This window comes from Leclercia sp. 29361, assembly GCF_011290365.1.
Lineage (GTDB): Bacteria > Pseudomonadota > Gammaproteobacteria > Enterobacterales > Enterobacteriaceae > Enterobacter > Enterobacter tamurae.
Genome location: NZ_CP049786.1, coordinates 2,924,183 through 2,978,712, shown reverse-complemented (window position 1 = coordinate 2,978,712; position 54,530 = coordinate 2,924,183). Strand labels below are relative to the sequence as shown.

The following is a 54,530-nucleotide window of genomic DNA, read 5'->3' as shown; positions in this document are numbered from 1 at the left end:
TCAACCCCAGGCAAGTAACGTGCCGGTTTTGTTCATACTTGTGCATGAATATTCGACCAGAAAGAATATATCTGGCGGTTATTTGTTCATTAAATAGACAATTTAGAAGTGATACTGATGGATTTTTGGTTCAAATTCACCTAAATTATGTGACGTGTATCACATTTATTTTAAATTTCAGGCGAGGCTGCATTGTATGTCCTACATCGGACGGGTAGAGTTGCACCGAATTAGGAAAAATCTTAGTTAATTGTAAGAAGTGATAACTGTCAGGAAGCAATTATTGTTTTTCTTTACGAGATTCATCAATACAGAACTTAATTCAACTAGCGTTTTAGCCTTTTCTTCTTTTTTTTACCGGGGTTTTCCCGGCGACATCACGGGGTGCGGTCTACCGCACAAGAATATAGTGTTATTCGGGAAGGGAAAATGAACACATCCGAATTGCTAAAACACATTTATGACATCAACCTGTCATATTTATTGCTTGCACAACGTTTGATTAGCCAGGACAAAGCCTCGGCGATGTTTCGCCTGGGTATTCATGAAGAGATGGCGACAACACTTGGCGGCTTAACGCTGCCACAGATGGTCAAACTGGCCGAAACTAACCAGTTAGTGTGCCAGTTCCGTTTCGATAGTCACCAGACCGTGACCCAGCTGACTCAGGAGTCCCGCGTGGACGATCTGCAGCAGGTTCACACCGGTATTTTGCTTTCTACTCGTTTGCTTAACGAAATCAGCCAGCCTGATGACGCAGCCCGTAAGAAAAGAGCGTAATTATGAGTGAGAAGAGCATTGTTCAGGAAGCGCGTGACATTCAACTGGCGATGGAGCTGATTACGCTTGGTGCTCGTTTGCAGATGCTTGAAAGCGAGACACAGCTGAGCCGTGGTCGTCTTATCAAACTGTATAAAGAATTACGCGGTAGCCCGCCGCCAAAAGGCATGCTGCCGTTTTCTACCGACTGGTTTATGACGTGGGAGCAGAATATTCATGCTTCCATGTTCTGTAATGCCTGGCAGTATCTGCTCAAAACCGGCTTATGCACCGGCGTTGATGCAGTCATTAAAGCGTACAAACTGTATCTCGAGCAGTGCCCGCAGCCTGAAGAGGGTCCGCTGCTGGCACTGACTCGTGCATGGACGCTGGTGCGTTTTGTTGAGAGCGGATTGCTTGAATTATCTCGCTGCAACTGCTGCAGCGGTAACTTTATCACCCACGCTCACCAGCCTGCCGGCAGCTTTGCCTGCAGTTTGTGCCAACCACCGTCTCGCGCGGTAAAAAGACGTAAACTTTCCCGGGATGTTGCCGATAGTAATCCACAACTGCTGGATGAACAGATCAAACAGGCTGTTTAACCCGAACGTACGGGCAAGACTCCAGCAGCGGTAAGCAATTACCGCTGCTTTTTTTTGCCCCGCGAACAGGTAAACCCCCGAACTGTGTCCTCTGGCTAAAGTCACTAGCGGAAGGATGATGTCGTGCTTATCGTATTAGGTTACCTGGTAGTTCTCGGTACAGTTTTCGGCGGTTACATGATGACCGGCGGGCACCTTGGGGCACTCTATCAACCGGCCGAGCTGGTTATAATCGGCGGTGCAGGGGTGGGTGCATTTATCGTTGGCAACAACGGCAAGGCGATCAAGGGAACGTTAAAAGCGTTGCCGTTACTGTTCCGTCGTTCGAAATACACCAAAAGTATGTATATGGACCTGCTGGCGCTGCTCTATCGCCTGATGGCCAAGTCGCGTCAACAGGGGATGTTCTCTCTGGAACGTGATATTGAGAACCCGAAAGAGAGCGAGATCTTCGCCAGCTATCCGCGGATCCTGGCGGACTCGATGATGCTCGAATTTATCGTCGACTATCTGCGTCTGATCATCAGCGGCAACATGAACACCTTCGAAATCGAAGCGCTGATGGATGAAGAGATCGAAACCCACGAAAACGAAGCGGAAGTGCCGGCCAACAGCCTGGCGATGGTCGGCGACTCCTTGCCGGCGTTCGGTATCGTGGCGGCGGTGATGGGGGTGGTTCACGCTCTGGCCTCTGCGGATCGTCCGGCGGCAGAGCTGGGGGCGCTGATTGCCCACGCCATGGTGGGGACCTTCCTCGGGATCCTGCTGGCGTACGGTTTTATCTCTCCGCTGGCCACCGTATTACGCCAGAAGAGTGCTGAAACCACCAAAATGATGCAGTGCGTCAAAATCACGCTGCTCTCCAACCTGAACGGTTATGCTCCGCCGATTGCGGTAGAGTTTGGCCGTAAAACCCTGTACTCCAGCGAGCGTCCGTCGTTTATCGAACTCGAAGAGCACGTGCGCGCGGTGAAGAACCCAAACCAGCAGACGAGCACTGAGGACGCATGAAAAATCAGTCCCATCCCATCGTCATAGTCAAAAAGCGCAAGCACAAAGGCCACGGGGGCCATCATGGTGGCTCCTGGAAAATCGCCTATGCGGACTTTATGACCGCGATGATGGCGTTCTTCCTGGTGATGTGGCTGATCTCTATCTCCAGCCCGAAAGAGCTGATTCAGATAGCAGAGTACTTCCGCACCCCGCTGGCGACCGCGGTGTCGAGTGGTCCGCGTATCTCCAACAGCGACAGCCCGATCCCGGGCGGTGGGGATGACTACACGCAGAAGCAGGGTGAAGTGAAGCGCGAGCCCAACATTGATGAGCTGAAAAGACGTATGGAACAGGCGCGCCTGAAGAAACTGCGTGGCGATCTGGATCAGCTGATCGAAGCGGATCCGAAGCTGCGTGCCCTGCGTCCACACCTGAAGATCGATCTTGTTCAGGAGGGGCTGCGCATTCAGATTATCGACAGCCAGAACCGTCCGATGTTTAAAACCGGCAGCGCCGACGTGGAACCCTATATGCGCGATATTCTGCGCGGGATTGCTCCGGTGTTGAACGGGATCCCTAACCGAATCAGTCTCTCCGGTCACACCGATGACTTCCCTTACGCCGGTGGCGAAAAAGGGTACAGCAACTGGGAGCTCTCTGCGGATCGTGCCAACGCATCCCGTCGTGAGCTGGTGATCGGCGGACTGGACGATGGCAAGGTGCTGCGGGTTGTCGGCATGGCCGCCACCATGCGTGTGACCGACCGCGGACCGGAAGATGCCATCAACCGTCGAATTAGTCTCTTAGTGCTCAACCAGCAGGCGGAGCAGGCCATCCTGCATGAAAACGCCGAAAGTAAAAATGAGTCACTGGATGATTTAAAACAGCCAGGCCCTGTGCCGTCGGCTGCCGTTCCAACATCGCCACCAGCCAATCCGAGGTGATAGCGTGAGCATGGATATTAGCGATTTTTACCAGACGTTTTTTGATGAAGCCGACGAACTGTTGGCGGATATGGAGCAACATTTGCTGGACCTGGTGCCCGAGGCACCGGATTCAGAGCAGCTCAACGCCATATTTCGTGCAGCCCACTCCATAAAAGGAGGCGCCGGTACGTTTGGCTTTACCATTCTGCAGGAGACGACCCATCTGATGGAGAACCTGCTGGATGAGGCCCGACGCGGTGAGATGCAGCTCAATACCGACATTATTAACCTGTTTTTGGAAACGAAAGATATTATGCAGGAACAGCTCGATGCCTATAAAAGCTCGCAAGAGCCGGATGCTGCCAGCTTCGAATATATCTGCCACGCCCTGCGTCAGTTAGCGCTGGAAGCCAAAGGTGAGACGGCAGCCGTGGCCGTCAGCCCGGCAAAACTGAGCGTCGTTGATGCCGCCCCGACGGCCGCGCCAGCCCTTGACGACCGCGTGCGCGTGGTGCTCTCCGGTCTGAAAGAGAGCGAAGTGAATCTGCTGGAAGAGGAGCTGAGCAATCTGGCGACGCTGAGCAACGTGGTAAAAGGCAAGGACACGCTGGCTGCGACCCTCGATGGCGGCATCGGCAAAGATGACGTGGTCGCGGTGCTCTGCTTTGTGATTGAGCCTGAGCAGATCGACTTTGAAGCGGTTGCGGATGCACCGGTTGCCGAGGCTGCCGACGTCGCTGAGGTGGTCGAAGCCGCGCCTGCGGTACCGGCAGTGGCACCGGCGGCACCCGCGCTGAAGGCCGTTCCGGGCGAAGCCGCTGCACCAAACCGTGGCGAACGCGAAAAACCGGCCGCCCGCTCCAGCGAATCCACCAGTATCCGCGTAGCGGTAGAGAAGGTGGATCAGCTGATCAACCTGGTCGGCGAACTGGTGATCACCCAGTCGATGCTGGCCCAGCGTTCTAACGAGCTGGACCCGGTAAACCACGGGGATCTGATCACCAGCATGGGCCAGCTGCAGCGCAACGCCCGTGACCTGCAGGAATCGGTGATGTCCATCCGTATGATGCCGATGGAGTACGTCTTCAGCCGCTTCCCGCGCCTGGTGCGCGATTTGGCCACCAAGCTGAATAAGCAGATCGAACTGACGCTGATGGGCAGCTCCACCGAGCTGGATAAGAGCCTGATTGAGCGCATTATCGACCCGTTAACGCACCTGGTGCGTAACAGCCTCGACCATGGGATCGAGCTGCCGGAAAACCGCGTTGCCGCAGGCAAATCCCCGGTCGGGAACCTGATCCTCTCTGCGGAACACCAGGGCGGGAACATCTGTATCGAAGTGACCGATGACGGCGCAGGCCTGAACCGTGAGCGCATCCTGGCCAAAGCGATGTCGCAGGGGATGGCGGTCAACGAAAACATGACCGACGAAGAAGTGGGCATGCTGATCTTCGCTCCGGGCTTCTCTACCGCCGAGCAGGTGACGGACGTCTCCGGCCGTGGCGTGGGCATGGACGTGGTGAAACGTAACATCCAGGAGATGGGCGGCCACGTTGAGATCAAGTCGAAGCAGGGGTCCGGTACAACCATCCGTATCCTGCTCCCGCTGACGCTGGCGATCCTCGATGGCATGTCGGTCAAAGTGGCGGGCGAAGTGTTTATTCTGCCGCTGAACGCGGTGATGGAATCACTCCAGCCGCGTGAAGAAGATTTACATCCGCTGGCCGGCGGTGAGCGCGTACTCGAAGTGCGTGGCGAGTACCTGCCGCTGGTGGAGCTGTGGAAAGTGTTCGACGTGGACGGCGCCAAAACCGAAGCCACGCAGGGGATCGTAGTGATCCTGCAGAGCGCGGGTCGCCGCTATGCGCTGCTGGTCGATCAGCTGATTGGTCAGCATCAGGTGGTGGTGAAGAACCTTGAGAGCAACTACCGCAAGGTACCAGGTATTTCAGCCGCCACCATCCTCGGGGATGGTAGCGTGGCGCTGATCGTTGATGTTTCGGCGCTTCAGGGATTAAATCGTGAACAACGTATGGCGCACACAGCCGCCTGATTCAGTTAAGAAGGTAAAAAAATGACCGGTATGAGTAATGTAACCAAGCTGGCCGGCGAGCCATCAGGGCAGGAATTCCTGGTTTTCACTTTAGGTGACGAAGAGTACGGTATCGACATTCTGAAAGTGCAGGAAATCCGTGGCTATGATCAGGTGACCCGCATCGCCAACACGCCTGATTTCATCAAAGGCGTGACCAACCTGCGTGGCGTTATCGTGCCTATCGTCGACCTGCGCGTGAAGTTCAGCCAGGGCGACGTGGAGTATGATGACAATACCGTGGTGATCGTCCTCAATCTGGGCCAGCGCGTGGTCGGGATCGTTGTTGACGGGGTCTCTGACGTGCTCTCCCTGACCGCCGAGCAGATCCGCCCGGCCCCGGAATTTGCTGTGACGCTGTCCACCGAATACCTGACCGGTCTGGGTGCGCTGGGCGATCGTATGCTGATTCTGGTGAACATCGAGAAGCTGCTGAACAGCGACGAGATGGCGTTGCTGGATGTGGCAGCGAGTCACGTAGCTTAATTTCGTAAATGTAACATTCGTGGGCTTTTCCGTTCACTTTAAGAACGGGGAATATGTTACTTGCACAGCCCGTGAACGGGATAAGGGGGCCACCGCGGCCCCCTTATCAATCCCCGCGGCCCCGCGACGAAATCGGTGCTTCGCACTACGCTCACCTCACGACCTGCTGTCTGCGGTCGGCTCAACTCGACATCCTGTCTCGATTCGCCTCTGGCCGCCATCCATGGCGTCCAGCCCTTGCCATCCGGTCTCCGGTTCGCCGATTTCAGCGGGGACTCAACACCCGTGCCACATTCAGGCGACGGAGAAGCTGGAGGGGGTAATAGTCCGGCTGAAAATCGCTGAGGCGTTGACCGCAGGCCGGGGCGAGGCGCATGGATGCGCCGAGAGGGCGTGACCTACAGGGATGTAGGATCACGCCCGACCCGATAGCCGAAGGGAATAAGCCGAAGGGACCGCGAAGCGGCGATTTTCTTTGCCGGGAGCCGGGATTGTTAAGGGGGCGGCGATAGTCCCCTTAACACGTTCACCGCAGCGGGGAGTACATATGGCGAAAGAGTTATAGTGAACGGAACGTTTCCACAATTTTTACATAAGACTTAAGCTTCCTGGCTAGCCAGCTCCACCTCATCCTCCAGCAGCCCCTCATTCTGCGCCAGCATCGCCGTCGCCACGCCGTTCCCTAACACGTTAATCGCTGACCGCCCCATATCCAGGAAGTGATCGATCCCCATCAGCAGCAAAATCCCCGCCACCGGAATATGGAAACTCGGGATAGTCGCCGCCAGCACCACCAGCGCCGAGCGCGGTACCCCGGCAATCCCTTTTGAGGCCAGCATCAGGGTTAACATCAGCACCGTGATTTCCGAAAACGTCAGCTGAATATTGTACGCCTGGGCGATAAACATCGAGGCAAACGAGCAGTAGACCATCGACCCCACAAGGTTAAACGAATACCCAATCGGCAGCACAAACGAGACGATATTGCGCGAGCAGCCAAAGCGGGTCAGCTGCTCCAGCGTTTTCGGGTAAGCCGCTTCCGAACTGCTGGTGGTAAAGGCCACCAGGACAGGATCTTTCAGCATGCTCACCAGACGGAAGATCTCGTTTTTCAGCACCATATAACCCACCGCCACCAGCACCAGACAGGTGAGGACGATCGCCAGGTAATACCCGCCAATAAACGAGGCGTAGTTGAGCAAAATCCCCAGCCCCTGGGTGGCGATCACCGAGGAGATGGCGGCGAAGATCGCCAGCGGCGCAACGTACATCACGTAGCCGGTCACTTTCAGCATGATGTGGGAGACCACGTCCAGCGCGGCCACCAGCGGGGCGTTAAACTTCTCCCCCAGCGATGCGCCGCCAATGCCGAAGAACATCGAGAACACCACAATCTGCAGGATCTCGTTATTGGCCATCGCCCCGACGATGCTGGTGGGGATGGTGTGGGAAAGGAAACCTTTCAGCGACATCCCCCCCGTCGCCAGCCCGGTCTCGACCGTACCGGCCGGAACGGCCAGATTCAGGCCGCTGCCCGGGTGGAGCAGGGTGACGATAAACAGCCCGACCAGGATGGAGAGCACCGACGAGCTGATAAACCACACCATCGCTTTACCGCCCACGCGGCCAATGGTGGCGGTCTCACCCAGACGCATGATCCCCACCGTCAGGGTGCTGAACACCAGCGGCGCAATGACCATTTTAATCAGGCGTAAAAAGATATCGGTTAATAACGTGATGTTATCTGACCAGGCTGCGATTGCGTCAGGGGACGCGTACTCATGAATGACTGCCCCGGACAGGATGCCCGCCAGCATAAAGACCACGATGAAGATCGTGAGTCGGTTTGCACTTGCCACCAAAATACCTCATTAACGAAAAGGTGAAATTAAACAGCTGATGTATCTAATTTTAATTATTCAGCACATGAATGATTCATAACCTACGTTGAAGTAAAAAAGCGCGCTTTTCAATATTTTTTTAATATTTATCAGTTTTGTTAATGGCTGCGTGACGATATATTGTGATGTAGATCACATTACAATCAATATATCCTCCCGGTTTGTTTAAAACGCGGCGGGTTACATTGCGTATCTACATGTTTTAATAAGTAAAAAAGTGTCAATACGGTAATTGTATGAGTATTGTTGCAAAAAGTTGTTGAGATTGTATCCATAAAATAAATTTCACAATAACCACCCTGGCAGTGGCCTGATGGGTGCTAACAGACTGAGCGTTATCAAAAAATTGATAACTGCACGTGACATTTTCTGGAGGGTGGAAAATGAATAAAAAGCTCCTGATGCTGTTTTCCGGCGGCGTTCTGGCGATGGCAGCCGGCAATAGCCAAGCCGTTACCAGCAGCGGCACCATCGGCGCAACCCTGACGTTAACCAACGGTTGCCTGATTAACGGCTCGCCAACACAGGACGGCATTAACTTCGGTACCCTTGATTTCGGTACCCATCCGGCGACCTTCTCCACGCTGACCACCCAGTTGACCGGGGCCAGCGGCGGCAACACCTTCACCATTCAATGCACCACCGCCAGCTATACGGTAGCGATCACCGGGAATACCAACTCGACGGCTCCCGGCACCGTAGTCGGCACGCCGGGTACTCCCGCGCGCTATCTGGTGAATACATCCAATACCAGTCAGGGCGTGGCCTACAGCCTCTTCAGCGACGGCGGATTTAACAACATCATCGCCAACAACGCCCCGTTGCCAGTGACCTCCACCGCCGGGGGCGTTGACAGCTACACCCTGTACGGCCGCATCACCGGCGGGGGCAACAGCGTCACCGTGGTGCCAGGCACCTACACCGACACCATCAACGTCAGCGTCACCTATTAGCGCCAGCACGTTTTAATGCGCGTGAATAACCAAAAGCTCCATCACCGGGGAGAGGGACAACTGCGCGCTCTTTTTAGCCTGAGCATGCTGCTGCTTGCGGCGGGAACCAGCGAGGCGGTGACGACGCAATCCTTTCAGGTGAGCGCCACCATCACCCCCGGCTGTTCCGTCGCCGCAGGCAGCGGTGGCCTGCTGGGCACCCTGAACTTTGGCACCCACAGCGGGGTGGCGCGGGGATCGGTGAATACCAGCTTTGTGCCGAACGGTTCGCTGTCCATCGCCTGTACGCCTGGCGTGGCGCTGAGCATGAGTATCGACGGGGGCCAGTATTACACCTCGGTGCGCAATATGCAGCGCTCCGGGGCAACCGATCGGGTGGCGTACCGTCTGTACAGCAGCAGTTCCCTGGCGGCCAACAGTGAGATCGGGGTCAACCAGGCGGTGTCAGTGACATACACCAACAGCAACAACATTGCGCTACCGCTCTTTGGTGTGGCGCTTCTGACCGGGTTCAGCCCGGCTGGAAATTATTCCGATCAACTCACCGTGACCCTGTCGTGGTGATAAAGGGAGAAGGACGATGAAGGCACTTTCGGGAACTCGTACGCTCTGTCTGCTGATGGCGCTGGGTGCAACGCTTAACACTGCCCACGGGGCGGCCACCATTCTGCTGTGGCCTATCGACCCGTGGCTGTCGGCGGATACCAAAGCCACGGAGCTGTGGGTACAGAATCAGGGCAACAGCGCCACCACCATGCAGGTGCGAATTGTTCGCTGGCGTCAGGAGAATGGTCTTGAACGCTATACCGCTCAGCAGGAGGTGGTCGCCAGTCCGCCGATCGTCACCATTGCCAAGGGCAGCAAGCAGTTAATCCGCCTGATCAAACAGAGCGAGGTGCCAGCCGGCGTCGAGCAAGCCTACCGTATTATCGTGGACGAAATCCCTCAGCCGCAGGATAAGGCGACCCCGCAGATGGGACTCAAACTGCAGATGCGTTACTCCATACCGCTGTTTGTCTACGGGCAGGGGATCGCCACCATCAAGGATGGGGTGCACCACGCCCTGGCCGAGACGCGGGATCTCAACTGGCGGGTGATCCGTGAGAATGGCCAACCCGCTCTGCAGGTCCGCAACCAGGGCAATGTGCATGTCCGCCTGAGCCAGGTCACGCTGCAGCAGGGGGGACAAAATCGTACCCTCGCGGATGGCCTGCTGGGTTACGTGCTACCGGGCAGCGCCCGTAGCTGGCCGCTTCCGTCAGGGATCAGCCAGCCGAACCAGATGCGTGCGGAAATTAATGCCCGGGATACGCAATGGCAGTCGGCCCCCGTCAACTGAAGCCGTCGATGCTTATCCTGCTCTGCGTCAGCTCCGCAAGCTGGGCCGATCCTGGTGATGATATGCTGCCTCCACCGCCGGTGCCGCAGTCGGTCAATGACGAGGCGGTGTTCCAGCTGGTGCTGGTCGTTAACCATTATGACACCGGGCTGGTGGTGCCCGTCACCCGGCGGCAGGAGGAGTATCTGGTCGCCAGCGCCGATCTGCGCCGCGCGGGTTTGCCCGCCGAACAGGTCCCGCCGGGAGAGGTGAACGTCAGCCGCCTGCCGGAGGTGCGCACCGAGTACGACAGCACCGGGCAACGGCTGTTGCTCAGCGTGCCGCGAGAGTGGATCGGCGCCCGCGTCACCCCCTTCAGCGGGCAGATGGCGCGCAGCACGCCCCATTTTGGCAAAGGGGCGCTGCTCAACTACGACTTCTATACCAACCACACCGAACACAGCGGCGGTCAGGCCTCCCTGTGGCATGAGTTGCGCTATTTTGACGACCGGGGATCGTTATCCTCCACCGGTTACGTGCGGAAAAACCTGTCCGGCGGCAGCGGGCAGCAGGAGGGGTACGTGCGCTACGACACCACCCTGATGATCACCGACGAAGAGAATGCCACCACCTGGACCGCCGGGGATGTGATCAGTGATGCTCTGAGCTGGAGCAGCAGCGTGCGCATGGGCGGCATCAGCTATGGCCGCGATTTCTCCCTGCGCCCGGACCTCGTCACCTGGCCGTTACCGGAATTCTCCGGTGAAGCGGCGGTACCTACCTCGGTGGATCTGTTCGTCAACGGCTACCGCGCGGGCTCGACCCGTTTGCAGCCGGGACCCTTCACCCTCACCAATCTGCCTTACATCAACGGCGCCGGGGATGCGGTGCTGGTCACCACCGATGCGCTGGGTCGTCAGGTGAGCACCACCATGCCGTTCTACGTCACCAGCGATCTGCTCCGCCAGGGACTCAGCGACGGAGCCATGACCCTCGGCAGCCTGCGCCGCAACTACGGTATCGAGAATTTTGACTACGGCCCGGCGGCGGGCAGCGGCTCGTATCGCTACGGCCTTACCGACTGGCTGACCCTGGAAGGGCACGTCGAAGGGGCGGAGGAGCTGGCGCTGGGCGGGGCCGGAACCATCGTCAAACTCGGGCGGCTGGGGGTAGTGAACAGCGCCTGGACCCAGAGCAAAATGCGCGGCGACACCGGCGGGCAGGTCAACTGGGGCTACCAGTACAGCACTAACGCCTTCAGCATTGCCACCCAGCACAGTCGTCGCGATCGCGGCTTCGGCAACCTCGCCCTCTACGATCAGCCCACCGTTTATGATGAATATAACCAGCCTATCGCCACCCTGAGCCGCAATACCGATCAGTACTCCCTGACTTTTAACCTCGGTGACTACGGCAATATTGGTGCGGCATGGATCGGAGTGCAGAGTTTCGACGATCAGAAAACCGAGCTGCTGAACCTCTCCTGGAGCCGTAACCTGTGGGGCAGCAGCAGTATTTACCTCGCTGCCAGCCGGGATCAGCAGCAGGGCGACTGGACGGTGGCCCTGTCACTGCAGATCCCCCTCGGCGAGCGCGACAGCGCCGCCATCACCCTGGAAAACACCCCGGATGCAGGGAGCACCCAGCGCCTCAACTACAACCACTCGATGCCCACCGACGGCGGCTTCAGCTGGAATATGGCGTGGGCGCGCCAGTCGCAGGCCAGCAACTATCAGCAGGCCACGCTGGGCTGGCGTAATAACAACATCGAGCTGCAGGGCGGCGGCTACGGCGACCGCGACATGATGACCTGGTGGGGCGAGGCGATGGGCGCAGTGGTGCTGATGGACGGCGAGCTGTTTGCCGCCAACAAAATCAACGACGCCTTCGTGGTGGTCAGCACCGACGGGCAGCCGGACGTGCCGGTGAGCTATGAGAACCAGCCGGTGGGTAAAACCAACCGCAACGGCTATCTGCTGATCAGCGGCGTATCGGCCTATTATCCGGCCAGCTACAGCATTAACACTCTCAATTTACCCGCCGACACCCGTCTGAAAGAGACCGAGCGCCGGGTCGCCCTGCGGCGCAACAGCGGCTATCTGGTCGACTTCCCGATGGAGCAGGAGCGGGTGGCCAGTGTGATCCTTCATGACGGGGCAGGGGAAGCGATCCCCCTCGGCAGCCAGGTGCGACGCCAGGGGCGGGAGCCGGTGGTAGTGGGCTATGACGGACTCGCCTGGCTGGAGGATCTGGCGGACGTCAACCCGCTGGAGGTCATCACCCCGGACGGCAAAGGCTGTCGTATTACCCTGACCCTGACGGCGAACCCGGAGCATAAGCTGCAAACCTACGGACCGCTGACCTGTCGGGTGGCACCATGAAACGCCTCCTGCTGCTGGTGATGCTGATACTGTTTTCGGCGACCAGCTGGGGAGCGTGCCGGGTCAGCACCGTCAATGCCAGCTTTGGCAGCGTCACCTCGTTTGCCCTCAGCGGCAGCAATGAAGTGGCCACCACCGGGACGCTGGTGGTGAACTGCGATACGGTGCTCAACTTGCTGACCAACGATACGGTGACGCTCAACTTCACCGGCGCCTCCATCGCCGCCAGCAGTCGCGGGACGATGAAGCGTACCGATAATGCCACCATCACCGACGTGATCCCCACTCGCCTGTGCGGCCAGACTACCTGCAACGCCAGCAGCGAAGTGCAGATCGGCAAAGCCTATACCTGGAGCGGTTCATCGCTGCTGGGCCTGCTTGGGTCAAGGCAGTACAACATCCCGCTCTATTTTCGCACCGTCGCCGGGCAGAACGTCAGCGCCGGGCCCTATCAGGTCACCCTCAATTTCAACGTCAGCTACAGCGTCTGTGCGCTGGGGGCGCTGGGGCTCTGTACCTCCGCACAAACCGGTACCACACCGGTCAGCCTGACCCTCAACATGACGGTCACCAACGACTGCAGCGCGATGACCACCCCAAACGTCAACTTCAACAGCGCGCCGCTGGTGCAGAATTTCCCCACCGTCTCGCAGGCCATCTCGGTCACCTGCACCAAGGGCAGCGTCTATACCATCGGCATTAATAACGGCGCTAACGCCAGCAATAACGTGCGCCGGATGGCCAGCGGCAATAACCGCATGAGCTATGAGATCTATAAAGAAGCTACTGCCAATCGCTGGGGCAGCAGCGGCAGCGAACGCTGGTCCAGCGGTGCCTCCTCCCAGGTGAGCGCCGACGGGCTGCTGCGCAGCTACAACTACACCGCTCGCGTCCTGACCACTCAGGCCACCCCACCCGCCGGTAACTACAGCGACACCCTGGTCGTCGACGTCGCGTTCTGACCCTCGCTTTTCCCTTTCGCAAATGTAAAGTTCCTTCCAGTTGTGCCGATAACACCGAGAACAAATTCATAAGAAGGTGTTGTATGTTGAACCGTATGCGCGTTGTCACAATGCTGATGCTGGTGCTGGTTGTCTTCGCACTGCTGCAGCTTATTTCCGGCAGTCTGTTTTTCTCATCCATTAAGGCTAACCAGGACAGTTTTGCGGTTTCTAACCAATTCCGTGTTCAACAAAGCGAAATCACCTCCAGCTGGGATTACCTGCTGCAAACGCGCATCAACCTGAGCCGTGCCTCCGCGCGCATGGCGACGGATCCCTCTAAGCCGCAACCTGAGCTGATCAACAGCGCGCGCACCACGCTGGCGGAAGCGGACAAACACTTCAAGGCCTACAGTGCCATCACGCCACAGCCGTCGATGGCGCAAGTGAGCCAGACCATCAATGACAAATATCAGGACTATGCTGCGGCCCTGACGGAGCTGATCCAGTTCCTTGAGAGCGGCAATATGGACGCCTATTTTGCCCAGGCCACCCAGTCAAAGCAGAACGCGCTCGGTACCGCCCTGCGGGATTATGTCTCCGCGTCTGATGCCCGCAACCAGGAGGCGTTCAACGCCAGCGTGGCGGATTACACCTTTGCCAAATGGCAGATGGGGATCCTCGCCCTGGCGCTGGCGATCGTGCTGGTCGGGGTCTGGTACGGTATTCGCCATACCCTGCTTAATCCGTTGAACCGCGTTATCGAGCACATTCGTCAGATTGCCAGCGGCGATCTGACCCATACCCTGGCGATTGCCGGACGCAGCGAAATCACCCAGCTGGCGGTTACCGTTGACCATATGCAGCGCTCCCTGAGCGAGACGGTGGCTAACGTGCGCCAGGGCTCGGATGCCATCTACACCGGCACCAGCGAAATCGCGATGGGCAACAACGATCTCTCCTCCCGCACCGAACAGCAGGCGTCGGCCCTGGAAGAGACCGCGGCGAGCATGGAGCAGTTAACTGCCACCGTGAAGCAGAACGCCGACAACGCCCGTCAGGCGTCACAGCTGGCGAACAGCGCCTCAGAAACCGCTCAGAAAGGCGGCAAGGTGGTGGATGGGGTGGTGAAAACCATGCACGACATCGCCGGGAGTTCGAAGAAGATCGCTGACATCATCAGCGTGATCGACGGCATCGCCTTCCAGACCAACATCCTGGCGCTGAACGCCGCGGTTGAAGCCGCCCGTGCCGGTGAGCAGGGGCGTGGTTTTGCCGTGGTGGCCGGTGAAGTGCGTAACCTCGCCAGCCGCAGCGCCAATGCAGCGAAAGAGATCAAAGCCCTGATTGAAGATTCTGTCGCGCGCGTGGATACCGGCTCGGTGCTGGTGGAAAGCGCGGGAGAAACCATGAATGACATCGTTAACGCGGTAACGCGCGTGACCGACATCATGGGGGAAATCGCCTCGGCCTCGGATGAGCAGAGTCGTGGTATCGACCAGGTCGCCCTGGCGGTATCGGAAATGGATCGCGTCACACAACAAAACGCCGCGCTGGTTCAGGAGTCCGCCACCGCTGCGGCGCAACTGGAAGAGCAGGCGAGCCGTCTGAAGATGGCCGTTTCGGCGTTTCGACTTACTTCTGCACCTGGAAAAACGGGGTCATCGCGTGCCAGCCATCAGCCGGCAGCGCCGGTCAATGCACCGGCGCAGGTACGCGCGCTGACCACCGGAAAAGATGAGAACTGGGAAACATTTTGATCGAACGTTAAATCGCGGCTGCTGGCCGCTAAATGGGAGCGTGGATGTTTAATCGTATTCGTATCTCGACCACCCTGTTTTTGATTTTGATTGTCTGCGGGGTGTTGCAGGTTGGCAGTAATGGCTTGTCGTTTTGGGCTTTTCGCGATGGTTATCAGAATTTGCAGGAGATGCAGGACAGCAACCAGCAGCGGGCGTTGCTTACGCAGAGCCGCGCCGTTCTGCTGCAGGCCAGCACGGCGCTGAATAAAGCGGGCACCCTGACCGCGCTGAGTTATCCGCCTGATGATATCAAGGCGCTGATGACTACCGCGCGCAGCAGCCTGAAACAGGCTGACGGCATGTTCAAAACGTTCAACGAACAGGCGGCGATCAGCGCCAAAGACGGCGAGCTGAAAAAAGCGATGCAGACCGCCTTTAGCCAGTGGTACAGCGATCTGGATCATCAGGCTACCTGGCTGGAAAACAACCAGCTGTCAGATTTCCTCACCGCGCCGGTGCAGGCGTCGCAGGCGGCCTTTGATGCCAGCACCGAGGCCTGGCAACAGGAGATTAACCAGTTTGTGCAGGCGGCGGGTAACGACAGTCGCACCAGCTACCACATGTCGGGCGTTATTTTCGCCACCATGATTGTGCTGACCGCGATCCTGACCAGCGCCGCGCTGTTCTGGTCACGCAGAATGATCGTCCAGCCGCTGGCGATTATCAGCAGCCATTTCGACAGCATCGCGAAGGGCGATCTGGCGCGGCCGGTGGCGGTGTACGGCAAGAATGAAATTTCGGCAATTTTCGCCAGCCTGAAAGCGATGCAGGGCTCGCTGCGCGAAACGGTGTCCGAGGTGCGTCAGGGTAGCTATGCCATGCACACCGGGATCTCCGAGATTGCCGAAGGCAATAACGATCTCTCATCGCGCACCGAGCAGCAGGCGGCGTCCCTGGCGCAAACCGCGGCCAGCATGGAGCAGTTGACCGCCACCGTCGGGCAGAACGCCGACAACGCCCGTCAGGCTTCCGGTCTGGCGAAAAGCGCGGCGCAGACGGCGAAGAAGGGCGGCGAGCAGGCGTCCCACGTGGCGAATACCATGAATCAGATCGCCACCAGTTCGCAGAAGATTGGCGACATTATTAGCGTTATCGACGGCATCGCCTTCCAGACCAATATTCTGGCGCTGAACGCCGCGGTGGAAGCCGCCCGTGCGGGCGAGCAGGGGCGTGGCTTTGCGGTGGTGGCGGGTGAAGTCCGTAACCTTGCCAGCCGCAGCGCCAACGCGGCGAAAGAGATCAAGGTGCTGATTGAAGAGTCGGTCTCCCGGGTGCAGCAGGGCTCAGAGCTGGTGGATACCGCCGCGAAAACTATGACCGAGATCGTCAGTTCGGTCACCCAGGTGAACGACATCATGGGTGAAATCGCCTCGGCATCCGATGAGCAGCGACGCGGTATTGAGCAGGTGGCGCTGGCAGTGAGCCAGATGGATCAGGTGACACAGCAGAACGCCGCGCTGGTAGAAGAAGCCGCGGCCGCCACCGACCAGTTAGCGGGCCAGGCGGATCATCTCACCTCGCTGGTCGCAGTATTTAATGTGAATGAACGTAGTGAAACAGTTACAGAAGTCGGGCGGTCGCAGGCCGTACCAGTCGGAACCTGAACGTGATTAAGTAAGAAGGCGCTATGACATCACCACTGCCCTCAGGGCAATCGTCATTATTGTTACAGATGACACAGCGCCTCGCGCTGTCCGATGCGCATTTCCGTCGGATATGTCAGTTAATCTACCAGCGCGCGGGGATCGTGCTTGCCGATCACAAGCGGGACATGGTCTACAACCGTCTTGTGCGTCGCTTGCGGACGCTCGAACTGGATGATTTTGGTCGCTACCTCGGCATGCTGGAAGCGAACCCGAACAGCGCGGAGTGGCAGGCGTTTATCAACTCGCTGACCACTAACCTGACCGCCTTTTTCCGGGAAGCACACCACTTCCCGGTGCTGGCGGACCATGCGCGTCGCCGCAGCGGCGGCGAGTATCGCGTCTGGAGTGCGGCGGCCTCGACCGGCGAGGAGCCTTATTCGCTCGCCATCACCCTGGCCGATACCCTGGGAACCGCGCCGGGCCGCTGGAAGGTCTTTGCCAGCGACATCGATACCGAAGTGCTGCAAAAAGCGCAGAGCGGTATCTATCGTCAGGACGAGCTGAAAACCCTGTCGCCGCAGCAGCTTCAGCGCTACTTCATGCGCGGCACCGGTCCGCACGACGGGCTGGTGCGGGTGCGTAGCGAACTGGCGAATGCGGTGGAGTTCTCCATGCTCAATTTGCTGGAGAAGCAGTACAACGTGGCAGGACCGTTTGACGCCATTTTCTGCCGTAATGTGATGATCTATTTCGACAAAACGACGCAGCAGGAGATCCTGCGCCGCTTTGTACCGTTGCTCAAGCCGGACGGATTACTGTTTGCCGGGCACTCGGAGAATTTCAGCAATCTCGTGCGCGAATTCAGCCTGCGTGGGCAGACGGTATATGCGCTGAGTAAGGATAAAGCATGAGTAAAATCAGGGTCTTGTCAGTTGATGATTCGGCGTTAATGCGCCAGATCATGACCGAAATTATCAACAGCCACAGCGACATGGAGATGGTGGCGACGGCCCCCGATCCGCTGGTAGCCCGGGATTTGATCAAAAAATATAACCCCGACGTGCTGACCCTCGATGTCGAAATGCCGCGCATGGATGGTATCGACTTCCTCGAGAAGTTAATGCGTCTGCGTCCGATGCCGGTGGTGATGGTCTCTTCCCTGACCGGCAAAGGCTCCGAGATCACCCTGCGGGCGCTGGAGCTGGGGGCGGTGGATTTTGTCACCAAACCGCAGCTCGGTATTCGTGAGGGGATGCTGGCGTACAGCGAGATGATCGCGGAAAAAATTCGCACCGCCGCCAGGGCGCGGGTGGCCATGCACAAGCCGATGGCCGCACCCGCCACCCTGAAAGCGGGCCCGCTGTTGAGCTCGGAAAAACTGCTGGTGATCGGCGCGTCGACCGGGGGAACAGAGGCAATTCGCCATGTACTCCAGCCATTGCCGCTCTCAAGCCCCGGTATTCTGATTACCCAGCACATGCCGCCAGGCTTTACCCGTTCCTTCGCCGAGCGTCTGAACAAGCTGTGTCAGATCAGCGTGAAAGAGGCGGAAGATGGCGAGCGCGTTCTGCCGGGGCATGCCTATATCGCCCCGGGAGACAAGCATATGGAGCTGGCGCGCAGCGGTGCGAACTATCAAATCAAGATTCATGACGGGCCGCCGGTTAACCGGCACCGTCCGTCGGTGGATGTGCTGTTTCATTCGGTGGCGAAACATGCGGGGCGCAACGCCGTTGGGGTGATCCTGACGGGGATGGGCAACGACGGCGCCGCCGGAATGCTTGCGATGCACCAGGCTGGCGCCTGGACCATCGCGCAGAATGAAGCAAGTTGTGTAGTGTTCGGCATGCCGCGCGAGGCCATCAATATGGGTGGCGTTAGCGAAGTGGTCGATCTCAGTCAGGTTAGTCAGCAGATGCTGGCAAAAATCAGTGCCGGACAGGCAATACGTATTTAACGAGGAGTGTAGTTTTATGGCGGACAAAGAGCTCAAGTTTTTGGTTGTGGATGACTTTTCCACCATGCGTCGCATCGTGCGCAACCTGCTGAAAGAGCTGGGTTTTAATAATGTTGAAGAAGCGGAAGACGGCGTCGATGCGTTGAACAAACTGAATGCCGGCGGCTTTGGTTTTGTCATTTCCGACTGGAACATGCCAAACATGGATGGTCTGGAACTGCTGAAAACCATTCGTGCGAATGCCGCGATGGCCTCTATGCCTGTGCTGATGGTGACGGCCGAAGCAAAGAAAGAGAACATTATTGCTGCGGCACAGGCTGGCGCAAGCGGGTATGTGGTGAAGCCATTCACCGCTGCAACTTTGGAAGAAAAACTCGGTAAGATCTTCGAGAAACTCGGCATGTGAGGTACGGGAGATGATGCAGCCTTTGATTAAACCCACGGATGAGCATTCACCCGGCGATATAATTGCCCGGATCGGCAGTCTGACGCGCATGCTGCGCGACAGCCTGCGTGAGCTGGGACTGGATCAGGCGATTGCGGAAGCGGCGGAAGCGATTCCCGATGCCCGCGACCGTCTTGATTATGTTGTGCAGATGACAGCCCAGGCGGCAGAGCGTGCGCTGAACAGTGTTGAAGCGTCGCAGCCACATCAGGATGAGATGGAAAAGGGCGCGAAAGCGCTGACCAAACGCTGGGACGAGTGGTTCGAGAACCCTATCGAACTGTCCGATGCCCGCGAACTGGTTACCGATACCCGCCAGTATCTGGGCGACGTACCGGGCCATACCAGCTTCACCAACGCGCAGCTGCTGGACATCATGATGGCGCAGGATTTCCAGGACCTTACCGGTCAGGTTATCAAGCGCATGATGGACGTGATCCAGGAGATCGAGCGTCAGCTGTTGATGGTGCTGCTGGAGAACATGCCGGAACCTTCCGCGCGTCCGCAGCGCGAAAACGAAAGCCTGCTGAATGGCCCGCAACTCGACACCACCAAAGCCGGTGTCGTGGCAAGCCAGGATCAGGTCGACGACCTGCTGGACAGCTTAGGCTTCTGATAGCCTGGCGGCGCTTCGCTTGCACAGGCCTTCGGTGTTCCAGGCCGGGTAAGCGCAGCGCCACCCGGCAGAAATGCCACCTGTAAAGGTGGCGTTTTTCTTTATGCATCTGTTTCATCGCTTTTACGATAATCCTTCCAGAACCAGCAATCTGTCACGACTTCCGTTATTTCACATTCAGCCATTCTGATAGTCTCAGCAGGGTCTGCTGCTGGCCGTAGACAGCATGCGACGGGAGGGTAGCGACATGTATGCGTGATAAAAATCACCGTTGACACATGTCAACACTCGTAATAGGATCCTGGCAACGGAGGCGAATGAAGAAACATCCGAACAAGCATATTCAGGAGGCAATTGAATATGCCCTGAGGAATGGTTGGGTTTGGGTTCCTCCCGGTCATTCAGCGCACTGTTTCTGCAGGTTACGCTGTGGTAATCCAGAAGGTGAACATCGGGATCACCAAATGAGCGTATGGTCGACGCCGAAAAACGCTGAAAACCATGCCATGCAAATCATTCGCAACGTAAAACACTGCCTTTGATTTTGCCCGGTAAAGGGTGGCTGCTGCTGCTCTTTACCGAATACGAGACAATCTCTGACGAAAAACAAAGAGGTATTATGGCGCTTTATAACTTCACTCTGACCCTCTCAGGCGTAACTCACGAGACTGAAGGGCTGGAGGATGCGCTGTACGAAAGCGGATGCGAAGATGCGCTGATCTGCGCTTATGGCAACTCCGTCTATGTCGAGTTTGACCGTGAAGCTGGCTCCCTGGATGAAGCCATCTCCTCAGCGGTAAACAATATCGAATCAGCCGCCATCGGCGCTATCGTAGAGTCTGTCGACTCCGCCCTGGTCGGTTTGAGCGACATAGCCGAAATGACCCACATGTCGCGCCAGGCGATCGCCATGTTGAAAGACGGCACCCGCGGTAGCGGCGATTTTCCTTGCCCCATCCAGCGCATCAAAGGCCAGTCTCCGTTGTGGGACTGGGGCGACGTGGCTCACTGGCTGGCAACCAATGGCCGCTTAAACCAGGACAGCGAGCTGGTGGTTAACGCGCGTCTCCTTAGTAAGTGGAACCTGGTTCTCAGAAACAGCGCCTCAAAAGACTTTGAAGAAATTGCGGCTCTCGCCGCATCACTGGTGGCACGCCGCCGCAAACAGGCGGCATGTGCCTGAATAACCGCCTCCGATAACCCTGACTGCGCCGAAAGGCCTAAATCAGCCCTTTTATCGCCGCTTATTAGCCCATTGTTCATCCGCGGCTTTGGCATCATAGCGTCCAGACCTCTACCTGCGAGATGCTTGCCGTGGCAGAAGACAGCGACGACAAAACAGAAGCCCCCACACCCCACCGACTTGATAAAGCGCGTGAGGAAGGGCAGATACCCCGATCCAGAGAACTCACCTCCCTGCTGATTTTGTTGGTGGGCGTGTGCATTATCTGGATCGGTGGGGAGTCCCTTGCCCGCAGACTGGCGGGCATGCTCTCGGCCGGATTGCGCTTCGATCACAGCATGGTTAACGACCCGAACCTGATCCTCAGCCAGATTATCCTGCTGATCAAAAGCGCGATGGTCGCACTGCTGCCGCTGATCGTCGGGGTGGTGCTGGTGGCGCTGATATCGCCGGTGATGCTGGGCGGGCTGGTGTTTAGCGGTAAATCGCTGCAGTTTAAATTCTCCAAACTCAACCCGCTGCCCGGGATCGCCCGGATGTTTTCGGCGCAGACCGCCGCCGAACTGTTGAAAGCGCTGATGAAAGCCACGCTGATGGGCAGCATGGCCGGATTTTTTATCTGGCACAACTGGCCGGAGATGATGCGCCTGATTAGCGAATCGCCCCTTACCGCGATGAGCAACGCGCTCAACCTGGTGGGGCTCTGCTCGCTGCTGGTGGTGCTGGCGATTATCCCGATGGTGGGGTTTGACGTCTTCTTCCAGATCTACAGCCACATTAAAAAGCTGCGCATGTCCCGCCAGGACATTCGTGATGAATACAAACAGATGGAAGGCGACCCGCACGTCAAAGGGCGTATTCGCCAGATGCAGCGTGCCGCCGCCCGTCGCCGGATGATGGAAGATGTGCCGAAGGCGGATGTCATCGTCACCAACCCGACCCACTACTCCGTTGCGCTGCAGTATGACGAAAACAAAATGAGCGCGCCGAAGGTGGTGGCGAAAGGGGCAGGGCTGATTGCCCTGCGGATCCGTGAAATTGGTAATGAAAACCGTATTCCGATGCTGGAGGCCCCGCCGCTGGCGCGTGCGCTTTACCGCCATGCGGAAATTGGACAACAGATCCCAGGTCAGCTGTATGCCGCTGTGGCGGAAGTGCTGGCATGGGTGTGGCAGTTGAAACGCTGGCGTCTGGCTGGTGGACAACGGCCTGTCAAACCTGAGAATCTCCCGGTGCCTGCAGCGCTGGATTTTATGAACGAGAAGGACACTGATGGCTAATCTGGTGGCAATGTTGCGCTTGCCGAGCAACCTGAAATCGACCCAATGGCAGATTATGGCCGGGCCGATCCTCATCCTGCTAATTCTGTCGATGATGGTATTGCCGCTTCCGGCATTCATCCTCGACCTGCTTTTTACCTTCAACATTGCGCTCTCGATCATGGTGCTGCTGGTAGCGATGTTCACCCAGCGTACCCTCGAGTTTGCCGCGTTCCCGACCATTCTGCTGTTCACCACGCTGTTGCGCCTGGCGCTGAACGTGGCCTCCACCCGTATCATTCTGATGGATGGCCATACCGGCGGTGCGGCGGCAGGTAAGGTGGTTGAGGCCTTCGGCCACTTCCTGGTGGGCGGCAACTTCGCCATCGGTATCGTGGTGTTCATCATCCTCGTGATCATCAACTTTATGGTTATCACCAAGGGTGCGGGACGTATCGCCGAAGTGGGTGCACGTTTCGTGCTGGACGGGATGCCGGGCAAACAGATGGCGATTGACGCCGATCTGAACGCCGGAATTATCGCGGAAGATGAAGCCAAAAAACGCCGTTCAGAAGTGACCCAGGAGGCGGACTTCTACGGCTCAATGGACGGTGCGAGTAAGTTCGTTCGCGGGGATGCCATCGCCGGTATTCTGATCATGGTCATCAACGTGATCGGCGGCCTGCTGGTGGGGGTACTGCAGCACGGGATGGACATGGGTCATGCGGCAGAGACCTATACGCTGCTGACCATCGGTGATGGCCTGGTCGCCCAGATCCCGGCGCTGGTGATCTCCACCGCGGCCGGTGTGATCGTGACCCGCGTCGCCACCGATCAGGACGTCGGTGAGCAGATGGTGAGCCAGCTGTTTACCAACCCGAACGTGCTGATGCTGTCAGCGGCGGTACTGGGGCTGCTGGGCCTGGTGCCGGGTATGCCAAACTTCGTCTTCCTGCTGTTTACCGGTGCGCTGCTGGGGCTGGCCTGGTGGCTGCGCGGGCGCGACACCAAACCGAAGGCCGAGCCTGCGCCGATTAAAATGCCGGAAAACACCCAGGCGGTGGAAGCTACCTGGAATGACGTTCAGCTGGAAGATTCCCTGGGGATGGAGGTGGGCTATCGCCTGATCCCGATGGTCGACTCCCAACAGGACGGCGAACTGCTGGGGCGTATCCGCAGTATCCGTAAGAAATTCGCTCAGGACATGGGCTTCCTGCCGCCGGTGGTGCATATCCGTGACAATATGGACCTGCCCCCGGCACGCTACCGCATCCTGATGAAAGGGGTGGAGATTGGCAGCGGAGATGCCTATCCAGGGCGCTGGCTGGCGATTAACCCGGGCACCGCGGCAGGCACGCTGCCGGGGGAACAAACTATCGACCCGGCCTTTGGCCTGGCGGCCATCTGGATCGAAAGCGCCCTGAAAGAGCAGGCGCAGATCCAGGGCTATACCGTGGTGGAAGCCAGTACCGTGGTGGCGACCCACCTGAACCATATTATTGGCCAGTTCTCGGCGGAGCTGTTTGGTCGCCAGGAGGCGCAGCAGCTGCTGGATCGCGTGACCCAGGAGATGCCGAAGCTGACCGAAGATCTGGTCCCGGGCGTGCTGACCCTGACCACGCTGCACAAAGTGCTGCAGAACCTGCTCGACGAGAAGGTGCCGATCCGCGATATGCGTACCATCCTGGAAACGCTGGCGGAGCATGCCCCACTGCAAAGCGATCCGCACGAGCTGACGGCGGTGGTGCGCGTGGCGCTGGGTCGTGCCATCACCCAGCAGTGGTTCCCGGGGACCGGCGAAGTGCAGGTGATTGGTCTCGATACGCCGCTTGAACGTCTGCTGCTGCAGGCCCTGCAGGGCGGCGGCGGGCTGGAACCGGGGCTGGCGGATCGTCTGCTGGCGCAAACCCAGGAGGCGTTACAGCGTCAGGAGATGCTCGGTGCGCCGCCGGTGCTGCTGGTGAACCACGCCCTGCGTCCGCTGCTGTCGCGCTTCCTGCGCCGCAGCCTGACGCAGCTGGTGGTCCTGTCGAATATGGAGCTGTCGGACAATCGTCACATCCGCATGACCGCCAGCATTGGAGGCCAGTGATGCGTAAATTACTCTGGTTACTGGCGCTGCCGATGATGGCGCAGGCCGCAGGCGAGGGGGCCTGGCAGGACAGCAGTATCGGCCTGACCCTCAACAACCGCGGCGTGGCGGCCTCGTCACGCCCGCTGTCGGCAAAGCAGCCGGTCTCGGGGTTGATGACCCTGGTGGCCTGGCGCTATGAGCTGAACGGCCCGATCCCCGCCGGTCTGCGGGTGCGGTTGTGCTCTCAGGCACGCTGCACCGAACTCGACGGCGCCAGCGGCACCACGCATGCCTTTAACAACGTTCCGGCGGCCGAGCCGCTGCGCTTTATCTGGGAAGTACCCGGCGGCGGTCGCCTGATCCCCGCCCTGAAGGTGCAACGCAACGAAGTGATCGTTAATTACCGCTAACCGCCCGCTTTTTCGCCAGTTATCAGTCCATTCTGATGACTGGCTCGCATAATTGACCCCGTCTTTTGAAGCAAGAGAAACGCTGTTTTATAAAAGAGTGACGCGCGTAGTAAATCTCTTTGCATTTTTGCCAGTTGCCGTCCGGCGGTGGCAGAAACAGAAAGGTATCCGCGTAGGGATACTCTTACTGTAACCCTGTAGTCACTCCCGTTCCCTCCGGGCTAACCGGGAGTCATCTGAAACTTACAGGGTCGACGGTAATGAAAACACGTAAAATTGGACTCGCAAACTATCTGGCCTACGGATCGGGCGATTTTCTCGGGGCGGGAACCACAGCGCTGACGGCTGCCTGGTTGCTCTATTTCTATACCACCTTCTGTGGCCTTACGCCGATTGAAGCGACATTTATTTTTGCCGCGGCGAGGGTGCTGGATGCCGTCGTCAGTCCGCTGATGGGCTTCCTGACCGATAACTTTGGTACCACCTGGCTGGGCAAACGCTTTGGCCGTCGTAAGTTCTTTATCCTGCTCGGTATCCCCTGCGTCTTCAGCTACTCGCTGATGTGGGTCGGGGATATGGGCTTCTGGTACTACCTGCTGACCTACCTGATCTTCGATATCGTCTACACCATGATCCTGGTACCGTATGAAACGCTGGTGCCGGAAATGACCGACGATTTCAAACAGAAAACCAAATTCTCCGGCGCGCGCATCTCCATGGCGCAGATGTCAGCCATTCTGGCCTCGTTCCTGCCGGGTATTCTGCTGACCCACTTCGGGAAAGACAACGCCGTCTCCTTCTTCTATGCCAGCCTGGTATTCTCGGTGCTGTGCGCCCTGATGCTGACCTTCGTCTGGTTCTTCACCTGGGAGCGCCCGCGTGAAGAGTGGACCGAAGCCGCGCTGCGTGCCGAAGAAGAGAAGAAAAAACTGACCCTCGGCCAGAGCCTGAACCGTCTGTTCGTTGAGTTAAGCTCCACCCTGCGGATCAAAATTTTCCGTCAGCATCTGGGGATGTACCTCGGGGGCTATATCGCCCAGGACGTCTTCAACGCCGTCTTCACCTACTACGTGGTCTTTGTGCTGATGCAGGAGGCGTCGATGGCGTCGAACCTGCTGGGCACCATGGCTATCTTCCAGTTCCTTGCCGTCATCGCCATGATCCCGCTGTGCATCCGCTTTGGACCGGCGCCGTCCTACCGCATGGTAGTCGTGCTGTTCGGTCTGGCCTCTCTCTCCTACGCAGGGCTGTACTACGCCGGCATGAGCGATATCTACGCGCTGCTGCTGCTGGTTTCTGCTCTGGCGGGCCTGGGCCGCGGGGGGATCAACTATGTGCCGTGGAACACCTACACCTACATCGCTGACGTCGATGAAGTGATCACCGGTCAACGTCGCGAGGGCATCTTCGCCGGCATCATGACCCTGACCCGTAAAGCGTCGCAGGCGGGGGCCATCATGCTGGTGGGTATCGTCATGCAGATGTCCGGCTTTGTGAGCGGTCAGAAAGTGCAGCCCGAAGAGGTTAGCCACACCATTCTGATGATCCTGAGCGTCGGCACCATACTGGTCCTGTGCTGCGGCTTCCTGGTCTCCCTGCGCTTTAAGCTGAACTTACAAACGCACAGCACGCTGCGGGAAGAGACGGCCAAAATGCGTGAGTCCGGTCGAGCGATGCCGGAGGCCGCCACACCGCAGGCCCGCGCCACGGTCGAAATGCTGGCCGGTATGCCATACGACTGCCTGTGGGGTAACAACAACATCGGCTATCTGAATCGCAATAAACCTGCTGCACCGTCCCTGAAAGAACGTGCTCCACTGAATTCGACATACAACAGAGGTTAAGATTATGAAGGTTTGGCCTGTCAAACATAGCCCGTTACTGCGTCAGCCCGAGCGTTTTATCGCCAGAGATGAACTGAAAGCGCTGATCCAGAAAGTGACGCATAACCTGGTGAACATTCACGATAAAACCGGCGAGTTTTTACTGCGGCTGGACGACGGGCGGGTGATCGACACCAAAGGCTGGGCGGGCTGGGAGTGGACCCACGGAGTCGGTCTCTACGGTATCTGGCAGTATTACTGCCAGACCGGGGATGAAGGGATGCGCGATATTATCGACAGCTGGTTTGCCGAGCGCTTTGCCGAAGGGGCCACCACCAAAAACGTCAACACCATGTCGCCGTTTTTGACCCTCGCGTATCGTTATGAAGAGACGCGTAACCCGGCCTGGCTGCCATGGCTGGAGAGCTGGGCCGAGTGGGCGATGCTTGAGATGCCGCGCACCGATCATGGCGGCATGCAGCACATTACCCTTGCGGAAGAGAACCATCAGCAGATGTGGGACGACACCCTCATGATGACCGTCCTGCCGCTGGCGAAGATCGGCAAACTGCTTAATAAGCCTGAGTACGTGGAAGAGGCGGTATATCAGTTCCTGCTGCACGTGCAAAATCTGATGGATCGGGAGACCGGGCTGTGGTTCCACGGCTGGAACTACGACGGTCAGCACAACTTTGCCAACGCCCGCTGGGCGCGCGGCAACAGCTGGCTGACGATCGTTATCCCCGACTTCCTCGAGCTGGTGGATCTGCCGGAAAAAAACGCCGTGCGCCGTTATCTGGTGCAGGTACTGAATGCGCAGATTGCCGCCCTGGCGAAATGCCAGGACGAAAGCGGCCTGTGGCACACGTTACTCGATGACCCGAACTCCTATCTGGAGGCCTCCGCTACCGCAGGATTCAGCTACGGGATCCTGAAAGCAGTGCGTAAGCGCTATGTGGGAGCGGAGTATGCAGAGGTGGCCGAGAAAGCCATTCGCGGGATTGTGAAGAATATCTCTCCGGAAGGCGAACTGCTGCAAACCTCTTTCGGAACCGGGATGGGCAGCGATCTGGAGTTCTATCGCCAGATCCCGTTAACCTCGATGCCGTATGGTCAGGCGATGGCGATCCTCTGTCTGACAGAATATTTACGCAAATATTTCTGATTAGCGTATTAGAAACCGCCCCTTCAAACGTGGGGGCGGTTTTTTTATTTATATTATTTCTGAATAATTAATTTAAATATACACATGCAGTAAATGAGTAAATAAACTACATCATTCGTTATAATTTGTGAGTCAGTCCGCAATATATTTTTCCGGTCAGGCGTATTTTTATTTTGCGGCAGAAATTGTTCTTTCGCAAAAATACAAGGATGCATATTTATGAACATGGTACCCGGTGGCTGGGGAATAGATGTAAAAGTAAATAAAAACCTGTCAGGCATGTCGGCCGAACAAATGTCACTATTCGAGACCGCATTTCGCAACTTTGAGGGGGCGAAGTATACCCCGCTGCTCTACATCGGCAGTCAGGTTGTTGCAGGCATTCAGCATGCGTACATCGCGGAGTGTCGATTGGTAGTCCCTCATGCGGTAGCGCCGACGCTGGTCAAAGTGGTCATTTACCTCACGCCGGATAATCACATTTCCATTTCCCAGACCTCTGCCATTTAAACGCCGGTACGTTATTTTATCTCTGTGGCTTTATCAATAAGGATAGAATCATGTGGCAGAAGTCCACTGATGTTTTTATTGCTCTGGGTGCATCTGTTGCAGGTTATGAAAATAATGCGCCGGGTGTCCATATTCCCATCCCTTTATTTATTGTTCGTGCTAATTATAAGGGCGGCATACATCCCGGGAAATTAGCTTACGGGTTTGGAGCCTATATTCCCTTTGGGGGTAAGGAGTATATTTGCCGCGAATTTGAGGTGTACGTCGGACCGGTGAAATGGGTCCGGGCTCACGGCAAGGCGATCCCGGTAGGGGCAATTCAGGCGGGCGAAGAAGCCGATGGCAAAAAACTTTATGTGGCACGAGCAAAGTTCCCGAACGGGTTGTTCGTGGGTAAAGCCGGTACGCACCTGTTGAAAGGATGCTGTATTAGCTACCAGAATAAAGAGTGGGATGTTGAAGATTACGAAGTGTTAGTGGGTGATTACGACACCCTGTAATAAAACGTCCGCCTCGTCAGAGGCGGACGTTCTCGTCATTACATGCGTTCGACGGTTTCGATACCCAGGGTATCCAGACCCAGCTTCAGGGTCTTCGCCGTCAGCTGCGCCAGCTTCAGGCGGCTGTTGCGTACTGCTTCGCTCTCGGCGGAGAGGATAGGGCAGTGCTCGTAGAAGCCGGAGAACAGGCCAGCCAGATCGTACAGATAAGCACACATCACGTGCGGCGTACCGTCGCGGGCCACCACGGACAGCGTCTCTTCGAACTGCAGCAGACGGGCTGCCAGCTGTGCTTCGCGATCTTCGCTGATGATGACCTGCGCCTGGGCCAGCACGCTTTCGTCGATGTCAGCTTTACGGAATACTGACAGCACGCGGGTGTAGGCATACTGCATATATGGCGCGGTATTGCCTTCGAAGGCCAGCATGTTATCCCAGTCAAATACGTAGTCGGTGGTACGGTTCTTGGAGAGATCCGCGTATTTCACCGCACCGATACCCACGGCGTTGGCCAGTTTTTCCAGCTCGTCAGCAGGCATGTCCGGGTTTTTCTCGGCCACCAGACGGCGGGCACGCTCCAGCGCCTCGTCCAGCAGATCCGCCAGCTTCACGGTACCGCCGGCACGGGTTTTGAACGGCTTGCCGTCTTTGCCCAGCATCATGCCGAACATGTGGTGTTCCAGCGGCACGGAATCCGGTACATAGCCCGCTTTGCGCACGATGGTCCATGCCTGCATCAGGTGCTGGTGCTGACGGGAGTCGATATAATAGAGCACGCGATCCGCATGCAGGGTTTCGTAGCGATACTTCGCGCAGGCGATATCGGTGGTGGTGTAGAGGTAGCCGCCATCCTTTTTCTGGATGATGACGCCCATCGGTTCACCTTCCTTGTTTTTATACTCATCAAGGAATACGACCGTTGCGCCTTCGCTTTCCACCGCCAGCCCTTTAGCCTTCAGATCGGCGACGATACCGGCCAGCATCGGATTGTACAGACTCTCACCCATCACGTCTTTACGGGTCAGGGTCACGTTCAGACGATCGTAGGTGAGCTGGTTCTGGGACATGGTGATGTCCACCAGCTGGCGCCACATCTTACGGAAATACTCGTCGCCGCCCTGCAGTTTCACTACGTAGCTACGCGCGCGCTCGGCAAAGGCTTCGTCTTCGTCATAGTGCTTTTTCGCGTCGCGGTAGAAGCCTTCGAGGTCCGCCAGGGCCATCTCACCGGCGTTATCCTGCTGCTGTTTTTCCAGCCAGGCGATCAGCATCCCGAACTGGGTACCCCAGTCGCCGACGTGGTTCGCGCGGATCACGTTGTGACCGAGGAACTCAAGGGTGCGCACCGAAGCGTCGCCGATGATGGTGGAGCGCAGGTGACCGACGTGCATCTCTTTCGCCACGTTCGGAGCGGAGTAGTCGACAACGATGGTTTGGGCTTCTGGCTGCGCCACGCCCAGACGGTCGGATTTCAGGGCCGCATCAACGTGTTGTGCCAGGAAAGCGGGGTCGAGGAAGATATTGATAAAGCCCGGCCCGGCAATTTCGGTTTTGCTGGCGATACCCTGGAGATCCAGATGCGTCAGGACCTGCTCTGCGAGTTGTCGCGGCGCCATGCCCAGTTTTTTAGCCACTGCCATCACGCCATTGGCCTGATAGTCGCCAAACTGTACTTTCGCTGACTGACGAACCTGCGGTTCACAGTCTGCAGGTGCGCCTGCAGCAATCAGTGCCTGACTGACTTTTTCTGAGAGAAGAGCCTGAATATTCACCGGGATACCTTACATTTTTGACGCGGGCCATCATGCCGCCGCGCCCGTTAAAGAATTTAGGCCGGGAGTATACTGCAATTGCCCGTTGCCGTCAGCACTGGCTCAAATCAGCGGTTGGTCGCTGGCCGGCAACAGAGTAAATTAACGCTTTTGCATGACGATAAGAGTATCAATGATGGCGAACTGGCAATCTGTTGACGAGCTGCAGGATATTGCAGCTGATTTACCGCGTTTCATCGGGGCCTTTACGGCGCTTGCCGAACGTCTGGGTCTGGATATCGCTCCGCTGGCGGCGGATCATATCTCCCTGCGTTGCCACCAGAATGCCACCGCCGATCGCTGGCGGCGCGGGTTTGAGCAGTGCGGCGAGCTGCTCTCGGAAACCCTCATCAATGGTCGTCCGATCTGCCTGTTTAAGCTGCACGAGCCGGTTTGCGTCGCCCACTGGCGTTTCGACGTGGTTGAGCTGCCGTGGCCGGGTGAAAAACGCTATCCCCATGAAGGCTGGGAGCATATCGAAATCGTGCTGCCTGGTGACCCCGAGTCCCTGAATGCCCGCGCCCTGGCGCTGCTTTCTGACGATGGACTGAGCCAGCCGGGGATCATTGTCAAAACCAGCTCGCCGAAAGGGGAGCGCGAACGCCTGCCGAATCCAACCCTTGCGGTCACCGACGGCAGCGTGACGGTGAAGTTTCACCCCTGGACCATCGAAGAGATTGTCGCCAGCGAACAATAAGGAGGTTTTATGGCATTGCTTGAGATCTGTTGTTACAGCATGGAATGTGCCGTGACCGCGCAGGCGCATGGCGCCGATCGCATTGAACTCTGTGCGGCCCCGAAAGAGGGCGGACTGACCCCCTCTTATGGCGTACTGAAATCGGTGCGTCAGGCGGTGACCATCCCGGTACACCCGATTATCCGTCCGCGCGGCGGGGATTTTTGCTACAGCACCGGCGAATTTAACGCCATGCTGGAGGATATCGCCCTTGTGAAGCAGTTGGGTTTCCCGGGGCTGGTAACCGGCCTGCTGAATGAGGATGGCCATATCGATATGCCGCGCATGCGCCAGATTATGACCGCCGCGCAGGGGATGGCAGTAACTTTTCATCGCGCCTTCGATATGTGCGTAAACCCACAGCAAGCCTTTGAAAATCTGGCGGAACTGGGGGTGGCGAGGGTGCTTACGTCGGGCCAACAAGCCTCTGCCGAAAAAGGTATTTCATTAATTAAGGAACTAAAAGCGCAATCAGGTGTTCCAATAATAATGGCAGGTGCTGGCGTTCGCGCCGCTAACCTGGAAACGTTTTTACAGGCAGGGGTATTCGAGCTTCACAGCTCGGCAGGCAGATGGTTGCCGTCACCCATGCGCTATCGCAACACAGGCTTGTCGATGTCGACGGATGCCGAAGCGGATGAATATTCCCGCTATGGCGTGGACGGAGAGTCGGTTGCAGAGATGAAGGCGATAATCGAAAGGTATTGTCGTTAATACAGTTTTTACCGCGCATCATGTCGCCCAACATGATGCTTGTTTGTACCAGGCCCCTGCAATTTCAACAGGGGTCTTTTTTTGTCCGCAGTTTTTTGTAGGCCGGGTAAGGCGAAGCCGCCACCCGGCTAAACGCTACGGTTTGGTGGCAATCAACACCGCACGTACTGGCGCCGGATAACCTTCAATGGTTTTGCTGCTGTCATTCGGGTCGAGGAACTCGGCCAGCGACTCGGTGGTCATCCACTCGGTGCGGCGCTGCTCTTCGGTGGTGGTGACGCAGACGTCCGCGATACGGATATCAACAAACCCACACTTCGCCAGCCAGTTTTTCAGCGCCAGCGCCGACGGGATAAAGTAAACGTTACGCATCTGCGCATAACGATCGCCCGGCACCAGCACCGCATTTTCGTCGCCTTCAATGACCAGCGTCTCCAGCACCAGCTCACCGCCGCTGACCAGCTGATCTTTCAGCTGCCAGAGGTGTTCCAGCGGGGAACGACGGTGATAGAGCACGCCCATCGAGAAGACGGTATCAAACGCCGCCAGCGCCGGAAGCTGCTCAATGCCCAGCGGTAACAGGTGCGCGCGCTGGTCGTTGCCCAGCAGTTTTCGCACCGCTTCGAACTGACACAGGAACAGCTGCATCGGATCAATCCCGACCGCCAGATGAGCGCCCGCGCCGATCATGCGCCACAGGTGATAGCCGCTACCGCAGCCCACATCCAGAATGGTGCGCCCGGTTAAGTCGGACAGGTGCGGCAACACGCGATCCCATTTCCAGTCCGAATGCCATTCGGTATCGATATTCATGCCGTACAGGGAGAACGGCCCTTTACGCCACGGCATCAGATTGCGCATCAGCTTGTCGAGACGCACCATCTGACCTTCGCTCAGCGGCGCTTCGCTTTCGGCGGTGACGCTGTGCAGCAGATCCAGTTTGTACGGGGTCATCTCCGGCAGAAATTCGACCGCGTTGCTCCACTGCTTAAACTGACCGTGCAGGGACTCGCGCTGCCAGGAAGCGATCTGCGCCGGCAGGGTTTCCAGCCAGTGCGACAGGTGATTTTTAGCAATCAGCTGATAAAAGTTACCGAAATCGATCATACGTTACCGCCTTTTAGCGCCACCAGAGAGCCGAAGTTAAAGCACTGGAACCACAGCTCGCTGTGCTCGAATCCGGCCTTGTGCAGGCGAGCTTTGTGGGCTTCGACCGAGTCGGTCAGCATCACGTTCTCCAGCATGCTGCGCTTCTGGCTGATCTCCAGTTCGCTGTAGCCGTTGGCCCGCTTGAAATCGTGGTGCATGTTGAACAGCAGCTCACCAACGGTGGCATCTTCGAAGCTGAATTTCTCCGACAGCACCAGCGCGCCGCCAGGGTTCAGCCCCTGATAAATTTTGTCCAGCAACAGCTGACGATCGTCGGGCTCCAGGAATTGCAGGGTAAAATTCAGCACCACCATTGAGGCGTTTTTAATCTCGATATGGCGGATATCGCCTTCGATCACGTCAACCGGGGTGGGAGCTTTCCAGGCGTCGATATGACGGCGGCAGCGTTCAACCATCGCCGGTGAATTGTCGACGGCGATGATGTTACACCCGTCGTGCTTGATGTTACGACGAACCGACAGCGTGGCCGCGCCCAGCGAACATCCCAGATCGTAGACCTGCGTGTCGGGCTGAACAAAACGTTCCGCCAGCATGCCGATCATGGAGATGATATTGGAGTAGCCGGGAACCGAGCGCTGGATCATATCCGGGAAGACTTCAGCTACCCGTTCATCGAAGGTCCAGTCGCCCAGACTGGCGATAGGCGCAGAAAAAAGCGTGTCGCGATCTGACATAACGTAAAAATCCGGGAAAAATAAAGGGGCGTATTGTGCGCTAATGCAATGAGAAAACCAACTCCCACGGCATATACCACAGGTTAGCCAGCACCATTAGCACAAGCGAACACCAGGTGGCGCTCATGCCGGAGCGGCGCCAGCGGAACAGGCGTTGATGAAGGCCGTAGTAGTGCATCAGGCGCCCAAGGATCAGCAGCAGGCCGCAGACATGCAACATCCAGGTCTCAGCGCCGTTCATTTCCATAAACAACAGCAAAATCAGGGCAGCCGGAATGTATTCCACCGCATTGCCATGAATGCGGATCGCGGTTTGCAGCTCCGAAAACCCACCGTCGCCATAAGAGACGCGGTATAACATCCGCAGGCGCGCAACATCGAACGAAAACTTAATTAACAGCAACGCACCCAGCACCGCATACAGCGCGCAAACCATACAAACTCCCTGTTTTTTGGCAGATGGCACTTCTATGATAGGGGCTGGGATCAGAAAAGAGAAGATTGTTGCGGAATGTTAGGGGCGTCACCCATCGACGGCGCCACGTCCCGCAAGGCTTGCCAGAGAGCATCGACCAGTTCAGGCGCATGAGCAATATCGGGAGTGTGTAAAAAAAGATAAGGCGTACCGGCCTGCTCCCACTTCGCCAGGGTTTGCAGCCAGACGGCAAACAGCGCCTGGTTTTGCACCATATTGTCGCTGCCGATAAAGCGCACCATCGGATTGCTGGCAGTCATCACCGCATGTACCGGCACCTTCGGTTTTTTGCGCTGGGCATCGATGATCGCCTCGTTGTGCGGGATGGCGGCGTGCACCGGACGGCTGTCGAGGATGGTTCGATTGACGCCGCGCTCATGCAGACCGCGGTTGAGCGCTTGCTCCGCCTCGCCTTTCATAAAGAACTCAGGATGACGAACTTCCACGCCGTAGGTAAATTCCCGGGGCAGGGCGTCGAGAAACTGCCATAGCGCGGGCAGATCGCGGGGCCCAAAGGTGGCAGGAAGCTGAACCCAGTACTGGCCGATGCGGTTCGCCAGCGGCGACAGCCGGGTGAAAAACTCTTCGGTAAGATCGTCGCAGTTGCGCAGCGCGGCCTGATGGGAAATGGTGGCCGGGAATTTAAAGCAGAAGCGAAAGTCATCGCTGGTCTGCTCCCGCCAGCGCGCCACCACGTCGGCCTTCGGCAGGGCGTACAGCGTCGTGTTGCCCTCCACACAGTTAACATGTCGGGCATTCGTATTTAACTTACTGATTTCAATAATGCTCTGGTGCTGCTTTGCAGGCTTTGGGGCATCTGTGGGGCAAAACTCGCAAGCCTCTGATTCAGCATCGCGATCTGCTCACTGCTGCTGTCAGCCATCCACGCCCCGTACACATTGAAGACCATCTGGGCGCTCGCATGGCCCATCTGGCTGGCAATGAAGCTGGGGTTAGCGCCAGCTGACAGTGACCAGCACGCGTACGTGTGACGCGACTGATAAGCTTTCCTGTGCCTTATCCCTGCTCGCTTCTCCGCTGCATCCCACAAATCACCTATCGAGTCGACTTTGTAGATGAACCCGACATGCTGACATCTTCTGACCAGTTGAGGGTTGAAGACAAATGTACAGTCGTGGCTCTCCGTTCTGCCGTACTCGCGCAGCTGCACATCAATGTGATGCTGCTTTCCAAGCCTGGTCATTTCCGCCTGATTCCTCAGGACGCTGATCGCGGGCTGGATAAGGTGTATGACCCTGTTTGTACTCGCCTCAGTTTTCGGTAGAGTGAATTCGCCCAGTTTTGTATAATTACGCCTGATTGTTATTGTTCCAGCTTCAAGATCGATATCCTCCCAGGCCAGGGAGGTCAGCTCCCCGTGACGTACCCCTGTGTAAACTGCAAGTGACCACAGGTTTTTCGTCTGCTGATGCCGGCATGCATCGATCAGGCGAATAAATTCGTCACGAGTTAGCGGATCTGGCTCTGCCCTGGCTTTTTTAAGAGGCTTCATCCCCTCGAACGGGTTTGCCTCTACGTAGCCGTGATCTGCGGCAAACTGAAACATTCCGGCAATGGTTGTCATGTAATAATTCACGGTGACAACACTTCGTCCCTTCGCCGGAGCCTTTCCCTTCACTGGCGTCTGGTGACCGGTCAGCAAATCTTTCCTGATATACAGCAGTTCCTCTTTGGTCACCGCCGACACAAGCCGATTTCCCCCGATCCTGGGCACCACGTTCCTTGCGACTGACTCATAACGGTTGAGTGCGTTCGCGCAGATTTCCATCCTCTTCAGATCCAGCCACTTTTCTGCAAGCTCTGACACTGTAATTTCTTTTTTACCCACCCCAAAAGTCTTGAGGTTAGGGGAATCCGGAAACTGTGCCGCATACTCAAATGTGCCTGTACGGATGGCAAAACATACCGACGTCCGCAGTTCCCCGGCGATCTTCCTGTTCTTAGCGGTGTCAGGGACACCGAGACTTTCCCTGACACGCTTACCTTTAAAATTAAACCAGATGCGCAATGTGCCACCGTGGTTTTCGACGCCTGTTGGATATGTGACTTTATCCATGAACTCCTCCAGACGCCCAAGAGCGATATGAGATTACCTTTTTCATGGCATCAAATCACCCAGGCTGTTTGTTTTTCATCGAGGCGACCCATGCATCAACCGCTTTCCGGTTATACATGCACTCGCTGGATGGCTTCGGGTTTCCGTCCGGAGAAACGTGCACGTATTCCCGCCCGACCATCCAGCACTCTTTTCTGGCCCGGAGGATGGTTCCGGGCTTAAGCCCGGTGACCGCGATCAGCACCTTTTCGCTCACCCAATCATTCGGGACCAGCCAAACGACATCGGCAGTATCACGCATTAGTACCCTCCATTTTTTTCTCGACGCAGTTTTCCCAACCACCGCAGCTGTTGACCATTTCTCCCAACCTCGAGAAACAGGCGTTCATCCAGCACAATCCGCGGGGCGTTAGTGATGGCACGGTTCCCCAGTCAATGAAGTCCGAATTCTTTCGACCCATATAACGGATAAGGTCGAGCATGTTGATGTAATGTGCGCGGCGGCGATCTAAATCCCAGCCCTTTTCTTCCAGATACGAGTCGATAAAGCCCTTAAGTGACGGCTGGTCTAGCGAAATATCACCGTACTGGTGGCGATATACCGGGCGACGATGCAGGCTGACCAGATGGAACAAGTAGGCATCAGATAACCATGTCAGAGCTTGCTGGTGGGCTTCCTCCAGTGAGCCAGCGGGATACCGGAATTGCTTATTCATGCTAGCGTCCCTCCGGGGTATAAATCGCTTTGTCGTGGAGGTACGCGCCATTCCAGGTCTTTTTCATTGGCAGCTCACCTTTCATGTACAGCTGATACAGGCGGTGGCAGCCTTTCTCCAGCAGTACTGGCGTAAACTTCGTGAAAGCATCCTTGCCGTGCGGGGTGATCTGCGTCTGGTCTTCCGTCAGATATTTGTCGCGGGCATATGAGGCGACGCGCCAGCGTGGATCCTTCTCTGGGTCGCGTTGCTCGTTAAACACCCAGCCACGCTCGGACGCCCACCACATCATTTTGTTGATGTTGACGCCGCTCAGCGCCTTGCAGAATGCCGGGATCGTCATGCCTTTGGTGAAGTGCTTCTCCAGACTTTCAACAGTGGCGCTGAGGGTCCTGGTTTCCAGTGCAGCGGCTTCGGCGCGTTCTTCGGCTTCAATGACCATCAGCGCCAGTTCTTTACGGCTAAGTGTCAGCGGTGTTGCCGGTGAAGCGATGGTGCAACGCTGCGTAAAGTAGAATTCCACCAGGTCCTCGTGGTACCCCCACGCCTGATCCGTCTCCAGCATTTTCGCGTGGTTGGCCGCGCCGCGTTCTGTCCACAACATAAGAGAACGGGTTTTGTTGGAAATTTGCAGGTAACTAAAAGTCACTCGCAAATTAGCTAACTCTTCCCCTGTGACTTTGAAGAAATGTTTTCCTTCTGCAAAGCGGGCGGCGTTGCGCGAATAGTTCATCTTGATGTTGACGATATCAGTACCGTACCCGGCCGCCAGCTGTTCAGTGGTCACAACTCGCTGACCGCGATACTCGATGATCTGCAGGTCACGGGCCGCTACTGGTGCTAATTCTGCTTTCATTGCCATCTTCATTGCTCCTTAATGCAAAACGTGGTTGGCTAGCATTTTTTTACCGGCGCGCAACTGGGCAGCGAGATCTACAAATATCTCGTCGAGAAACTCTGCGAACCACGAATGACCGACTTCTTTCAGGCGCTGATCGTTGGCGTAGTAGAACTGGTAAACCGCCAGATAGCGTTCCTCAGGCTTGTGCTCGATCAGTGCGCACTCCACATGCTTAATCAGCAGATTTTCAATAAGTTCCCGGGTTAAGCCGAAAGTAAACTCCTCGGTTTTAAACTGGTATTGCCCGTTACGGAGTCCCCAGCGGTTTTCGCAGTTGATGAGATAAAGAAGGGCGACCGTACCGCGCATGGACTGGACGACGGTTTGAGCCCACTCATGCTGCTCTTCTAAAGTAAGGGAGCCTTTGCCATAGCGGTTTTCGTCAAGCATCCAACCAGGAATCGTTACGTCGGATTGCTTCTGGATTTCCTTCAGGCGAGCAACAAGCTGCTTCACGTTTTCTTTTTCAAGGTCGGTCATTTATCTTTCTCCCGGTTATAGGTTTCATGGCTCATTACTTCCCAGCTCTTGCCGCCATCGCGTGAAAGTAGCCGCCAGCGGTGATTAACCCTCAGGCTCAGATTCCCGGAGCCGATCATGCGGCAGGGGTGAATCCTCCTCGCTCTGAACTGGCGCAGGACGTGAGCCGCTTTGAGGTGAACCCACTCAGGAATTCGAATTGCAGTCAGCGTCACTTTTCACCTCCGCGAGCCGCAGCTCCATGTCGCGAGCCATTTCAATAAACGTGTCCAAAGCGCAAATGTGCTCGTCGGGAGATAGCCGCCGATCACACTTCACCTGCCCGTTTTCGATGTAGAGAACGACGCGGCCAGTGAAGTTAGGCAGAACATGCAGATCGATATTCAGAACCGGGCGGCAACCCGGGTTAAAGTTTTGCTGACTTAACATGCTTACCCTCCGCTACTGCTGGTTTATGCTTTTTGGCAAAATCGACCAGCTCTGCAATGAGATCGTCAATTAACTCTTTGCCGCTTTCCGTCAGGAACTCGCCGCGGCCGTTCACGTCTACGGCATTGCTATAAATTCCCCTGACCGCCTTAACCCCTTCAATATTCCCGAACTCGCTCACAGCCTGTTTTTCAAATCGGCTCAATAGGCCATCGAGAAGAATCTCTGTTAATTCGATTGTTTTTATTTCGCCTTTGGGCTGATTAATAATGATGCAATTGCTGCCTGTCTTACGGAGGTGGCGGAGTAATGCTGCTTTAAGAATTCGACGCCGATATGTTTCGATTAATTTATCCATCTAAATAATCCTTCTTTGCGCGCCTTCATTCGCCAGTACAATTTTCTCCTCTGTCTCGGTCCATGAATAAACAGAGCCAGCGAGGTCATAAGCCAGACCTAAAAGGCCATCGAGCTGGTAGCTATCAAAATCTTTGTGATGGGCGTGGATAGTTTGCATGAGAGCATTTAACTGTTCAGCTTTAACATTCACATTTTGGATATCTTGTCGTTTCTGCATAGACACAATTTATCTCCCATATGCTTTCTTTAGAAAAAGATTAGCGATGTGCCAATATCCGGCGCTACGCATTAATTGTGCTGTTTTATAAGCGGATTTATTCATCATAATAAAAACCCATTAAAAGGATGTAATATTCCCCAGCGATTAAGCTGTATTTATTCCAAATTAAATTAAAGGGATGGTTATTTGTTTTTGACTTTAACAGCCTGCTCTTCAATCAACCAGGCACATACATCACCTGTGAGTCTGCGCAGCAGCGAGGCAATAGCTATCACTTCGGAATCAGCTATACGGTCGGGATAAGACTCCATCATCCGGCAAATAATTTCTGCTTGATGCGCCCGCTCAGTTACCTGCTCTAATGAAATTTCATGCACCATTTTTTCCATCCTTAACGCCAGAAAGATACGAAGCTGCTTGTGAAATTTTATTAGTTGCAATTGTTAAATCCGCCAAATCGGAAATAACACCGGAAAGACTGCGAATCTTTTCATTCTCAATCTGTGCACATTCAGATAAATTAAAAATAGAATCGCTAATAAATCGAATGGCATGCAGAATGGAAATGGTTTTGGAATCGCAATCCAATGCAATATCGCCATAGTTAATGTCTGGTTCTTGTTTAGTAAACCGGAAATCAGGAATGTCTACGAGCTGAATAAAGCTTTTAGTGGCCATATGGTCTACCTCATGTTTAACCGTTAATCACTTAAGTCGTAATTAGAATGGCCTGGTTAAAGCAAGGTGTCAACCACTAAAGTAATTTTTTAATAATCGCTTTTGTAGTTTATTGAGTTTGAAGCATAAAAAAGGCCGCGTAAGCGGCCGGAGAAGTGACGGGTAAATTACCCGAAGCGTTTGAATGCTGCTGATTGTTTGATTAGAACCTTGCCCAGTATGTGGAACTGGCCTTCATCACTCTCTTCAATCTCCCAAGAGTTATAAAGTTTGTTGTCCGACAATACAATCAAGCTGGTTTTAAGCATCTGTAATCGCTTGATATGAATCGTCTTACCAAAAATAAAGACGTAGATCCCATCACCTTCAAAGTGACTGATCGATGTATCGACGAAAACGAAGTCCCCTGGGTCTATGGTCCCTTCCATGCTATCGCCGTTGACTGTAATGACTTTGATTGCATGAGCTGGTCGATTACCAAACATAAGCCTTGCCTGCTCCTCGGTGTACTCTATAGCCCTTATCGTTTCGATAAATTCTGAGGACACAAAAGTTCCGGGCCCGGCGCTAGCCTGCACATCGAGAACGTCAACCCGGTAGGTATCTTTGGCAGATTTAGGAGGTGGGTAATGCCCCGACTCTACCAGACCTGCTAAATATTTCGGTCCTTCCCCGGCAGAGAGCCATTCTGGCCTAACTCCTAATACTCGTGAGATCTCAACCGTTTTACGGGAGCCAATCGCCGCGCCTGAAGTGAGTTTCCATATACTGGATTGAGACATACCAACTGCTTTCGCAAGGGATGCCTGGGTGAAGCCGGCTTCCTTCATGGCTTCGGTTAATCGATCTGAGTATGTGTTTTTGTTCATTCTAATTACTCCATAAGTTGTTAAAAACTTAGCCTAAACGGCCTTTTAAGTCAAAAAGTAATTAGATGGCTTGCTTGTAATTATCATAATCGCTAAAGTAATATTTAATTACTAAGGGGGTATTATGATTTCAGAGCCAATCGACATAGCCATTCGGCGTGCCGGTAGCCAGGGGGCGCTGGCCAAACTTTGCGGCGTCTCTCAGGCTACGGTTTGGAAATGGCGTCACGGGAAAAAAGTCAAAGCTGAGCATGTTTTGAAGATTGTAGCTGCTGCAGATGGCCAGGTTGCTGCATATCAAATACGACCAGATCTGCCGGATTTATTCCCGCGTCCTAGCGACGATTAATGAAATGTCACCTGATTTTGAGCAGGTAGATCTGCCAGGGAGTTATAGCCAGGCAGACACAGAGTGGATTAAGCAGCAGCTATCAACTCTTACGTCAGCAGTACGGCAAAAAGCCACTCAGCGCTATGCAGCTGTGTATCAGGAAACGTTTGAAGCTGAGCCAGTTTCATACCGCAAGGAGAATCGGGCAAGGCACGAAGCAAACACACGGCTTCGCCTGTTCGTGAAGAATCACGGCAGGGCATTACAGGGGTATACCGCCGAACCGCCCCTGGCTGGAACGCAAGCGCGTTCTTGATTATTTCGGGTTTAAGGGTACCCGAACAGAAGCAGGCTTAAAGGTGCCTGTTCAGGTCGGCAACCAACTGACCCAAATCCTCATATGTACTAGGGAAGTAGTACGTTTTTATGGGGAAGAGGGAAAGGGGGGTAAGGGGGGGATTGGGTGTAGGGGTAGGAATAGGGCCTTTTCCAACAGGCGAGATCCATTGGTTAGGTAGATCTCAGTCTTAAGGGCTGAACCAAAAAAAAGCGGCCGTATCAGCAAGGTAGTACGAAAGCTGAAGGCGCAGAGAAACGAGGAAGGTTCTTCCTGGAAGAGTGAATTTCAGGGGAGCTGATTCAGAAGGGAGGCTGGCAACCTTTGGGGAGGCCGCCAGCCATGTGAGGGGAAATCCATGAAAACCACATCACAAAATTATTATCTCATCACCGCGGGGGCAGCACAATGCAGCTGACGATCACACCGAATTTTGCACAGGAGCGCGCGCTTAACATGTTGCGCCGGGACTGGAAGGCAAACGACACCTTCATGGTGTACTCGCCTACCGGCAGCGGCAAAACGGGGCTGGCCGCTTTCATTGTCGCCGGGTTTGTCAGGCGCGGCATGCGCGTTCTGTTCTGCGCGCCATACACCATCCTGATCGGTCAGACGGCTAATCGCTTTGTTGAATATGGCCTGCCGGGTGATGAAATTGGCTATATCTGGGCGGATCATCCGAACTACGATCCGTCTCTGAAAATCCAGATTGCCAGCGCTGATACGCTTATTCGCCGCGTGTTCCCTGACAACATCGATCTGCTGATTATCGACGAAGCGCACCTGCGTAAAAAACGCATCCTGCAGGATATCGAACGTCTGCGCGCTAAAGGCGTGAAAGTGATTGGCCTGTCAGGTACGCCGTTTTCACCGTTCCTGGGCAAATACTATGACCGGCTTATTAAACCTACCACCATCGGCGAGCTGATCCAGCGCGGGGACCTGAGCAAATACGAGTTCTACGCGCCCACTAAGCCGGATCTTAAAGGCGTAAAATCGGCCCCATCACTGGAGTTCGGCAGCGATTACAACGAGACGCAGCTGGCCGAGATTATGTGCGGCTCTACGCTGGTGGGCGATATCGTCCAGAACTGGCTGGAGCATGGCCGGGATCTGCCGACAATCGCGTTCTGCGTGAACGTAGCCCACGCCAATTTCCTGACTATCCGGTTTAACCAGGCTGGTGTTAACGCCGAGGTTATGACCGCCGACACTCCTGTGGAGGATCGTCAGACCATCATTCATCGCTTTGAAACCGGCGCTACCAAAATCATCGTCAGCGTGGGCGTCCTGGTGGCCGGGTTCGACAGCGACGTTCGCTGCATCATTTACGCCAGGCCAACCAAAAGCGAAATCCGCTGGCTGCAGGCGCTGGGCCGCGGTCTGCGCACCGCGCCGGGCAAAGAGTCCTGCCTCATCTTCGATCACAGCGGCACCGTACACCGCCTGGGTTATCCGGATTCCATCGAGTATGACGATCTGCCCGGCAAATCAGATGGTATGGAAGAAAGCGCGCGCCGCGCAGCTGAAGAACGCGAAGAGAAGCTGCCACACGAGTGCTCGCAATGCCATTACATGAAACCAGCTGGCGTCTACGTCTGCCCGAAATGCGGTCACAAGCCGCTGGCCGGTGAAGATATTGATACAGACACCGGGCGCAAGCTCAAAAAGCTGGGTACCGAGCAGCGCCAGCCCACAAATGCCGAGAAACAGGCCTGGTGGAGCCAGATCAAGTTTTACCAGCGTCAGCGTGAATCTCTGGGAAAAAAGCCGGTAAGCGATGGGTGGTGTAAGCACACTTTTCATGATCGCTTCGGAGAGTGGCCCAACGGCCTGAGCGACTACCCGATGGACATCACCCCTACGGTTTCGAACTTCATCAGGCACAAACAGATCGCCTTTGTGAAAGGGAAGGCTAAACGCCAGCAGGATGTAGCAGCAGAACCTGCGACTTCGCGTATTCGCCACGCGCATAACACGATTAACGAAATCAGGCAGCAGTTAGGGAAACAAGCATGAAGACGGCAGCAGCGGCTAAAGGCCAGTGGGCCATGATTTTTGAACATTATGGGCTTCCGCCGATCACCGGCAAAAACCACTTCAAAGGCAAATGCCCGCTATGTGACTCAATTGGTAAGTTCCGTATCGATGATCGTGACGGTGCCGGCACCTGGATCTGTACCTGCGGCAGCGGTGATGGATTAAAACTGGTTACGCAAACCCAGGGCAAACCCTTCAATGAGATCTGCCGTGAAATCGACGAGCTGATCGGCAATACCTTTGCTCGGGAAAAAATACCGGTCACCAGTAACGCTGGCAGCCTGCGCAAAAGGGTGATCAGTAAGTTTTCGAAGCTTGCACCGCTGCGCGGCACATCCGGCGCTGAGTATCTCAGCTCCCGTGGTGTCTACCAGCTTCCGCAGGACGCTATCAGATTCAACGACCATGAGCGCTACGGCGGTAAGGTTTTCCAGAGCCTGTATTCACTCGCAACAGATGACAAGGGCGAGCTTTGCTATCTGCACAGAACCTTGCTGGACGGAAACCGGAAGGCTCAGTTGAAAGATTCATCAGGGGCGAAGCGTCAAAAATCACTTCAGGAAGAAAGTTACCTGGATCACGCCCGTTCGGTGGCGATCCGTATGTTCCCCGTTTCCACCACGCTGGGCATCGCCGAGGGCATCGAAACAGCCCTGTCAGCGCACCAGCTTTACGGGGTCAACACCTGGGCAACCATGACCAGCGGATTCATGAAGAAATTCCGTGTGCCAGCTGGCGTGAAGAACTTCATCATTTTTGCAGACCGTGACGTCAACAGTGCTACCGGTTTAGCGGCTGCTATGGAATGTGCTCATGCCAATTTGATGGCAAAAAACGACCTCGAAAAGGTCAGTATCTACTGGCCGGATAATGGGGATTTTAACGACATGCTCATGAACGGCGATCAGGTTCGTGAAATGGTTTTCTATAAAAAACAGCAGGTGGCCGCATGAAACTGGAAGCAGCACTTAAACATTTTAGTCCTCAGGGAATGCATATCAGCGACAACGTAAAAGGAACCTCTCCGGATCGCCTCACAGGTACTGATGTCATGGCGGCCATCGGCACCACCAGCAGCCGTGCACGTTTCGGCCTGGCGGCGTTCTTCGGGAAGGCCGGGATCAGTAAAACAGATGAGCAGCTCGCGGTTCAGGCGCTGGCCCGTTATGCGATGGATTCCGCTCCAAAGAACGTGCGTAAAGCAGCTGGTGGTGAGTTCGGTTGGTGCATGCAGGTACTGGCGCAATTTGCCTTTGCTGATTATTCCCGTTCGGCGGCCACCAGCGCGGCGTGCAGCAGCTGCAGCGGTACCGGTTTTACGTCCCAGCTCGAGGATGTAATCAAGCACCCGGGGATTTTCGATGCAGACGGTGCTGAAGTTGTAGCCCCGAAGATCAAGCGTGAGTCGGTAAAACGTACATGCGGTACCTGCGGAGGTAAGAGGGTGATCCATGCCCGTTGCCGCTGCGGAGGTAAAGGCGAGGTGCTCGACCGTGCCGCGACGAAGGAAAAGGGGGCTCCGGTGTTTAAAACCTGTGGCCGCTGCTCTGGTAATGGCTTCTCTGCTGTCTCTTCTGCCACGGCACACCGAGCCATTCTGAAGCGTCTCCCGGATCTCCATCAGTCCTCATGGTCACGAAACTGGAAACCATTCTATGAAATGCTGGCGGACACGCTGCGCCAGGGAGAGCGGCAAGCCGCTGTGGAATTCGAGAAGGCTACAGCTTATTAATGTGATCGGAACAAATAGCGACATTTTATTGCACGATAGCGTTGACTTTGCATAAAGTTGTCCTGTATGCTTTCCATCGTGGGATATTACGCCTGCACGACATCAAACCCGCCTCTGTGCGGGTTTTTTTATGCCTGTAATTCTTCGCGCCACGCTCGGCGCAATCCAACCACAGAGCCTTTCAGGGGTGAGCCATAGGGAACGGTCGGTGTGACTGTCTCTGTGGGCCGATCATTCCTGAGCGCTGGCTCACCCGCTAAAAGGAAAGTCACTATGTTCGGTATCTTCAAAAAGAAAGCACGCAAAGCAATCGTCGAAGTGAAGAAGATGGAAAACCGCGACGCAGTAGAAGCGACCGTCTGGGGCTGCTACTCAATCGCATATGCCGACGGCACCTGCGACGCTTCAGAGATTGCAACGCTCGAAAAAACCATCCAGGCAAAACCAGCGTTTTCTGCATTTGCTGGTGAGATCGCCAGTATGAGCAGCAACATCCGTGCTCAGTATGAAGCCTCACCACGTTCTGCCAATGCGCAGGCAATGCGTGAACTCGGTGATGTGGCGGGAACGCCAGATGCGGTTGATGTTCTCTGTCTGTGCCTTGATGTCGCCGACAACGACGGTATTGGCGAAGACGAAGAGAAGCAGCTGAAAAAGATTGCCCAGGCGCTGCAGCTTCCTCTGGATCAGTATCTGTGATCGGCAATCTCCGCTGGGCCGCCGCCGGGGTGTTGTTATGCCTGGTGGTGGCTATCGACTTCACCAGCAAAATGATGTCCATCCTTGCTGATGGTGTGATGGTGGCCGGGGTTATTGCGCTCCTTTGGCCCCTGATTAAATCCAGTAAATAACACTGTGCAAAAGGTCATTCCGATGGCCTTTGACAGAGTGACACCCAGCCGCACAGCGGCCTTCTTTCCCCTCATCTTGAGAGGATTCACAGCACTGAGGGGGACCAATGTCCGATCCAATTTCCGGCACGGGGTTAGCCGGTGGCACCCTGGCGGGGGCAAGCGTTTATGGACTGCTGACCGGGACCGATTACGGTGTAGTTTTTGGCGCATTTGCAGGGGCGGTATTTTATATCGCCACGGCAGCCGACCTGGGCGCAGCACGCCGACTTGCTTATTTTATCGTGTCCTATATCGCTGGCATTCTGTGCTCCGGCCTGGTCGGGTCGAAGCTGGCTAACCTGACCGGTTACAGCGACAAACCCCTGGACGCCATTGGTGCCGTTATCGTTTCTGCTTTAGCCGTCAAAATCCTGACGTTCCTGAATAACCAGGATGTCGGCTCGCTGGTGGCGCTGATAACGCGCCGGGGAGGTTCAGGTGGTTCTAAATGACCCGACAGCAACTATCAACGCGCTGATCTGCGCTGGCGTAGTTCTGACTCTGATGTTTTACCGCCGGGGTGATTCACGGCATCGCCCGTGGGTTTCCCGCCTGGCATGGTTGATTACTGTCACGTACAGCGCCGTGCCACTGGCCTACCTTTGCGGCATTTATCCTCATTCATCGTGGGCTACCATTGGGGCCAACGTCCTTTTCCTTTCCGTGCTGGTGGCCGTCAGGGGCAACGTTGCGCGTCTGGTTGATCAACTGAGGCACTAATGAACCAATCACAATTTCAAAAGGCGGCTCGTATCAGCGCCGGGCTGGCCGCGCGCTGGTTTCCGCATATTGACGCTGCAATGAAAGAGTACGGTATAACCGCTCCGCTCGATCAGGCCATGTTTATTGCCCAGATGGGGCATGAGTCTGCCGGGTTTACACGGGTGGTTGAAAACCTGAACTATGCAGCTGAGAGCCTGGTACCAACGTTCGGTAGTCACCGCATTACCGCACAGCAGGCCGCTGCCCTCGGCAGAACGGCAATGCAACCGGCAAACCAGAAGGCAATCGCCAATCTGGTTTACGGGAATGAGTGGGGCAAAAAGAACCTGGGTAATCAGGTGGCGGGCGATGGGTGGAAATACCGCGGGCGCGGACTGAAGCAGATCACCGGGCTGAGCAACTATCGCAGCTGCGGCCTGGCGCTGAAGCTGGATCTTGTGACCCACCCGGAACTGCTGGAGCAGGATGTCTACGCTGCCCGATCAGCGGCATGGTTCTACGCATCTCGCGGCTGCCTTCTTCATTCCGGCGATGTTGAGCGCGTAACGCTGATCATCAATGGCGGCCGCAACGGGCTGGATAAACGGCGCATTCTGTTCAACCTGGCAAAATCCGTGCTGGTGTGAGGTCAATATGGGTATTGAAACGATCATCGGTCTGGCCGCGGCAGTGATAGCAGCCATTGCTGGCGCTTTTGGCCTGGGCCACGTTCGCGGCACCAGCAAAGCCGAAGCAAAAGCAGACCAGCAGCGAACCGAAGATAACGCCGCGGCCACGGTCGCTGTGGCAGAACGCAGGGTTGAAGCAACGAAAGAGGCCAGCAATGTACAGCAGACTGTTAACCATATGCCTGGCGACGATGTTGATCGCGAGCTGCGTGACTCGTGGCAGCGCCACGGTGGTAGTTGATACCGCCTGTGACTGGGTGAAGCCAATTTACCTGACCGATCATGATATTGATGTGCTGGATAAGCAGACGAAGAAAGACATCCTGGCGCATAACAAAGCGTGGCTGGCGAGCTGCAAATCTGCAAAGGCGCAAAAATATGCGCCCGAATAGCAGTTACTTTGTGGTTTTGAAAAGCTTCAAGTACTGATGGATAGGTTTTCCAGAGTGAGAATCATTCCCTGGCTCAGGTGTATCAGATAAAATTTTTGCAGCTAATTTGTTAGACGCCTGATTTTCAACCCCGACAATAGCCTCTACATAGAATTCATCGAAGGAATTTCTAAATCCGTATTGCATTTCTTCGATACTGGCGATGAGAAGCTGAGTACCGATGCCTTGCATTTTATATTCATCAGCTACTGCATAGCCAACGCCAAAACACGGCTTCCCTTCTACAAAATCTGCAGGGACATAAACAGCAACACCTTTAACAGTTTCTCCTTGAAAGAATGCATAAGTAAACCTGGGGGTGCCCTCGGCATCATCCAGAAGCACTTTCATACTTGGGTGAACTACACATGGTGAAGGTTTAATCAAGCCATTTGAAAAAGCGTGCTGAAAACTAATTAATGCATCTGTTGGATCAACGAGTTCAGGCATTTTGAATCCTATTAGTTTGTTGTGGGCAATTCAAAATACGACGTTCTTACGTTTAATTCTTTGACTTTACTAAGCCATGATTCGAAATTTTGAAGCAGGTTAAAGTTATTAAGTAAATCACTCAAAGCGCTTCGCACGCGCACATCTAAGAGAGTCTTTCAGCTGGGAGCTTGGGCAATCCGTTGCTCTTGGAGGACTTGTGTGAGACAGGCTCACGTCTAAAAGGAAAAAAGAATGTCCGAAAGTTCAAAGATTGATGAATGCCAAAGCGCGCATTGGTCCGTTAAAGTCCAGAAGGATCCGAGCGAGCGGACCGCGGGAAGCAATAAGACTATTACTGTCAATTCAACAAAGATCGTTCTCTCAGAAGAAATGCGTGAAGCTGTGGTGGATGCGGTAAATGATGCCCTTCAGAAAGCGACGAAGCCTGGCGGCTTACTCTGGAATAACCGCGGCGGTCGCTAAGGGGCTTTTATGGAAGTCTCTATTGATGGAGTAGCGTATGTACCGGCTGGTGCTACCTCCTCTCGAATCGGCATTGCTATAACGACGCACAACCGCGCTGACGTTTTGAGCCGCGCCCTGACTCAGCATATTAAGTTTTTACCCCCGGGTGCGCTGGTGGTTGTTATCGATGATGGCTCAAAACCTACAGCGGTAGTGCCCGACGGCGTGCAGCTGCTTCGCCATGAATCATCGCTCGGCATTGTCGCCTCGAAGAACGCCAGCCTGACCGCGCTGATGGATGCAGGGTGTGAGCATCTTTTTCTGTGGGATGATGACGCCTGGCCCATCGCCGATAACTGGCATCTTCCCTACATCGAATCACCCGAGCCACATCTGGCTTACCAGTTCCTCGATCTGGCTGGCCGCAATAAGCTGAATGACCTTTCGGTGCTTTACCGTGACGATCAGCATGTGGCTTATACTGGGCAGCGCGGCGTGATGCTGTATTACCACCGTAGTGCCATTGAGAAGGTCGGCGGATTCGATCTGGTATACGGTCGCGGCATGTACGAGCATCCCGATCTGGCGCTTCGGATTCACAACGCTGGTTTAACGTCGTGGGCGTTCGCTGATGTGGTTGGTTCTGAAAAGCTGATTCACTCAATGGACGAGTACGAAGAGGGCGTGCGCTCAATTCCACGGCCTGACCGAGAGGCACTGGTAAAAAGAAACGTTGGCATCTTCAACGCTCGACGCGACAGCGGTTATACCGGCTTTGCCTCGTACAGCAGAAATCCAAATCTGGTGATTACGACGCTACTCACAAGTCAGCCAGACCCACAGCGCGGCGGGAAGATGAAACCCGACCCGCAGGCTTTGCAGTCCTGGGCAGACTCAATATCCGGCGCGCTTCCGGTTGTCCTGGCTGACGAACTAAAAGAGTCTCCCAGCGGTGCCAGCTTGTGCGAGGTACCCGCATTAGACATGAGCCCTTACTTTGCGCGCTGGCTGCATATCTATCAGTATCTTCGTGCCCACCCTGAATACCATCTTGTCTGGTGTACTGACGGGACAGACGTTGAGATGCTGCGAGAGCCCTGGGCGGAAATGGAGCCGGGTAAAATCTATGTTGGCTCTGAGCACAAGACCTATGCCGACGAGTGGATGAAAGCAAACCACCACGGCAAAGCGTATAGCGAGTTCATTGAACTGCATCGGGATGAACCACTGCTTAACGCTGGCCTTCTTGGTGGCAGCCGTAAAGATGTAATGGAGTTTGCCCACCGCATCATCCGTCAGCATTACCTCATTGAAAGCCACCGTTTCTGGAAGATGGAAACAGCTCCCGCCACGCTGGTGGACATGGGCGCGTACGGTATGGCTGCAAAGTCATTCGGTGATCGTGTCGTTACTGGCCCTAAGGTCCATACTATCTTCAAAACGGATGGCTTCGGTAAGGAGGTGGCATGGTGGAGACATAAGTAGAGGCTGGAGCCTTAACCCCAGCTCTAAGAACTAAACTTTAGTCTTTGGCTGTTTCGTCTGGGGTTTCCTTTAACGATTCGATGTCAATTTCTGAATCGTTGGTCTCAAGTAGCTGTGTTAATACAATAAGATTATTGAACTCATTCAATAAGATTTCAGCGTCAGACTTAAGCGGTGTATCCGATGCGTCAAAAGCTGCATTAATTGCTTTCCTAACATTCTCAAGCATTTCATTCATACCGCCATTTTTTCCAATGGTCAGTAAAAGCGCACCAATTAACAGAGACTGAGCTTCTACCTTAGCCGCAAGCTGTTTAGCTTCAGCATCCATTTTGGAAATTTTAGCAATCACACCGAGAATCAAGTCTTTCATAATGCCCCCTGTTTTTTTGCGAGATTACCTCCTTAATATATTTGGGGCGAGGTTTATTTAATGGATATTGCCTATGTTGTGATCGCACATCCTTTACGAGCAGAACAAGCACTGTGTCTGGCTGACCAGCTTAACGCCCATATCTTCATGGATGAAGCAAAGCGAGGCGCGAACTGGAATCACCGGCGTGCGCTTGAATGGGCTGCAGAGCAATCCTGCCGGGTAGTGGTGCTGGAAGACGACGCTCTACCCGTTTCTGGTTTTACCGACCGGGTGATTGATTGGCTGGCCCGTTTTCCTGACGACATGCTGAGCTTTTATCTGGGTACTGGCCGACCGCCGCAGTATCAAAAAGAAATAGCCGGAATGCTGGTGGATGCTGATCGCCTATGTGGTGATCACATCGTGATGAGTAAGTTGATTCACGGTGTCTGCTATAGCCCACCCCCGGGCAGGTTGGCGAGTATGCTCAACTCATGGAATAAAACGCTGGCAGCTGATTACGCCGTCGGTGAGGCCTACGGCGGCAGAGTGATCTACCCGTGCTATTCGCTGGTGGATCATGCTGACCTGCCGACGGTTGAGCGCCACCCGGACAACGAGCCGAGGACAGAACGCCGCCGCGCATGGAGACTGGCATGAGCAAAGAGCCCCGCATATATGGCAGCCGATGGGATAAGGCCCGCCTGCGTTTCCTGCAGCAGCACCCGCTCTGTGTGATGTGCGAGCAGCAGGGTCGCATAACGGCGGCCACTGTTGTTGACCATATCGAACCGCACAAACTTAAAGATGCGCTTAAGTCGGGTAACCCGCTCGCCATCTCGAAGGCACAGCACCTGTTCTGGAGTAAACAGAACTGGCAGCCACTGTGCAAAGCGCACCACGACTCAACTAAGCAGAGAATGGAGAAGAGCGGCACAGTCATCGGCTGTGATGCCAACGGCTACCCACTCGATCCTGCGTCTCACTGGAGCACGTAATGAAAGACCTCAGTATTGAATACCGCGACGGTAAGTTTGTTCAGCTGGTGATCGATGGCGTGGTAATGAAGGGCGTGACCTCGATAGAGTTCTCCCACTCAGTCGGCCAGGACGTACCGACGCTGAGTGTATCGGGTCACTTATGGCCTGAACCTGAGAAGATCAATCCAGTCCTCCTGCAGGTAGAAAAAGACTCGGCCTAGCGCGGCGATGAAGCAGGGGATAGGCCTCAAATGAAATCATTTCAAATGCAATGATATCAAATGAGAATGAATCGCATCAGGGGTAGGGGGGGGATCAAATCTTCAAAACCTTTGCCCCAAATGACCGCCGCCAAAGTTTGATTTTAACGCTAACCCGATTTTTTCCGTTTTAAGGTGTTGACATATGGCAGATAAACGAACCCGCTCCGACAGTTCGGCGGCGGCGATTCAGGCCATGAATAATGCAGCAGTGGACACCATCGATCCGCCGTCCCATGCAGGTTTGGAGAAAAAAGCCGAACCATTCTGGCATGACAATATCAGATCGAAAGCCCTGGACAGCTGGACACCCGCCGACCTTCTGGCCGCTGTAGAACTGGCAAATAACCAGCTCTATATCACCGTTTTACGCAGAGATTTGCGCAAAGAAGAGCGCGTGCGCGGTGAAGGCAGAAACGAGGCCCTGATTAAAGACCTGCGGAAGCAAATTCCAGAATTGCAGCGAACCATCCTGGCACAGCGACGTGACCTGCAGATCCATTCCCACGCAACCAACGGCGAAAGCCGCGACCAGAAGAAACGCAACCAGAATGATCGCGCTGCCCGGGACACGCGAGCAGAGCATCAGGACCAGGACGACAACCTGATCGCCTTTCCCAAACACGGATAAAAGACTATGACGCGAGGTGAGCGCGTAATAGCGTTCATTGAGCGCTTTTGCATCGTGCCTGAAGGCAAGCTAATCGGGCAGCCAATGCGGCTCGACCCTTTTCAGAAAAAATTCATCCTGTCGATTTACGACAACCCCGCCGGTACGGACATGGCGATACTCAGCATCGCCCGTAAAAACGGTAAAACAGGGCTGATTGCCGGGATCCTGCTGGCGCATCTTGTGGGACCCGAAGCGGTACAGAACACGCAGATCGTCAGCGGCGCTCTCAGTCGGGAGCAGGCGGCCATTGTTTTTAACTTGGCAGTGAAGATGGTTAACCTCAATCCTAAGCTGCAGGAGCTGGTTCACATAACGCCCAGCGGCAAAAAGCTGATCGGGTTGCTGTGTAACGTTGAGTACAAGGCTTTATCTGCTGAGGGTAAAACTACACACGGCCTTTCGCCCATCCTTGCGATTCTGGATGAAACCGGGCAGGTAAGGGGGCCGCAGGATGATTTTATCGACGCCATAACCACGGCTCAGGGCGCACATGAAAGCCCGCTGCTGATTGTTATCAGCACCCAGGCGGCGAACGATGCCGACCTGCTGAGCATCTGGATAGATGACGCGGTTAAATCGAAAGATCCGCACATCGTCTGTCACGTTTACGAGGCCCCCAAAGAGGCGGATATCAGTAAGCGTGAATCATGGCTTGCCGCTAATCCGGCGCTTGGTACGTTCAGGTCTGAAAAAGACATGGCGCGCCAGGCAGAAAAAGCGGGACGCATGCCAAGTTTCGAGAACACCTTCCGAAACCTGAACCTGAACCAGCGCGTGTCTACAGTATCACCGTTCATATCCCGCAGCGTGTGGGAGCTGTGCGGCGGCTTACCGCAGAACACGGCGCGGAAATGGTATGCCGGGCTGGATCTGTCAGCCAGGAACGATTTAACGGCGCTGGTCATTGCTGGTGAAGCAGAAGATGGTGTCTGGGATGTTTTCCCCTTCTTCTGGACACCTGAAAAGACGCTTGAAGAACGCACCAAAACAGACCGCGCGCCGTATGACGTCTGGGTCAGAGAAGGCCTTTTACGCACGACGCCTGGCGCGTCCGTGGATTATTCATTCGTGGTCGCTGATATCGCCTCAATCATCGGTGATTTCGATATTACCTCGATGGCCTTTGACCGCTGGCGCATTGACCAGTTCAGGAAAGAGGCGGACGCCATCGGGCTGAGCCTCCCTCTGGTCGAGTTCGGCCAGGGTTTCAAGGATATGGGGCCAGCAGTGGACACCCTTGAATCGCTGATGCTTAACGGGCGGGTGAGGCATGGTATGCACCCGGTATTAACGATGTGCGCCGTGAACGCGGTGATCGTGAAAGATGCTGCCGGCAACCGCAAACTCGATAAATCAAAAGCAACAGGTCGTATCGATGGCATGGTCGCAATGACAATGTCCGTTGGTGCTGCCAATGGGGAAGTTACCGAACAGGGTGGTGACTTCGAGGACTTCATTTTCCGACCGCTGAGCATGTGATGGAAGAACCTAAATACACGATTGACCTACGAACCAATAACGGCTGGTGGGCAAGGCTGCAGTCCTGGTTTGTCGGCGGACGTTTAGTCACCCCAAATCAAGGCTCGCAAACGGGGCCAGTTTCGGCCCACGGCCACCTGGGCGATTCATCCATTAACGATGAACGGATACTGCAAATATCGACGGTGTGGCGCTGCGTTAGCCTGATTTCGACGCTCACTGCGTGTCTTCCGCTGGATGTATTCGAAACTGAC

General features: G+C 55.5%; 67 protein-coding genes (1 of these 67 cut by a window edge). 48 read left to right on the top strand and 19 right to left on the bottom strand.

Annotation, left to right across the window (positions count from 1 at the left end):
- Positions 1-429: 429 nt before the first annotated feature.
- From flhD to cheW, 6 genes are all read left to right on the top strand, one after another.
- Complete coding sequence (gene flhD / locus G7090_RS14290; RefSeq protein ID WP_166182857.1) at positions 430-780, top strand: flagellar transcriptional regulator FlhD; 351 nt, start codon at positions 430-432, stop codon at positions 778-780.
- Between the two features lie 2 nt (positions 781-782).
- Positions 783-1,361 (top strand): flagellar transcriptional regulator FlhC, encoded by a 579-nt coding sequence (gene flhC / locus G7090_RS14285; protein ID WP_166182856.1) that lies wholly within the window; start codon positions 783-785, stop codon positions 1,359-1,361.
- Between the two features lie 123 nt (positions 1,362-1,484).
- Positions 1,485-2,372, top strand: coding sequence for a flagellar motor stator protein MotA (motA, locus tag G7090_RS14280; protein WP_032611994.1), 888 nt, complete (start codon positions 1,485-1,487; stop codon positions 2,370-2,372).
- Positions 2,369-3,298: a flagellar motor protein MotB gene (motB, locus tag G7090_RS14275; RefSeq protein ID WP_166182855.1), complete on the top strand. Its 930-nt coding sequence runs from the start codon at positions 2,369-2,371 to the stop codon at positions 3,296-3,298. Before motA ends, motB begins: the two co-directional genes overlap by 4 nt.
- A 4-nt stretch (positions 3,299-3,302) precedes the next feature.
- Positions 3,303-5,333: a chemotaxis protein CheA gene (gene cheA / locus G7090_RS14270; protein ID WP_166182854.1), complete on the top strand. Its 2,031-nt coding sequence runs from the start codon at positions 3,303-3,305 to the stop codon at positions 5,331-5,333.
- A gap of 21 nt (positions 5,334-5,354) precedes the next feature.
- Positions 5,355-5,858: a chemotaxis protein CheW gene (cheW, locus tag G7090_RS14265; protein WP_032611989.1), complete on the top strand. Its 504-nt coding sequence runs from the start codon at positions 5,355-5,357 to the stop codon at positions 5,856-5,858.
- A 599-nt stretch (positions 5,859-6,457) separates the two neighbouring features.
- Here the strand turns inward: cheW and G7090_RS14260 are convergent.
- Positions 6,458-7,717 carry a dicarboxylate/amino acid:cation symporter gene (locus G7090_RS14260; RefSeq protein WP_166182853.1) on the bottom strand — a complete coding sequence of 420 codons (1,260 nt, stop codon included), beginning with the start codon at positions 7,715-7,717 and terminating at the stop codon, positions 6,458-6,460.
- 425 nt (positions 7,718-8,142) lie between these two features.
- Here G7090_RS14260 and G7090_RS14255 point away from each other — a divergent pair, with 425 nt between their 5' ends.
- The 20 genes from G7090_RS14255 to G7090_RS14160 all read left to right on the top strand — a co-directional run bounded on the left by G7090_RS14255 (position 8,143) and on the right by G7090_RS14160 (position 28,682).
- The gene (locus G7090_RS14255) at positions 8,143-8,712 is read left to right on the top strand and encodes a spore coat protein U domain-containing protein (RefSeq protein WP_166182852.1); all 570 of its coding nucleotides are present in this window, start codon (positions 8,143-8,145) and stop codon (positions 8,710-8,712) included.
- A gap of 84 nt (positions 8,713-8,796) precedes the next feature.
- Complete coding sequence (locus G7090_RS14250; protein WP_370635158.1) at positions 8,797-9,276, top strand: spore coat U domain-containing protein; 480 nt, start codon at positions 8,797-8,799, stop codon at positions 9,274-9,276.
- A 55-nt stretch (positions 9,277-9,331) separates the two neighbouring features.
- Complete coding sequence (locus G7090_RS14245) at positions 9,332-10,051, top strand: molecular chaperone (protein WP_242685385.1); 720 nt, start codon at positions 9,332-9,334, stop codon at positions 10,049-10,051.
- Complete coding sequence (locus tag G7090_RS14240; RefSeq protein ID WP_166182849.1) at positions 10,027-12,411, top strand: fimbria/pilus outer membrane usher protein; 2,385 nt, start codon at positions 10,027-10,029, stop codon at positions 12,409-12,411. Before G7090_RS14245 ends, G7090_RS14240 begins: the two co-directional genes overlap by 25 nt.
- Positions 12,408-13,373, top strand: coding sequence for a spore coat U domain-containing protein (locus G7090_RS14235; RefSeq protein WP_166182848.1), 966 nt, complete (start codon positions 12,408-12,410; stop codon positions 13,371-13,373). The genes G7090_RS14240 and G7090_RS14235 overlap by 4 nt, the downstream gene beginning before the upstream one ends.
- 83 nt (positions 13,374-13,456) lie before the next feature.
- Positions 13,457-15,112, top strand: a complete 1,656-nt coding sequence (gene tar, locus G7090_RS14230; protein WP_106993352.1) for a methyl-accepting chemotaxis protein II — start codon at positions 13,457-13,459, stop codon at positions 15,110-15,112.
- Positions 15,113-15,156: 44 nt separating this feature from the next.
- Positions 15,157-16,758: a methyl-accepting chemotaxis protein IV gene (tap, locus tag G7090_RS14225; protein ID WP_166182847.1), complete on the top strand. Its 1,602-nt coding sequence runs from the start codon at positions 15,157-15,159 to the stop codon at positions 16,756-16,758.
- Positions 16,759-16,781: 23 nt separating this feature from the next.
- Positions 16,782-17,651, top strand: a complete 870-nt coding sequence (gene cheR / locus G7090_RS14220; protein WP_106993350.1) for a protein-glutamate O-methyltransferase CheR — start codon at positions 16,782-16,784, stop codon at positions 17,649-17,651.
- Positions 17,648-18,697 carry a chemotaxis response regulator protein-glutamate methylesterase gene (locus G7090_RS14215; RefSeq protein ID WP_166182846.1) on the top strand — a complete coding sequence of 350 codons (1,050 nt, stop codon included), beginning with the start codon at positions 17,648-17,650 and terminating at the stop codon, positions 18,695-18,697. The genes cheR and G7090_RS14215 overlap by 4 nt, the downstream gene beginning before the upstream one ends.
- 16 nt (positions 18,698-18,713) lie before the next feature.
- Positions 18,714-19,103, top strand: a complete 390-nt coding sequence (cheY, locus tag G7090_RS14210) for a chemotaxis response regulator CheY (RefSeq protein WP_032611971.1) — start codon at positions 18,714-18,716, stop codon at positions 19,101-19,103.
- A gap of 10 nt (positions 19,104-19,113) precedes the next feature.
- Entirely contained in the window at positions 19,114-19,758 is a 645-nt protein-coding gene (gene cheZ / locus G7090_RS14205; RefSeq protein ID WP_106993348.1) for a protein phosphatase CheZ, read from the top strand.
- Positions 19,759-20,075: 317 nt separating this feature from the next.
- Positions 20,076-20,300: a hypothetical protein gene (locus tag G7090_RS23805; protein ID WP_166182845.1), complete on the top strand. Its 225-nt coding sequence runs from the start codon at positions 20,076-20,078 to the stop codon at positions 20,298-20,300.
- Between the two features lie 77 nt (positions 20,301-20,377).
- A complete protein-coding gene (locus G7090_RS14195; RefSeq protein WP_166182844.1) occupies positions 20,378-20,941 on the top strand; it encodes an AlpA family transcriptional regulator in 564 nt (187 codons plus the stop codon).
- A 131-nt stretch (positions 20,942-21,072) separates the two neighbouring features.
- Entirely contained in the window at positions 21,073-22,221 is a 1,149-nt protein-coding gene (gene flhB, locus G7090_RS14190; RefSeq protein WP_106993563.1) for a flagellar biosynthesis protein FlhB, read from the top strand.
- A complete protein-coding gene (gene flhA, locus G7090_RS14185; protein WP_166182843.1) occupies positions 22,214-24,292 on the top strand; it encodes a flagellar biosynthesis protein FlhA in 2,079 nt (692 codons plus the stop codon). Before flhB ends, flhA begins: the two co-directional genes overlap by 8 nt.
- Positions 24,292-24,684, top strand: coding sequence for a flagellar protein FlhE (locus tag G7090_RS14180; protein ID WP_166182842.1), 393 nt, complete (start codon positions 24,292-24,294; stop codon positions 24,682-24,684). The genes flhA and G7090_RS14180 overlap by 1 nt, the downstream gene beginning before the upstream one ends.
- Before the next feature lie 260 nt (positions 24,685-24,944).
- Positions 24,945-26,528 (top strand): MFS transporter, encoded by a 1,584-nt coding sequence (locus G7090_RS14175; protein ID WP_166182841.1) that lies wholly within the window; start codon positions 24,945-24,947, stop codon positions 26,526-26,528.
- Between the two features lie 4 nt (positions 26,529-26,532).
- Complete coding sequence (locus G7090_RS14170) at positions 26,533-27,672, top strand: glycoside hydrolase family 105 protein (protein ID WP_166182840.1); 1,140 nt, start codon at positions 26,533-26,535, stop codon at positions 27,670-27,672.
- Positions 27,673-27,891: 219 nt separating this feature from the next.
- The gene (locus G7090_RS14165) at positions 27,892-28,182 is read left to right on the top strand and encodes a hypothetical protein (protein WP_166182839.1); all 291 of its coding nucleotides are present in this window, start codon (positions 27,892-27,894) and stop codon (positions 28,180-28,182) included.
- Between the two features lie 50 nt (positions 28,183-28,232).
- The gene (locus G7090_RS14160; RefSeq protein ID WP_166182838.1) at positions 28,233-28,682 is read left to right on the top strand and encodes a DUF3421 domain-containing protein; all 450 of its coding nucleotides are present in this window, start codon (positions 28,233-28,235) and stop codon (positions 28,680-28,682) included.
- A 38-nt stretch (positions 28,683-28,720) separates the two neighbouring features.
- Here the strand turns inward: G7090_RS14160 and argS are convergent, their stop codons facing one another.
- Positions 28,721-30,454 (bottom strand): arginine--tRNA ligase, encoded by a 1,734-nt coding sequence (gene argS, locus G7090_RS14155; protein ID WP_106993340.1) that lies wholly within the window; start codon positions 30,452-30,454, stop codon positions 28,721-28,723.
- A gap of 175 nt (positions 30,455-30,629) precedes the next feature.
- On the opposite strand from argS, the gene G7090_RS14150 reads away from it, so the two are divergent.
- Together G7090_RS14150 and cutC are read left to right on the top strand one after the other, a co-directional pair.
- Complete coding sequence (locus tag G7090_RS14150; protein WP_166185357.1) at positions 30,630-31,190, top strand: VOC family protein; 561 nt, start codon at positions 30,630-30,632, stop codon at positions 31,188-31,190.
- A gap of 9 nt (positions 31,191-31,199) precedes the next feature.
- The gene (gene cutC, locus G7090_RS14145) at positions 31,200-31,943 is read left to right on the top strand and encodes a copper homeostasis protein CutC (RefSeq protein ID WP_166182837.1); all 744 of its coding nucleotides are present in this window, start codon (positions 31,200-31,202) and stop codon (positions 31,941-31,943) included.
- Positions 31,944-32,078: 135 nt separating this feature from the next.
- Here the strand turns inward: cutC and cmoB are convergent, their stop codons facing one another.
- The 15 genes from cmoB to G7090_RS14065 form a co-directional block, all read right to left on the bottom strand.
- Complete coding sequence (cmoB, locus tag G7090_RS14140; protein ID WP_106993337.1) at positions 32,079-33,050, bottom strand: tRNA 5-methoxyuridine(34)/uridine 5-oxyacetic acid(34) synthase CmoB; 972 nt, start codon at positions 33,048-33,050, stop codon at positions 32,079-32,081.
- Complete coding sequence (gene cmoA / locus G7090_RS14135; RefSeq protein ID WP_166182836.1) at positions 33,047-33,787, bottom strand: carboxy-S-adenosyl-L-methionine synthase CmoA; 741 nt, start codon at positions 33,785-33,787, stop codon at positions 33,047-33,049. The genes cmoB and cmoA overlap by 4 nt, the downstream gene beginning before the upstream one ends.
- A 40-nt stretch (positions 33,788-33,827) precedes the next feature.
- A complete protein-coding gene (locus G7090_RS14130; RefSeq protein WP_106993335.1) occupies positions 33,828-34,223 on the bottom strand; it encodes an MAPEG family protein in 396 nt (131 codons plus the stop codon).
- Positions 34,224-34,273: 50 nt separating this feature from the next.
- The gene (locus tag G7090_RS14125) at positions 34,274-35,047 is read right to left on the bottom strand and encodes a DUF72 domain-containing protein (RefSeq protein ID WP_166185353.1); all 774 of its coding nucleotides are present in this window, start codon (positions 35,045-35,047) and stop codon (positions 34,274-34,276) included.
- On the bottom strand, positions 35,026-36,339 hold the full coding sequence (locus G7090_RS14120; RefSeq protein ID WP_029591920.1) for a site-specific integrase: 1,314 nt from the start codon (positions 36,337-36,339) through the stop codon (positions 35,026-35,028). The genes G7090_RS14125 and G7090_RS14120 overlap by 22 nt, the downstream gene beginning before the upstream one ends.
- A gap of 55 nt (positions 36,340-36,394) precedes the next feature.
- Complete coding sequence (locus G7090_RS14115) at positions 36,395-36,640, bottom strand: excisionase family protein (protein WP_166182835.1); 246 nt, start codon at positions 36,638-36,640, stop codon at positions 36,395-36,397.
- On the bottom strand, positions 36,633-37,055 hold the full coding sequence (locus tag G7090_RS14110; protein WP_166182834.1) for a hypothetical protein: 423 nt from the start codon (positions 37,053-37,055) through the stop codon (positions 36,633-36,635). Before G7090_RS14110 ends, G7090_RS14115 begins: the two co-directional genes overlap by 8 nt.
- Before the next feature lies 1 nt (position 37,056).
- Positions 37,057-37,917, bottom strand: coding sequence for an ORF6N domain-containing protein (locus G7090_RS14105; RefSeq protein WP_166182833.1), 861 nt, complete (start codon positions 37,915-37,917; stop codon positions 37,057-37,059).
- Between the two features lie 12 nt (positions 37,918-37,929).
- The gene (locus tag G7090_RS14100) at positions 37,930-38,436 is read right to left on the bottom strand and encodes a hypothetical protein (RefSeq protein ID WP_166182832.1); all 507 of its coding nucleotides are present in this window, start codon (positions 38,434-38,436) and stop codon (positions 37,930-37,932) included.
- 186 nt (positions 38,437-38,622) lie between these two features.
- A complete protein-coding gene (locus G7090_RS14090) occupies positions 38,623-38,865 on the bottom strand; it encodes a hypothetical protein (protein ID WP_166182831.1) in 243 nt (80 codons plus the stop codon).
- The gene (locus tag G7090_RS14085; RefSeq protein ID WP_166182830.1) at positions 38,843-39,223 is read right to left on the bottom strand and encodes a hypothetical protein; all 381 of its coding nucleotides are present in this window, start codon (positions 39,221-39,223) and stop codon (positions 38,843-38,845) included. The genes G7090_RS14090 and G7090_RS14085 overlap by 23 nt, the downstream gene beginning before the upstream one ends.
- Entirely contained in the window at positions 39,224-39,442 is a 219-nt protein-coding gene (locus G7090_RS14080; RefSeq protein WP_242685384.1) for a hypothetical protein, read from the bottom strand.
- A gap of 185 nt (positions 39,443-39,627) precedes the next feature.
- A complete protein-coding gene (locus G7090_RS14075) occupies positions 39,628-39,825 on the bottom strand; it encodes a hypothetical protein (protein WP_166185350.1) in 198 nt (65 codons plus the stop codon).
- A complete protein-coding gene (locus G7090_RS14070; RefSeq protein WP_166182828.1) occupies positions 39,815-40,123 on the bottom strand; it encodes a hypothetical protein in 309 nt (102 codons plus the stop codon). The genes G7090_RS14075 and G7090_RS14070 overlap by 11 nt, the downstream gene beginning before the upstream one ends.
- A 167-nt stretch (positions 40,124-40,290) precedes the next feature.
- Positions 40,291-40,992, bottom strand: a complete 702-nt coding sequence (locus G7090_RS14065; protein ID WP_166182827.1) for a helix-turn-helix transcriptional regulator — start codon at positions 40,990-40,992, stop codon at positions 40,291-40,293.
- Between the two features lie 124 nt (positions 40,993-41,116).
- On the opposite strand from G7090_RS14065, the gene G7090_RS14060 reads away from it, so the two are divergent.
- The 12 genes from G7090_RS14060 to G7090_RS14010 all read left to right on the top strand — a co-directional run bounded on the left by G7090_RS14060 (position 41,117) and on the right by G7090_RS14010 (position 48,108).
- Positions 41,117-41,341, top strand: coding sequence for a YdaS family helix-turn-helix protein (locus G7090_RS14060; RefSeq protein ID WP_166182826.1), 225 nt, complete (start codon positions 41,117-41,119; stop codon positions 41,339-41,341).
- A gap of 4 nt (positions 41,342-41,345) precedes the next feature.
- Positions 41,346-41,639 (top strand): hypothetical protein, encoded by a 294-nt coding sequence (locus tag G7090_RS23795; RefSeq protein WP_242685325.1) that lies wholly within the window; start codon positions 41,346-41,348, stop codon positions 41,637-41,639.
- A gap of 429 nt (positions 41,640-42,068) precedes the next feature.
- On the top strand, positions 42,069-43,679 hold the full coding sequence (locus tag G7090_RS14055) for a DEAD/DEAH box helicase (protein ID WP_166182825.1): 1,611 nt from the start codon (positions 42,069-42,071) through the stop codon (positions 43,677-43,679).
- Positions 43,676-44,653: a toprim domain-containing protein gene (locus tag G7090_RS14050; protein ID WP_156654787.1), complete on the top strand. Its 978-nt coding sequence runs from the start codon at positions 43,676-43,678 to the stop codon at positions 44,651-44,653. The genes G7090_RS14055 and G7090_RS14050 overlap by 4 nt, the downstream gene beginning before the upstream one ends.
- A complete protein-coding gene (locus G7090_RS14045) occupies positions 44,650-45,432 on the top strand; it encodes an antitermination protein (RefSeq protein ID WP_166182824.1) in 783 nt (260 codons plus the stop codon). The genes G7090_RS14050 and G7090_RS14045 overlap by 4 nt, the downstream gene beginning before the upstream one ends.
- Positions 45,433-45,705: 273 nt before the next feature.
- Positions 45,706-46,131, top strand: a complete 426-nt coding sequence (locus G7090_RS14040) for a tellurite resistance TerB family protein (protein ID WP_166182823.1) — start codon at positions 45,706-45,708, stop codon at positions 46,129-46,131.
- Positions 46,128-46,283: a DUF3927 family protein gene (locus G7090_RS14035; RefSeq protein ID WP_166182822.1), complete on the top strand. Its 156-nt coding sequence runs from the start codon at positions 46,128-46,130 to the stop codon at positions 46,281-46,283. The genes G7090_RS14040 and G7090_RS14035 overlap by 4 nt, the downstream gene beginning before the upstream one ends.
- Positions 46,284-46,390: 107 nt before the next feature.
- Positions 46,391-46,777, top strand: a complete 387-nt coding sequence (locus tag G7090_RS14030; RefSeq protein ID WP_063136051.1) for a phage holin family protein — start codon at positions 46,391-46,393, stop codon at positions 46,775-46,777.
- Positions 46,764-47,045, top strand: a complete 282-nt coding sequence (locus G7090_RS14025; protein ID WP_126524667.1) for a phage holin family protein — start codon at positions 46,764-46,766, stop codon at positions 47,043-47,045. Before G7090_RS14030 ends, G7090_RS14025 begins: the two co-directional genes overlap by 14 nt.
- A complete protein-coding gene (locus G7090_RS14020) occupies positions 47,045-47,674 on the top strand; it encodes a glycoside hydrolase family 19 protein (RefSeq protein ID WP_166182821.1) in 630 nt (209 codons plus the stop codon). The genes G7090_RS14025 and G7090_RS14020 overlap by 1 nt, the downstream gene beginning before the upstream one ends.
- A 7-nt stretch (positions 47,675-47,681) precedes the next feature.
- Entirely contained in the window at positions 47,682-47,957 is a 276-nt protein-coding gene (locus G7090_RS14015) for a hypothetical protein (protein ID WP_166182820.1), read from the top strand.
- Positions 47,908-48,108 (top strand): hypothetical protein, encoded by a 201-nt coding sequence (locus G7090_RS14010; protein ID WP_166182819.1) that lies wholly within the window; start codon positions 47,908-47,910, stop codon positions 48,106-48,108. The genes G7090_RS14015 and G7090_RS14010 overlap by 50 nt, the downstream gene beginning before the upstream one ends.
- A 3-nt stretch (positions 48,109-48,111) precedes the next feature.
- Here the strand turns inward: G7090_RS14010 and G7090_RS14005 are convergent, their stop codons facing one another.
- On the bottom strand, positions 48,112-48,597 hold the full coding sequence (locus tag G7090_RS14005) for a GNAT family N-acetyltransferase (RefSeq protein ID WP_166182818.1): 486 nt from the start codon (positions 48,595-48,597) through the stop codon (positions 48,112-48,114).
- Positions 48,598-48,831: 234 nt separating this feature from the next.
- Between G7090_RS14005 and G7090_RS14000 the strand changes: the two genes are divergently transcribed.
- Positions 48,832-49,062, top strand: coding sequence for a hypothetical protein (locus tag G7090_RS14000; protein WP_166182817.1), 231 nt, complete (start codon positions 48,832-48,834; stop codon positions 49,060-49,062).
- A gap of 9 nt (positions 49,063-49,071) precedes the next feature.
- Entirely contained in the window at positions 49,072-50,529 is a 1,458-nt protein-coding gene (locus G7090_RS13995) for a glycosyltransferase family 2 protein (RefSeq protein WP_166182816.1), read from the top strand.
- Between the two features lie 37 nt (positions 50,530-50,566).
- Here G7090_RS13995 and iraP read toward each other — a convergent pair whose 3' ends face one another.
- Positions 50,567-50,902 (bottom strand): anti-adapter protein IraP, encoded by a 336-nt coding sequence (gene iraP, locus G7090_RS13990; RefSeq protein WP_166182815.1) that lies wholly within the window; start codon positions 50,900-50,902, stop codon positions 50,567-50,569.
- A gap of 60 nt (positions 50,903-50,962) precedes the next feature.
- Here iraP and G7090_RS13985 point away from each other — a divergent pair, with 60 nt between their 5' ends.
- The 6 genes from G7090_RS13985 to G7090_RS13960 form a co-directional block, all read left to right on the top strand.
- Positions 50,963-51,544: a hypothetical protein gene (locus G7090_RS13985; RefSeq protein ID WP_166182814.1), complete on the top strand. Its 582-nt coding sequence runs from the start codon at positions 50,963-50,965 to the stop codon at positions 51,542-51,544.
- The gene (locus tag G7090_RS13980) at positions 51,541-51,882 is read left to right on the top strand and encodes an HNH endonuclease signature motif containing protein (RefSeq protein ID WP_166182813.1); all 342 of its coding nucleotides are present in this window, start codon (positions 51,541-51,543) and stop codon (positions 51,880-51,882) included. The genes G7090_RS13985 and G7090_RS13980 overlap by 4 nt, the downstream gene beginning before the upstream one ends.
- Positions 51,882-52,085 carry a hypothetical protein gene (locus tag G7090_RS13975; RefSeq protein WP_166182812.1) on the top strand — a complete coding sequence of 68 codons (204 nt, stop codon included), beginning with the start codon at positions 51,882-51,884 and terminating at the stop codon, positions 52,083-52,085. The genes G7090_RS13980 and G7090_RS13975 overlap by 1 nt, the downstream gene beginning before the upstream one ends.
- A 184-nt stretch (positions 52,086-52,269) precedes the next feature.
- Positions 52,270-52,755, top strand: coding sequence for a hypothetical protein (locus G7090_RS13970; RefSeq protein WP_063922244.1), 486 nt, complete (start codon positions 52,270-52,272; stop codon positions 52,753-52,755).
- 6 nt (positions 52,756-52,761) lie between these two features.
- Positions 52,762-54,276 (top strand): terminase large subunit, encoded by a 1,515-nt coding sequence (locus G7090_RS13965; protein WP_166182811.1) that lies wholly within the window; start codon positions 52,762-52,764, stop codon positions 54,274-54,276.
- A protein-coding gene (locus tag G7090_RS13960; protein ID WP_166182810.1) for a phage portal protein crosses the window boundary here: on the top strand, positions 54,276-54,530 show its 5' portion. 1,020 nt of this gene lie beyond the right edge of the window; only the first 255 of its 1,275 coding nucleotides appear in the window; its start codon is at positions 54,276-54,278; the stop codon falls past the right edge of the window. Before G7090_RS13965 ends, G7090_RS13960 begins: the two co-directional genes overlap by 1 nt.

What these genes read in the sequence shown, in the direction of transcription:
- G7090_RS14050 (WP_156654787.1), top strand. Translation starts at nt 43,676, where the DNA reads ATGAAGACGGCAGCAGCGGCTAAAGGCCAGTGGGCCATGATTTTTGAA.
- G7090_RS14065 (WP_166182827.1), bottom strand. Translation starts at nt 40,992, where the DNA reads ATGAACAAAAACACATACTCAGATCGATTAACCGAAGCCATGAAGGAA.
- G7090_RS14000 (WP_166182817.1), top strand. Translation starts at nt 48,832, where the DNA reads ATGTCCGAAAGTTCAAAGATTGATGAATGCCAAAGCGCGCATTGGTCC.
- G7090_RS14100 (WP_166182832.1), bottom strand. Translation starts at nt 38,436, where the DNA reads ATGACCGACCTTGAAAAAGAAAACGTGAAGCAGCTTGTTGCTCGCCTG.
- G7090_RS23795 (WP_242685325.1), top strand. Translation starts at nt 41,346, where the DNA reads ATGTCACCTGATTTTGAGCAGGTAGATCTGCCAGGGAGTTATAGCCAG.
- G7090_RS14030 (WP_063136051.1), top strand. Translation starts at nt 46,391, where the DNA reads ATGTCCGATCCAATTTCCGGCACGGGGTTAGCCGGTGGCACCCTGGCG.
- G7090_RS14055 (WP_166182825.1), top strand. Translation starts at nt 42,069, where the DNA reads ATGCAGCTGACGATCACACCGAATTTTGCACAGGAGCGCGCGCTTAAC.
- flhC (WP_166182856.1), top strand. Translation starts at nt 783, where the DNA reads ATGAGTGAGAAGAGCATTGTTCAGGAAGCGCGTGACATTCAACTGGCG.
- G7090_RS14075 (WP_166185350.1), bottom strand. Translation starts at nt 39,825, where the DNA reads ATGGTGCATGAAATTTCATTAGAGCAGGTAACTGAGCGGGCGCATCAA.
- G7090_RS14130 (WP_106993335.1), bottom strand. Translation starts at nt 34,223, where the DNA reads ATGGTTTGCGCGCTGTATGCGGTGCTGGGTGCGTTGCTGTTAATTAAG.
- G7090_RS14255 (WP_166182852.1), top strand. Translation starts at nt 8,143, where the DNA reads ATGAATAAAAAGCTCCTGATGCTGTTTTCCGGCGGCGTTCTGGCGATG.
- G7090_RS14105 (WP_166182833.1), bottom strand. Translation starts at nt 37,917, where the DNA reads ATGGCAATGAAAGCAGAATTAGCACCAGTAGCGGCCCGTGACCTGCAG.
- G7090_RS14175 (WP_166182841.1), top strand. Translation starts at nt 24,945, where the DNA reads ATGAAAACACGTAAAATTGGACTCGCAAACTATCTGGCCTACGGATCG.
- G7090_RS13985 (WP_166182814.1), top strand. Translation starts at nt 50,963, where the DNA reads ATGGATATTGCCTATGTTGTGATCGCACATCCTTTACGAGCAGAACAA.
- flhA (WP_166182843.1), top strand. Translation starts at nt 22,214, where the DNA reads ATGGCTAATCTGGTGGCAATGTTGCGCTTGCCGAGCAACCTGAAATCG.
- G7090_RS14045 (WP_166182824.1), top strand. Translation starts at nt 44,650, where the DNA reads ATGAAACTGGAAGCAGCACTTAAACATTTTAGTCCTCAGGGAATGCAT.
- G7090_RS14070 (WP_166182828.1), bottom strand. Translation starts at nt 40,123, where the DNA reads ATGGCCACTAAAAGCTTTATTCAGCTCGTAGACATTCCTGATTTCCGG.
- G7090_RS14250 (WP_370635158.1), top strand. Translation starts at nt 8,797, where the DNA reads ATGCTGCTGCTTGCGGCGGGAACCAGCGAGGCGGTGACGACGCAATCC.
- motB (WP_166182855.1), top strand. Translation starts at nt 2,369, where the DNA reads ATGAAAAATCAGTCCCATCCCATCGTCATAGTCAAAAAGCGCAAGCAC.
- tap (WP_166182847.1), top strand. Translation starts at nt 15,157, where the DNA reads ATGTTTAATCGTATTCGTATCTCGACCACCCTGTTTTTGATTTTGATT.
- cheW (WP_032611989.1), top strand. Translation starts at nt 5,355, where the DNA reads ATGACCGGTATGAGTAATGTAACCAAGCTGGCCGGCGAGCCATCAGGG.
- cheR (WP_106993350.1), top strand. Translation starts at nt 16,782, where the DNA reads ATGACATCACCACTGCCCTCAGGGCAATCGTCATTATTGTTACAGATG.
- cheY (WP_032611971.1), top strand. Translation starts at nt 18,714, where the DNA reads ATGGCGGACAAAGAGCTCAAGTTTTTGGTTGTGGATGACTTTTCCACC.
- G7090_RS14040 (WP_166182823.1), top strand. Translation starts at nt 45,706, where the DNA reads ATGTTCGGTATCTTCAAAAAGAAAGCACGCAAAGCAATCGTCGAAGTG.
- G7090_RS13995 (WP_166182816.1), top strand. Translation starts at nt 49,072, where the DNA reads ATGGAAGTCTCTATTGATGGAGTAGCGTATGTACCGGCTGGTGCTACC.
- G7090_RS14015 (WP_166182820.1), top strand. Translation starts at nt 47,682, where the DNA reads ATGGGTATTGAAACGATCATCGGTCTGGCCGCGGCAGTGATAGCAGCC.
- G7090_RS14235 (WP_166182848.1), top strand. Translation starts at nt 12,408, where the DNA reads ATGAAACGCCTCCTGCTGCTGGTGATGCTGATACTGTTTTCGGCGACC.
- G7090_RS14085 (WP_166182830.1), bottom strand. Translation starts at nt 39,223, where the DNA reads ATGGATAAATTAATCGAAACATATCGGCGTCGAATTCTTAAAGCAGCA.
- tar (WP_106993352.1), top strand. Translation starts at nt 13,457, where the DNA reads ATGTTGAACCGTATGCGCGTTGTCACAATGCTGATGCTGGTGCTGGTT.
- cmoB (WP_106993337.1), bottom strand. Translation starts at nt 33,050, where the DNA reads ATGATCGATTTCGGTAACTTTTATCAGCTGATTGCTAAAAATCACCTG.
- G7090_RS13970 (WP_063922244.1), top strand. Translation starts at nt 52,270, where the DNA reads ATGGCAGATAAACGAACCCGCTCCGACAGTTCGGCGGCGGCGATTCAG.
- G7090_RS13975 (WP_166182812.1), top strand. Translation starts at nt 51,882, where the DNA reads ATGAAAGACCTCAGTATTGAATACCGCGACGGTAAGTTTGTTCAGCTG.
- cmoA (WP_166182836.1), bottom strand. Translation starts at nt 33,787, where the DNA reads ATGTCAGATCGCGACACGCTTTTTTCTGCGCCTATCGCCAGTCTGGGC.
- G7090_RS14080 (WP_242685384.1), bottom strand. Translation starts at nt 39,442, where the DNA reads ATGCAGAAACGACAAGATATCCAAAATGTGAATGTTAAAGCTGAACAG.
- G7090_RS14010 (WP_166182819.1), top strand. Translation starts at nt 47,908, where the DNA reads ATGTTGATCGCGAGCTGCGTGACTCGTGGCAGCGCCACGGTGGTAGTT.
- G7090_RS14165 (WP_166182839.1), top strand. Translation starts at nt 27,892, where the DNA reads ATGAACATGGTACCCGGTGGCTGGGGAATAGATGTAAAAGTAAATAAA.
- G7090_RS14215 (WP_166182846.1), top strand. Translation starts at nt 17,648, where the DNA reads ATGAGTAAAATCAGGGTCTTGTCAGTTGATGATTCGGCGTTAATGCGC.
- G7090_RS13965 (WP_166182811.1), top strand. Translation starts at nt 52,762, where the DNA reads ATGACGCGAGGTGAGCGCGTAATAGCGTTCATTGAGCGCTTTTGCATC.
- G7090_RS14020 (WP_166182821.1), top strand. Translation starts at nt 47,045, where the DNA reads ATGAACCAATCACAATTTCAAAAGGCGGCTCGTATCAGCGCCGGGCTG.
- flhD (WP_166182857.1), top strand. Translation starts at nt 430, where the DNA reads ATGAACACATCCGAATTGCTAAAACACATTTATGACATCAACCTGTCA.
- cutC (WP_166182837.1), top strand. Translation starts at nt 31,200, where the DNA reads ATGGCATTGCTTGAGATCTGTTGTTACAGCATGGAATGTGCCGTGACC.
- G7090_RS14110 (WP_166182834.1), bottom strand. Translation starts at nt 37,055, where the DNA reads ATGAATAAGCAATTCCGGTATCCCGCTGGCTCACTGGAGGAAGCCCAC.
- G7090_RS14115 (WP_166182835.1), bottom strand. Translation starts at nt 36,640, where the DNA reads ATGCGTGATACTGCCGATGTCGTTTGGCTGGTCCCGAATGATTGGGTG.
- G7090_RS14245 (WP_242685385.1), top strand. Translation starts at nt 9,332, where the DNA reads ATGGCGCTGGGTGCAACGCTTAACACTGCCCACGGGGCGGCCACCATT.
- G7090_RS14160 (WP_166182838.1), top strand. Translation starts at nt 28,233, where the DNA reads ATGTGGCAGAAGTCCACTGATGTTTTTATTGCTCTGGGTGCATCTGTT.
- G7090_RS14195 (WP_166182844.1), top strand. Translation starts at nt 20,378, where the DNA reads ATGGCGCTTTATAACTTCACTCTGACCCTCTCAGGCGTAACTCACGAG.
- cheZ (WP_106993348.1), top strand. Translation starts at nt 19,114, where the DNA reads ATGATGCAGCCTTTGATTAAACCCACGGATGAGCATTCACCCGGCGAT.
- G7090_RS14060 (WP_166182826.1), top strand. Translation starts at nt 41,117, where the DNA reads ATGATTTCAGAGCCAATCGACATAGCCATTCGGCGTGCCGGTAGCCAG.
- G7090_RS14180 (WP_166182842.1), top strand. Translation starts at nt 24,292, where the DNA reads ATGCGTAAATTACTCTGGTTACTGGCGCTGCCGATGATGGCGCAGGCC.
- G7090_RS14240 (WP_166182849.1), top strand. Translation starts at nt 10,027, where the DNA reads ATGGCAGTCGGCCCCCGTCAACTGAAGCCGTCGATGCTTATCCTGCTC.
- G7090_RS14170 (WP_166182840.1), top strand. Translation starts at nt 26,533, where the DNA reads ATGAAGGTTTGGCCTGTCAAACATAGCCCGTTACTGCGTCAGCCCGAG.
- G7090_RS23805 (WP_166182845.1), top strand. Translation starts at nt 20,076, where the DNA reads ATGAAGAAACATCCGAACAAGCATATTCAGGAGGCAATTGAATATGCC.
- G7090_RS14090 (WP_166182831.1), bottom strand. Translation starts at nt 38,865, where the DNA reads ATGTTAAGTCAGCAAAACTTTAACCCGGGTTGCCGCCCGGTTCTGAAT.
- G7090_RS13980 (WP_166182813.1), top strand. Translation starts at nt 51,541, where the DNA reads ATGAGCAAAGAGCCCCGCATATATGGCAGCCGATGGGATAAGGCCCGC.
- G7090_RS14150 (WP_166185357.1), top strand. Translation starts at nt 30,630, where the DNA reads ATGGCGAACTGGCAATCTGTTGACGAGCTGCAGGATATTGCAGCTGAT.
- G7090_RS14005 (WP_166182818.1), bottom strand. Translation starts at nt 48,597, where the DNA reads ATGCCTGAACTCGTTGATCCAACAGATGCATTAATTAGTTTTCAGCAC.
- G7090_RS14120 (WP_029591920.1), bottom strand. Translation starts at nt 36,339, where the DNA reads ATGGATAAAGTCACATATCCAACAGGCGTCGAAAACCACGGTGGCACA.
- iraP (WP_166182815.1), bottom strand. Translation starts at nt 50,902, where the DNA reads ATGAAAGACTTGATTCTCGGTGTGATTGCTAAAATTTCCAAAATGGAT.